The following is a 57,671-nucleotide window of genomic DNA, read 5'->3' on the forward strand; positions in this document are numbered from 1 at the left end:
ATAGACGATGCTGCCGGTAAAGGAGTTGGGGCGATTGATGCTGCTGTTGCCGCGGTCGCGCTTGGGATAGGTAGGATCGCTGATCGGCGTGGAGAACTCGTACGTGTTGGCCTCCGGCGTGTCGTTGATGGCGTGCGACCAGGTGTAGTTGCCGCTGAAGGTGAGGCCACCGGTCATGCGGTGCTCATAGGAGACCACCATCGCGTTATACGAAGAGTTGGAGCCAACGTCGATCAGGCGGATGTTGTTGTACTGCGGATACAGTCGCGTTGCCGCGCTGACGCTGGTCGAGAAGACGGGGCGTCCATCGGCAAGATACGACGTGGGATTGATGAGGTTCATGTTGCGGATGAACTGCATGTTGCGGCCGCTGGTCATGACGTAGCCCAGAGTGAGCGAGTCGCCTCGTGTTAGCTGCTGCTGCACCTGCAGGTTTGCGTTCCAGACGTACTCGTTCTTGAAGTTGGGCGTCAGGGCATAGATGCTTTGTGTGCCAAGGCAGCTTGCAGGGACCTGCTGCGGCGAGTCAGGGAATGCCGGAGAGCAGCTGGTGTTTCCCGCAACGGAGGCGATGAAAGAGCCGGTCCCGGCAGCGCCGTTATTGTAGAGCGGAGAATACCAGATGTTGGTGGGCGTCGCCTCGTAGTAAATGCCTGCGTTCACGCGGATGACGGTTGTGTCGGTGGGAGAGTAGGCGATGCCGAGGCGAGGCGCGAAGTTCGCATGCGGGGTGCGGAAGCTCTGTGTATAGATAAAGGGCTCACCTGCGGGAGGCGTCGGCGCGCGGTACTGGTCGTAGCGGATGCCGTAGGAGACCAGAAGCTTCTTGCGAACCTGCCAGGTATCCTGCGCAAAGAGATCGAAGAAGACAGAGTGATACGCCGCGCCGGGAGTTCCGATGCTGGCATTGACCGTGCTGTAGTTGTACGGCGTGGCGCCGCTCTTGGCGCTCTGCCACTGCGCGATGGAGGCAAAGGTGTACTGGGTGTAGATATCGGCCAGCTGCGTATCCAGGTTCTTCTGGAAGCCGAAGCCGACCTTGAAGGTATGGTCGTGCTTGATGAACGTGACGTTGTCGCTGAAGGACGGGATCTTCTCCTGGAACTTGTCTCCCGCGCCGTTGGTGCCGCCGAAGTTGGCCACACCGGTGATGGTGATCATCGGCCCTGCTCCGGTCTGCGGCCCTGCGACGTGATGCTGGTTGCGGTACGGCCAGGAGCCGCGGAACTCGTTCATCAGGTTTGCCGTGAATGTCGTGATCAGCTGCGCGCCGATGATGTGGGCGCGATCCTGAAAGTCGGAGGCGGAATCAAGGGCGTAGAGGCCGCCAACGTTGGTGTTGAAGGGGTAGTTGTTCCGGAAATAGTTGTAGCGGATGAAGGCGCTGTTTTTGCTGTTGATCACCCAGTCGCCGCGCGCGTCGACCCATTGCGCACGTTGCACACTGGGGGCAGGATTGAAGATGGAAGGGCTGATGCCATAGCCGATGAGCTGCGCCTGATTGGCAGGTGTGATAGTGACGGCTGACGGATTGGCGCGCTTCAACTTTTCGTACGCAGCGAAGAAAAAGAGCTTGTCCCGCTTGATGGGGCCGCCGATGCGGCCGACGTAGTCGTCGACGTGGAGGTCAGGCTTGCGCGTGTAACCGGTTGTCCCAACGACGCAGTTCTGAAGGATGGGGCACGCGCTGGCGACCTTGGGGCGCCAGATGTACTGGACCAGGCCGTGATAGGCGTTGCTGCCGCGGGGCGTGATGACGTTGAAGGTGATGCCTGCCGTATTGCCGAACTCGGCCGGTGCGCTGTTGGAGATGGTCTGCACTTCGTCAACGTAGGAGTCGGAGATGGCAAACAGGCGGAGGCCGTAGCGATCGGTCTCCGTGTCGACCATGCCGTCGAGCTGGTAGTTGATGCGGTCAACCAATCCGTTGGTGTTTACCGTGCGCGGGATTCCGTTCTCGGGGTTCGGATGGCCGCTGACTCCGGGCTGGAAAAGAACGAAGTTGTACGGGTTGCGCGAGGTCAGCGGAAGGTTCTGCGTCTCGACGGAGGAGATCGTGCGGCTGAGGGTAAACTTCGCCGGTTCGAGGATAGGCATCTCGGCGGAGACCTCGATCTGCGTTGCAACCGATCCGGTTTTAAGTTGTTCGCCTACAACGATGTCGCTGCCCGCGGTCAACTGGATGCCGCTCTGGGTGAGAGGAGCAAACCCGGGTGCCAGCGCGGTGATGGCGTAGCTGCCAATGGGAAGATTGGCGAGGACGTAGTTGCCATCATTTGCAGAAGTGACCTGTCGCGTGTAGCCGGTGTCGATGTTCTTGGCGGTCACGTCGGCATTGGGAATGGGTGCTCCCGAAACATCTGTAACCTGTCCACGAATGGTGCCGTTGATCGACTGTGACTGTCCCAGGGCGACGGGTGCGGTTGTCACAAACACTGAAGCCGTCACAAGAGCGGCACCGAGAAGGGAAGTTCTTAGACTGCCAAGAGTCAACACAGTAAGCCTCCTAAGACTGAAAAGCGAACAGATCGAAGTTGCGAAGACGATGTTCGACGGACTTAGTAAAATCTATTTAGTAAGTGATGAGGTGAGCTGAGATTAGATAGAACGCTGCAGCTTGTCAATCAATTTTCTTGGATTTGTTACGAAAGCAGGTGTGCTTCTGTGGCAGAGAGGCTAATGGAGAGGGCTCCGTGAAGCTGGGCCTGGGTGCCGAGGGAACTGGCGCGAACCTGCGGCTTTGCAAACTCGTTGTCGCTGAGCAGCTTTTCGGTGACTCGACAAAGCTCGGGGTGTGAGCCGACGCCACCGCCAAGGATCACCACTGCCGGGTCCAGGCCAAGCGAGAGCTCGACGATACAGTCGGAGAGGATCTGCGCGGTATAGCGAATGAGCTGTATGGCCAGGCGATCACCGTCGACCGCGAGGTCGAAGATTTCGGTCGCGCGTAGATGCTCCAGCGCAACCGTATTTGCCCGGCGCTCTCGGTGCAGCAGGCGCGTCCATTCGGTCTCGATGCCGAGGCCTCCGATGGAACTCTCCAACTGCCCTGGGGACTGCACTTCGAGCCGCTGGCGCGACATACCACGAATGCCAGCGTAGCCAATCTCACCGGCACTCCAGTTTGCCCCGTGATGCAGGCGGCCATTGATGTAGACACCTGCGCCGACTCCCGTGCCGAGGGCGATAAAGACAAAGTCGTCGACTCCTGTTGCGGATCCGCGCCAATGTTCTCCGACGGCGGCGAGGTTGGTGTCGTTCTCGATCTGCGCCGCGATGCCAAGTTCACGCTCCAGCATGGATCGGAGCGGTACATTCTTCCAGTCGGTGAGGTTGGGAGCGGAGAGCACAACGCCGGTAGCGGTGTTGGTAATGCCGGGGGCTCCGGCGGTGATGTGCAGCACCTTGCGGATGGAGGCAGAGGCTTCATGACACATCACTTTGAGGCCTTCGTGGATCAGGCCGCAGACGGCCTTGGGGGAGCGCTGCTTTTCTGTGAATTGCGTCGCCCACTGGGTGACGATGCGTCCATTGAGGTCGGCCAGCAACATGCGCAATCTGGTGCCGCCGATATCGGCCGCAGCCACGTAGCCGTGGGTCGCATTAAAGCGAAGCATCTCCGGCGGACGGCCACCGCTGGATTCGCCCTCACCGAGATTCTCCACCAGCCCAAGGGATTCGAGATGACTGACAGCACTGGTGACCGTCGGTGCGCTCAGGCCGGAGAGCCGCACCAGGTCAGCCTTCGAGCAGGGATTGTGCTCCTTCAGCAGCCGCAGCAGACCGCGCGCATTCGCCTGGCGAAGATGGGATGGGCGGGACGGCGCGATGGTCATCTCAGGTTGGGGCGTGGAGGGAAGTCGCATTGGTTCTCGGTTGGACACATCATACTTTATATTTCTTAATAATCTTTACAAAGTTAAAAGTATCGTGATATCCAATACGCCATACGGCAGCGAACTTCATAATGGTTAATGTCAACCTCGCTGCGGTGGCAGCCTACAAGAAATGCAATACCAGCAATGAATGACTTCCTTAAGGAGCAACATTCGTTCCATGAGAACTGACGTCTGCCGCGGGACCATCGCTTCACTGCTTGCTCTCTCTCTGTCGATGAACGGTGCAATCGCTACGGCCCAGCAGGGCGTGCCGGTGGCATCGTATCGTTCGGCGTATGCGCGTCCGCTTCAGATTGACCGGGGCTCGGCGGCGCTTTCGCAAACTCTAGCGAAGCTGCACACCCGCGCGTCGCTCGCGATGGTGACGGCGCATCCCGATGATGAAGACGGCGGCATGTTGACCTACGAGAGCCGTTCGCAGGGCGTCGATGTCACGCTGCTGACGCTGAATCGTGGTGAGGGTGGCCAGAACGTGATCACGGGAGACTACTGGGATCAGTTGGGCACACTGCGCACGCAGGAGTTGCTGGCGGCGGGTAACTACTATGGCGTGCACCAGTACTGGACGCGGGTTGCGGACTTCGGCTTCTCGAAGACGATTGAGGAGGCCCTGAAGACCTGGGGAGAGGAGCGCGTCCTCTACGACGCTGTGCGGGCGATCCGTATTCAGCGTCCGCTGGTGGTGACGTCGGTCTTTGCTGGCAATGTCTCCGACGGTCACGGCCATCATCAGGTGGCGGGCTACACTGCGCAGAAGGTGTACGTGATGGCGGGAGACCCGAAGGTCTTTCCCGACCAGATCAAAGAAGGCCTGCTGCCGTGGACACCACTGAAGGTCTACGCGCGTGTGCCATTTGCGCGTGTCACCGAGAAGGGGGTCTACGACTATGCGACGGGACACTGGGAGCCGGTGCGCTTCCGCAACTATGTTGACGGAACCTGGATCGAGGGCGTGCCGAAGGCGACGGTTGAAATTCCCAGCGGCGACTACAGCCCGATGCTGGGTAACTCGTACGTGCAGATCTCGCGCGAGGGGTTGAACGAGCAGAAGACGCAGAATGGCGGCGTTGCGGTTCCTCTCCCGCGCAGCATTTCGAGCCCGTATCACCTGTATGCGTCACGGGTTGGCTCGGCGGCTCAGGAGAAATCCTTCTTCGATGGCATCGATGTGTCGCTGGCGGGAATCGCAGGCTATGCCCCGAAGGCAGAGCAGGCGGCGTGGGCTGCCAAGCTGAATGAGCTGAATGCCACGGTGGAGTCGGCGATTGAGGGCTTCAAGGCGGAGAAGCCGGAGGGGGTTGCACCGACGCTTGCCAAGGGGATGGCCCAGACCAACGCCCTGTTGAACGAGATTGCCAAGAGTAAGCTGCCTGCCGAAGCGAAGTACAACATGACGCATGAGCTTGTGGTGAAGCGGCAGCAGTTCGACCTGGCGCTCGAGCAGTCGCTTGGCCTGGCGTTGCTGGCGAACACCAACGAAGGAGCGGGAAGCGGCGGTCACATGGGGCCGATGGGCGATATGTCCACGCAGATGCCGACCTCGCAGACCGTGGTTCCCGGAGACAAGGTTGCGGTTGCGGTGCATATTGCCAACCAGGGAACGGAGACGGTGACGCTGAGCGATGTCTCCGTGGTCTCCGAAGCAGGACCGGGATTCGTCTCCACTCCCAGAGCTGCGTCTGCTGCAGGGCCGCTTGGGCCAGGTGTGACGCGGGATCCTTTATTCGACATCACGGTTCCCCGTACGGCTGAGCTGACCAAGCCTTACTTCAGCAGGCCGTCACTGGAACAGTCGTACTACGACATCAACGATCCGCGCTTCCTGAATCTGCCGTCGCGGCCTTATCCATTGGTGGCGAAGGCGACGGTGATGTATCACGATGTGACGATCGAGCTCTCTGGCGTGGTGCAGACAGTGCATCGCATCAATGGTGAAGGGCCGGTGCTGGAGCCGCTATTGGTGGCGCCTGCGATCTCGCTTTCGGTCTCGCCGTATGCGGGCGTGGTGGCACTTTCGAGCGCGGAGCTGGAGCTGCACGTCGATCTGCATAGCTCCGTGAAGGGACCCGCGAAGGGCTCAGTGCATCTCGATCTGCCGAAGGGGTGGAAGTCCAAGCCAGAGGTCGCCGAGTTTGCAACGATGCGGGAAGGTGAGGATCAGAACCTGACCTTCACCGTGCAGCCGGAGCACGTGGAGACGAAGCCATATGTCATCACGGCGGTAGCAGAATACAACGGCGAGAAGTTTACGCAGGGCTTCCAGACCGTCGGTTATCCCGGGCTGAGGCCGTATCCTCACTATCGCGCGGCGACGTATAAGACGACGGGCGTGGATGTGAAGACAGCACCGAATCTGAATATCGGCTACGTGATGGGCACGGGTGACGATGTCGCGACGTCGCTTGCGGATATCGGGATTCACCCGACGATGCTGTCGGCGGGGGAGATCGCCTCGGCCGATTTGTCGCATTACGACGCCATCATCCTTGGCATCCGTGCCTATGCGGCGCGGCCCGAGCTGAAGACGTTCAACAATCGCCTGCTGGAGTATGTGAAGAACGGCGGGACGGTAGTGGTGCAGTATCAGACGCCGGAGTATGACCACAACTATGGGCCTTATCCGCTGACGCTGACCAGCGATCCCGAGAAGGTGGTCGAAGAGGACAATAAGGTGTCGATCATCGCACCCAATGACCCGGTTCTGAACTGGCCGAACAAGATTGCGACGGCGGACTTCGATCATTGGGTGGAGGAGCGCGGTCACGGCTTCATGCATGACTGGGACTCGCACTATATCGCTCTGACCGAGATGCACGATGCCGGGCAGGAACCGCAGAAAGGCGGCCTGATCTACACGCGTTACGGCAAGGGAGCGTATGTGTATCTGGCGTATGCCTTCTTCCGCCAGATGCCGGACGGCGTTCCGGGGTCATTCCGCATCATGGCCAACCTGATCAGCATGAGCAAGAACCCCGGGTTGGCTTTAGGAAAGGAAGCTCCTGCGACGGTAACTGGCACGAAGTAAAGAGTGTGGCAACGGGCGGCGTGAAGCGACGCTTTGCGCCGTCTTTCTCTGTCAGCGGGCGGTTTTAGCCATAGTCATCGCATAGTCAACCTGCCCGCGATACCATAATGGCAGCGCCTGAGAGCGTTTCTAAGATTCAGACCCAGTTAGACACAGAGGTAAATACCGTTTCATGACGACGACACGCAACTTCCCCCACGCCATGCTGCGTGAGATTTTTGAGCAGCCGAAGGCGATTGCCGAGACACTGGCTGCATATGCCGATGGCAAGAGCCTTCGCGAAGATGTGTTTTCCTCCGCACGCCAGGCCCTTGTAGGCCGCGATTCCATCCTGATCTCCGCTTCGGGCTCCAGCCGGCACGCAGGCCTTTCAGGCGAGATTCTGTTTGAGGACCTTGCCGGCATCGCCGTCGATGTGGAGTACGCCAGCGAGTACATCTATCGCTCGACGCAGACGCTGCGCAACCCCTGCTTCCTGGTGATCTCGCAGTCCGGCGAGACGGCAGATACGTCGGAGGCCCTGCGCGAGGCGATTGCGCGCGGCTGCTCGACGATTGCGATTACCAATCGTCCGGAGTCTTCGATGGCAAAGCTGGCATCCTGCTCGCTGCCGACGATGGCAGGCGTGGAGAAGGCCGTTCCCGCGACGAAGAGCTTCACCACGCAGCTTGTTGTGCTGCAGTTGCTGGCGCTTTACGCTGCGCGTATCCGCGGACGGATGACGCGTGCGGTAGTTGAATCGCATCTGGCGCACCTGCACGAGGTTCCGGAGGCACTTGAGGCGGTCCTGCCTCGCTGGGAGAAGCAGGTCTCGCAGCTGGCGGATTCGCTGCAGGCGTCTGAGACGTTCCTCTTCCTCGGGCGTGGTGTTCACTACCCGATCGCTCGCGAAGGTGCCCTGAAGCTGAAGGAGTCGGCGTACATCCAAGCCGAGGGCTATCCGACGGGCGAGCTGAAGCATGGGCCGAATGCACTGGTAAACCGGCACAATCCTTTAATTGTGCTGGCAACGTGCGATCCCTCGTCGGCGGATTCTTTGTTGCGCTACGAGAAGACGGTCAACCTGGTCCGCGATATGAACAAGCAGGGTGCCGATATCGTTTCCATCGTGAATGAGGGGGATATCCGCGTGGCTGAGTTGAGCCGTGTCGCGATTGAGGTGCCGCGTGCACCTGAGTTCATCTCGCCGCTGTACGAGGTGATTCCACTGCAGCTGCTGGCGTATTTCATGGCGATCTCGCGTCATATCGACGTGGATAATCCGCGCAATCTGGTGAAGGCTGTCGTGCAGGAGTAGTTTTCAAGACGCAATAAAGAATGTGGCCCGCGAGAGCATCCTCTCGCGGGCCTTTCTATTTCAGAATTGTGTTTATCAACTCATTTTGAGAGCAAGGATGGCGCCTACGGCGATGGCGGCCCCCAGCACAGGACCAAGGACGGGAATCCAGGCGTAGCTCCAGCCGGAGTCGGTTTTGCCGGGGATCGGGAGGATAGCGTGGGCGATACGTGGGCCGAGGTCGCGGGCCGGGTTGATCGCGTACCCGGTCGTGCCGCCAAGCGAGAGGCCAACTCCCCAGACGAGAGCCCCTACGAGCATAGGGCCGAGTCCAGGCGCTACTCCCGCTGGAGCGATGCGGCGCGAGGCCAGTGCCGTTGCGACGAGTACGAGCACAAAGGTGCCGATGACCTCGCTGAGCAGGTTCCAGAAGGGAGCGGATACGGCGGGCGAGGTGCAGAAGCAGGCGCGCTTGGCCGCGGCGTCCTCGGTCAGCTGCCAGTGGGGACGATAGTGCAGCCAGACTAGGGTAGCTCCGGCGATAGCTCCCAGGATCTGTGCCGGGATGTATGTCCAAAGGCGTTCGGCGTGGCCGGTCATCATCACCGAAGCGACGGTGAAGGCTGGATTGAGATGGCCGTCTGCATCGCCGAGAGCGGCTGCGACGCAGACTCCGGAGAGAACGGCGATGGCCCAGCCGGTGGTGATCGAGATCCAGCCGGCGGATTCAGCGTAGCTCTTCTTGAGGTTGGCCCCGGCAACGACGCCATTGCCGAGGACGATGAGGATCAGTGTGCCGAAGAATTCGCCGACGAAGGGCGGAAGAGGAGCGTTTGCCATGAGACTCACTTATTCCTGGTAGACATAGCCCTGGGCGATGGTTGTGAAGGATTCGAGATCGCGCGCCTTCCAGTCGTCGGAGCGTTTAAGCTCCTTGGCCAGTAGGTTTGCGACGGTGGGAGCGGCCTCCAGTGCGGCGCGGGCGTCGAGAAAAAGCGCTCGCGTGCGGCGGGCGAGGACATCTTCGACGGTGCGCGCCATCTCGTGGCGTGCCGCCCATAGGACTTCGCGCCTGCGGTAGGGAAGCCGGGGATGCAGAAGATCGTTGAGCGTTGGATCTTCGTCGGAGAGTTGCTTGAGGTGAGCGAGGTCGGTGCCGTAGACGCGGTCGGACTCGGCAGGGGAAATCTCTTTTGTCCAGCCATGGAGACGAAGTGTGCGCGTGATGGAAGAGGTTCTGGGCAGGCCCGCCGAGTCCGTGGAGCGGTTAATCGCATCTTCGCCCATTCTGCGATAGGTGGTCCACTTACCGCCTGTGACCGTGACCAGTCCGGTAGGCGAGATGATGACGCTGTGGTCGCGCGAGAGCTTGGAGGTGGAGGCTCCGCCCTTGCGAACGAGTGGACGCAGGCCGGACCAGACGGACTGAATCTGTTCAGGGGCAGGACGACGGCCGAGATATTTCGTGATGTGGTCGAGCAGAAAGGCGCGCTCTTTCTCCATCGCGTGTGGCTCGACCGAAGCTCTTTCGACGGCCTCATCGGTGGTGCCGACGACCGTGTGCCCGTGCCAGGGGATAGCGAAGAGCACGCGGCCATCGGAGGTCTTGGGGATCATCAGCGCGTGGTCGGTGGGCAGAAAGTCGGCGGGTAGGACGAAGTGCGACCCCTGGCTGACCGAGAGCAGCGTCTCGCGATCGTTGTCCATGGCGAGGATCTGCTCGGTGAAGACGCCGGTGGCATTGATGGTGACGCGGGCGCGCAGGTCGAAGAGCGTGCCGGTTTCGAGATCGCGGGCGTGGACTCCGGCAACCTTGCCGTTCGCTTCGATCAGGCCGGTGGCCTCGACGTAATTGATCGCGGTACCGCCGAGGTCCTGGAAGGTGCGCATCAGCGTCACGGCGTAGCGAGAGTCGTCGAACTGGCCATCGTGATAGAGCACACCGCCGCGCAGCCCGTCGGCTTTCACGCCGGGAAGTAAGGAGGTGGTCTCGCGGCTGGAGAGCAGCTTTGATGGGCCGAAGGAGAGTTTGCCCGAGAGCAGCTCATAGACCTTGAGGCCGAAGCCATAGTAGGGCAGGCCGAAGAGGTCGTACACCGGCACCACGAACGAGAGGTCGTGGACGAGATGCGGAGCGTTGGCGAGCATGTGGCCGCGCTCTTGCAGGGCATCGAGGACCAATGTGATGTTCATCTGCTCGAGATAGCGGACGCCGCCGTGGACGAGCTTGGTGGAACGGCTGGAGGTGCCTTTGGCGAAGTCGGTCCGCTCGATGAGGACAGTTTTGTAGCCCCGCGATGCTGCTTCGACTGCAGCGCCGAGCCCAGTGGCTCCGCCGCCGATGATGAGGATGTCCCATTGGGTTTCGAGGCCCAGGCTGCGCATGATCTCGGCGCGGTCACTCAATCTGGCTTCTCCTCTTCGCGATGCCACTGGCCTGCGCGCTCAAGGGCGCGACGCCAGGTGGTGCGGACATACCCGCGTGTGGTGGACTCCATGACAGGTTTAAAGACGCGATCGACCTGCCACTGGCTTGCGATGGTGTCCTTGTCTGGCCAGTATCCCACAGCGAGTCCGGCGAGATACGCTGCGCCCAGTACGGTCGCCTCAGCGTTTTTCGGGCGGACGACCTCGATACCGAGCACGTCGGACTGGATCTGCATGAGCATGTTGTTGGCGGCGGCTCCTCCATCGACGCGAAGCTGTGCCAAGGGCAGATTGCTGTCGGCCTGCATGGCTTCGAGGACGTCGGTGGCCTGCAGGGCGATGCCCTCAAGCGCCGCGCGGGCGATGTGGGCGCGGGAGCTTCCTCGGGTGAGTCCGACGATTGCGCCGCGGGCGTAGGGGTCCCAGTGCGGAGCGCCGAGCCCGGCAAAGGCGGGCACGAGGACGACTCCGTTGGAGGACGGAACGCTGGCGGCGAGCTCCTCGATCTCGGCCGAGGTGCGGATCATCTGCAGCTCGTCGCGAAGCCATTGGACGACGGCTCCCGCCATCAGCATCGAGCCTTCGAGCGCGTACTCCACAGTGTCGCCGATCTGCCAGGCGACCGTTGTCAGCAGGCGATTCTTCGACGCCATCGGCGTGGTGCCCGTGTTCATCAGCATGAAGGCGCCGGTGCCGTAGGTGCACTTTGCCATGCCGGGAGAGGTGCACATCTGCCCGAAGAGCGCCGCCTGCTGGTCGCCTGCGATTCCTGCGATCGGGATGCCGTTCAGCAGGCCTTTGGTCGTGCCACAGACTCCGCTGGAGGCGACGACCTCAGGCAGCATGGAGGCTGGAATCTCAAGCAGCTGCAGAAGCTCCTCGTCCCACTGCATGGTGCGGATGTTGAAGAGCATCGTCCGCGAGGCATTGGTCACGTCGGTGACGTGCCGCACTCCGTTGGTGAGCTTCCAGATCAGCCAGCTGTCGACGGTGCCGAAGGCCAGCTTGCCGGCTTCGGCTTTGGCGCGTGCGCCTTCTACATTTTCGAGAATCCAGTTGATCTTTGAGCCTGAGAAGTAGGCATCAGGTATAAGCCCGGTCTTCTGCTGAATGAGCTCACCCGAGCTGTTCCGCAGCCGGTCGCAGAACTCAGCGGTGCGGCGGTCCTGCCAGACAATGGCGTTAAAGATAGGTTCGCCGGTCTCTCGATCCCACACGATGGTGGTTTCGCGCTGGTTGGTGATGCCGATGGCGGCGATGTCGCGGTCCGTGAGGTTGGCCTGGGCGAGGGCGGCAGTCGCGACGCCGCTCTGAGACGCCCAGATCTCCGAAGGAGAGTGCTCCACCCATCCCGGCTTGGGGAAGATCTGGCGGAACGGATGCTGCGCGATAGCGATGACCGAACCGCCCTGGTCGACGATCATGGCCCGGGAGCTGGTGGTGCCCTGGTCGAGGGCGAGGATATATTGCTTTGCCACGAGGCCTCTCCTGCTTCAGCGCGGTGCAACAGGTCTGCGCCAAGCCACTTTACAGTATTAAGTTCGAAGTTGTGCGGAATAGCAGGCCGCATACATTACTTCACCTGCCATCCCACGGTGACGTGGTTTGCTGCATTCTGCTGCTTGAGCCACTGATAGAGCGGGGCGAAGTACTCGAGCATAGGTCCGGCGTCGAGGTGATCGCTTCCGGTCATCGTCTTGAGCGTCTCCTGCCAGGGCTTGGACTGGCCGGCCTCGAGCATGGCATTCAGCTTGTCGCCTGCGGCCTTACTGCCGTAGAAGCTGCAGCGGTTGAGAGGACCCTTATAGCCGGAGGCGTCGCACATCGCCTTGTAGAACTGGAACTGGTAGATGCGCGCGAGGAAGTAGCGCGCATAGGGAACGTTGCCGGGGATGTGGTACTTGGCGCCGGGGTCAAAGTTCGATTCGTCGCGCGGTGTAGGAGGAGCGACGCCCTGGTACTTCTCGCGCAGCGCCCACCAGGACTTGTTATAGTCGGCTGGCTTGGTCTCGCCGCTGAAGACCTGCCAGCGCCACTTGTCGATCAGCAGGCCGAAGGGGAGGAAGGCGACCTTGTCGAGCGCGGTTCGCAGCTGCAGCGGAATATCCGCCTCAATGGGCGGCACCGTATCGATGAGCTTCAGCTGCTTCAGGTAGTCCGGCGTGATGGAGAGGGCAATCGCATCGCCGATGGCCTCGTGGAAGCCGTCGTTAGCTCCGTTGCGGAAGAGGTAAGGCTGATTGCGGTAGGCGCGCTGGTAGAAGTTGTGGCCCTCTTCATGGTGCACCGTCGTGAAATCGTCGGCGGTGACGTTGAGGCACATTTTGATGCGGAGGTCCTGGTCGTTATCCACGTCCCAGGCGCTGGCGTGGCAGACAACGTCCCGATCACGCGGCTTGATGAACTGCGATCTCTGCCAGAAGGTCTCGGGCAATGGCTGGAAGCCGAGCGAGGTGAAGAAGCCTTCGCCGTAGTGCGCCATCTTCTTACCGGTTTCGAGCGGAGGCACCGGGCCGATCTGCTTTTTTAGCGAGGTCTCGAGGTCGTACATCCTGTAGCCGGTGGAGGATGGTGCGACGATGTCGTAGATGTTGCCCCACTCCTGCGCCCACATATTCCCCAGAAGATAGGCGGGGATCATGCCGTCGGGGCGTTCGGCCGCGGCACCATACTTCTGAACGAGCTTGAAGCGGACGTAGGCGTGCAGCTCCCGGTAGAGCGGTTCGAGCTGCGTCCATGTGCGTTCCAGCTCCGCGGAGAACTGCTCGGGCGTCATGTCGTAGCCGGAGCGCCAGAGATCGCCCGTGTCCTTGTAACCGAACTCTCGTGCGCCCTGGTTAGAGAGATCGACCAGGCGGGCGTATTTGTCCCGCATCGGCGGCGAGATCTTGTGCCAGCCCTGCCACAGATCCTCAAGCTCTTTGGGATTACGGGACTTGGCCATCAGAACGTCAATCTGATCGATGCCGAGGCAGGCATCCCCGGATTTTCCGGGAGGACAGTACTTGCCTTTGCCATACATGCCGTCGAGTGCGCTTGATACCTGCGTCAGCTCGGCGACGAGCTTAGGGTCGGTGGGCGAGCCGTTGAGGTTGAGCAACTTGAACTGCCGGGCGAGGTCAGGTGGAAGCTGAAGGTCTTTGAAGCGGCGGGCCGCGATGACTAGCTCGTTGGTCCGATTGAGCAGGCGCTCGTTGGCCTTGGCGGCGATGGCTTCGGTGTCGTCGGTGATGTAGGTCTCCTGCACCCAGGCGGCGCGCTGCGCCTCGTTGGAGAGGGCGAGCAGGTCGGTGTTGGCCTGCTGCATGAAGGTGCGCGCTTCGTCGACGGTAGGCGGCCCTGAAGGGGAGTTGGTGCGGGTACATGCGGTGCAGATGAGGAGGAGCGCGGAGACGGCGATCGCGAGCTTCATGCGGGGAAGTGTATCGAATACTTGGCGCCGGGTGGAGAGAAGACAGCTTCAAATTGTTCTTTCAGAAGCGGAAAGAGCGGAAATAGGAATGGTAGGCGCGTGGTCAGACCAATTTACTGTAAGATTTTGCAGAACTTTCTACTCGCTACAGTGAGGTCTGAAAAGGGCCGGGAGATGGAACTCTGATGAACAACCGTATTGCGATGTCGATTGCAACGCTTGCCTTTGCCGCGGCGCTGCCTGCCAGTGCGAAGGTCTGCAACGCCACGGCCTATGGGGCCAAGCCCGATGGGACGACCAAGAATACGAAGGCGATCCAGGCTGCCATCGACGACTGCGCTAAAGCGGGCGGCGGTACGGTGAAGCTCGAGGGGGGCATCTTTGTCTCCGGGCCGGTCATGATCAAGAGCAAGGTCACGCTGGATATCGCAGAAGGCACGACGCTCCTCGGATCACCCGATCATGGCGACTATCCGACGATCACCGAGTTCCGCGCGCCGGGCAAGCAGGCGTTGGTCAGCGCAAAGGATGCAGAGGATATCGCGGTCACCGGTAAGGGAACGATCGACGGCAACGGCCAGAGCTGGTGGGATGAGGCGCGGCGGACGCCAAATGCAGGTTTTGTGGGGCCGGACACCGTCTTTCGGCCACGCCTGGTGGTCTTCGACCACTGCAAGCGGGTGAAGCTGGAGGGCGTGACCATCAAGGACTCGCCAAGCTGGCAGGTGGTTCCGTACTACAGCGACCATGTCGAGATTCGCAATGTGAAGATTCTCGCGCCCCAGCATTCTCCGAACACCGATGCGATCGACCCCTTCAGCTCGTCGGACATGATCATCGATCATGTGTATGCCGATGTGGGTGACGACAACATCGCGATCAAGAGCGGCATCGTGAACTCGCCGGGGCCGGACGCACCGAGCAGGAACATTACGATTACTGACTGCGAGTTCATGCATGGGCATGGGCTTTCCATCGGCTCGGAGATTGCGGGTGGCGCGAACAATATTCACGCTGAGCGCATCCACTTCAAGGGCACCGATCAGGCACTTCGCATCAAGGCCAATCGCGATCGCGGCAACCAGGTCTACAACATCAGCTTCAAGGACATCACGATGGAGGATGTGAAGACCTCAATCCTGATCAGCGAGTACTACCCCAAGGCGTTGCCGCAGGGCGACGTGGCTCCGGCCCCGGTCACGCGGCTGACGCCGTTCTTTCACGACATCACGATTGAGAATGTGAAGTCAGTGAACAGCAAGGTTGCCGGAATCATCGTCGGTCTGCCGGAGTCTCCGGTGAAGGGGCTGACGCTGAAGAACATCGACATCTCAGCCGAGACGGGCATGACGATCGGCTATGCCGAGGTGAAGGGCTCCGATGTGCACATTGTCGCAGCCAGTGGAGAGGCGATGAAGGTGGCTCCAAGCGCCAAGGTTGATATCAAGTAGCTGTCAGGCATCCTGATCTGGCGAGAGCGCGGCTGCAACTTCGGCCGCGCTTTTTCCTGCGATGCGCAACGTCTTGCTGCGGCTGGTGAGGCCAGTGATGAGCGCGACCTTCGAGCGTGGCACGCTGAGCTGCTCGGCGATGAAGGCGATCAGAGCATCGTTAGCCTTGCCTTCGGCCGGAGGAGCGTTGAGGGAGATCTTGAGTGCACCGTCATGCAGCCCGGCCACGGCGGTCTTCTTCGCTCCGGGGTGGACGCGGACGCTCAACGTACAGCCGTCCGGATTGTCGCGGGTGAAGCTCATTGGTCCTGCTGTGCCGGGTAGATTCGCTTGCCGAAGATGGCTGTGCCAATGCGGACGCAGGTACTGCCCTCTTCGATGGCGACGATAAAGTCGTTGCTCATGCCCATGGAGAGTTGCGTGACAGAAGGATGCAGCTTCTGCGCTTCGTCGCGGAGCTGGCGCAGCTGCCGAAAGTACGGGCGAGCGGTCTCGGGCTCCTCCGACCACGGCGGGACAGTCATCAGTCCGACGGCTTCAACAAACTTGAGAGGCGCGATCGCGTCGAGCAGCGCGGAAAGCTCGGCGGGTGCGATGCCGTGCTTGGACTCCTCGTGCGAGAGCTTCACCTCGATGAGAATGGGCAGTCGCTTGGCGAGCGAGGTTGCGGTCGTATCCAGGCGCTGCGCGATCTTCAGTGCGTCGACGGCGTCGATGGCGTCAAAGAGCTCAGCGGCTTTCGAGGTTTTGTTTGACTGCAGCGGGCCGATCAGATGAATGTTCGCGCCCTCAAGCGAGCCGAGCTGTTCGTGCTTGGACTGGAACTCCTGCACCTTGTTCTCGCCGAAGAGGCGCTGACCGGCCGCATAGGCCTCGATGATGGCCTCGGCGGGGTGGACCTTGCTGACCGCCATCAGGGCGACCTCGCGCTCATCGCGATTGGCTTTTCGGCAGGCGGCAGCGACCTGCTCGCGCAGACGCATCAGATTCTCTGAGATGGACATATGCTTCTTGAATAGAGTATCCGCGGCGGGGAAGAGAAGTCGAGCCGCCACGGTCCACGGTTGAGGTCGAAGGAGTAATCGCTTGGGGGGTAGCAGTTGGCTGTTGTGCGGTATCTGTGCGCTAAGCATCGTGCTGATGCTGCTGCGCCCACGCAGGATTGCGGAGGCGTGGTGGGTAGCCGGGGGAGCGTTGCTGCTGCTGGCGCTGGGGCTGGTTCCCTGGCGCGTCGCCCTGCATGCGGTGGGCGAGGGTACCGACGTCTACCTGTTCCTCGCTGGGATGATGCTGCTGTCGGAGCTGGCATTGTTGAACGGTGTCTTCGACTGGCTGGCGGCAAACGCCGTGCGGCACGCGAAGCACTCGGTCTCGCGGCTGTTTGTGCTGGTCTATGTGACGGGAACGCTGGTAACGGTGCTGATGTCGAACGACGCAACTGCTGTGGTGATGACGCCTGCAGTGCTTGCTGCGGTGAAAAGAACGAAGTCGCAGCCGTTGCCGTTTCTCTTTGCCTGCGCGATGATCGCAAACGCGGCGAGCTTTGTGCTGCCCATCTCGAACCCGGCCAATCTCGTCGTCTTTCGTTCGCAGATGCCGCCGCTGGGCAGCTGGATGGCCATGTTTTTGCTGCCTTCGCTGGCTTCAATCGTGGTGACGTTCGTGGTGCTGCGATGGTGGTTCCGGCGCGATCTGGTCGGTGAGGCGGAGGATGGCAGGGATGCCGCTCCCCTGACTCCTGGCGGCAGGATGGCATTTGGGGGGATCGCGTTGATGGCGGTGGTGCTGCTTGCAGCCTCGGCGCTGCATGCGGACCTTGGACTGCCGGCGGTGATCGTTGGCGTGGTGTTGACGCTTATGGTGAGTCGGGGCTCCGGAGCGGAGCTGGCGCAGGTCTTTAAGGGGGTGAGCTGGAGCGTGCTTCCTCTGGTGGCGGGCCTGTTTGTGATGGTGGAAGCAGTAAATCGCGTGGGTCTGCTGGCGCTGGCGGAACGCACGCTGCTGGCCGCGGAAGGGCTTCCGCTGTGGCAGGGAGTCTTCGCAACCGGCTTCGCCGTCGGGGTGGGCAACAACCTGGTGAACAACCTCCCGCTGGGACTGATTGCAGGGGCGGCGGTACAGGCGGTTGGGGTCCACGGCGCGCTGGCCAAGGCGGTGCTGATCGGCGTGGACATGGGGCCGAACCTCTCGGTGACGGGGTCGCTGGCGACAATCCTATGGTTGCAGGCAATTCGCAGCCAGGGAATGCATGTCAGCGCGAAGGAGTTTTTGAAGGTGGGGTTGGTGGCGATGCCGATGGCGTTGCTGGCTGCGTTGGGCTGTGTGTTGCTTGGGGGACGATGAGGCCCTGAGTCGCTCAAGTGCGGCTTTTGTTGTGAACTTGCCAGGTGCTGTGGTCGATCTCCCAAACTTCCGTCGGAAGCCTTCCGCAGACATAATCGTCATCGATGATGGCGATACGGGTCATGCCTTGATGGACGGAGATAGATCGTGAGGCGGTGTTCTCTATCGCCTTTTTTACTCGTAATATCGGCTGTTTGAGGTCCTCAAACCAGAAACGGGTGACTTCTGCGGCTGCTTCGCTTGCAAATCTTTGATTGCGATATTGGGCCGCGATCCAGAACCCGCGATTCGCATCCTTATTCGGATGAAGAGATATTGCGCCGATAGGCGAATCAGGACGGTCGAGGAGGCGAATCGTCCAGTGCCATTCTTCGCCGCGCTCTATACCGGGGAGCGCAATGTCTCTGTAGAAGGTATGAACGCCGTTAGCAGGAAATGGCCAGGGGATGCGTGCGTTGAGATAACGGACAACTTCCCACTGGGCGAACAGTGGTTGAATAGCGTCCGCGTCTTCCAGCCGAATGGGCCGGAGCAGAAGACGTGATGTCTTGAGCTCCGGCACATTCATGATCAGCGTCCGTGCTCTTCGAGGTACTTTTCGACTTCCAGCGCGGCCATGCAGCCTGATCCGGCGGCGGTGATGGCCTGGCGGTAGCGGCGGTCCTGGATGTCTCCGCAGGCGAAGACTCCGGGGATGACCTCGCCGTTGAGCGTGGTGAAGACGTTGCCGGTCGTCTTGATGTACCCGTCTTCGTCGAGGTCGAGGATGCCGGTAAAGGCCCTGGCATTCGGTTCGTGGCCGATGCCGAGGAACATCGCGCTGACAGGCAGCATCGATTCTTCGCCGGAGATGCGGTTCTTCAGACGAAGGCCTTTGACGTCTTTTTCCTCAACGCCCAGCACCTCTTCCACGAGGGTCGAGGTGAGGAACTCGATCTGCGGATGCGCCACGGCTCGGTCGAGCATGATCTTGGAGGCGCGGAAGCTCTCGCTGCGGTTGATCAGCGTGACTTTGGTGGCAAAGCGGGTGAGGAAGAGTGCCTCTTCCATGGCCGAGTCGCCACCGCCGATGACCGCGATCTCCTTGCCGGAGAAGAAGAAGCCGTCGCAGGTAGCGCAGGAGCTGACGCCGTGGCCGATCAGGGCCTGTTCGCTGGGCAGGTTCAGCCAGCGCGCGCTGGCGCCGGAGGCGATGATCAGCGTGTGGGTGTGGATGATCTCCTTGCCAATATTCAGCGCGAACGGGCGCTTGGTGAGATCGATGGAGTTCAGGTGCGCCATCTTCAGCTCAGCGCCGAAGCGAACGGCCTGCTTCTTCATGTTCTCAATCAGTTCTGGTCCCTGGATGCCCTCGGGCCAGCCGGGGAAGTTTTCGACCAGCGTGGTGATGGAGAGCTGGCCGCCGGGCTCATGTCCTTCGAGCACGAGCGGCTTGAGGTTGGCGCGGCCGGTGTAGATGGCGGCAGTAAGTCCGGAGCAGCCGGAGCCTAGGATGACGGTATCGCGAGTCGTATTTTCACTCATAATGGACTTCCATAGTGTAAATGCGCGGCGACCGGTAAAAGATTCAGCGGCGTGAATCGGCATTCCCGAATCCGCATCTAGAATCTTGTTATGGCAAATCTAACGCTGGTTTATGGTATGAGGCTGCTGCCCGCCGACGAGATCGCCCGGGTGGGTGATGCTCCGATCGAGCTGAAGAATGGCAACCAGGCACAGGTCACAATGCACGTCCTTGAGGGCAGCCGGGAGCAGATTGAGGCACAGTTGAAGATGAGTCTCGATGCCTTCTTCGACTTTTATCCGGAGATCTAGGGGCTTTACCCCCTGGTCTTTGGAGATATCCGGTTTTTCTCCCCCTGATCTACGAAACGATTCGTGCGCGCCCAGTGCGTATGTGCCGCAACATGCCTGTATAGAGACGCCCATTGAAACAGTGAGTGCGGAATACGGTTGTGCCGCATCAAAAGAGTTAGATAGAGCGATATCCCAGGAGCACTGAGCGATGGCGGATAGGTCGATGGCAGCTGTGCGCAAGCGTGTAGTCGTGATTGGTGGCGGATTCGCCGGAATGAACGCTGCCATCCATATGGCAAAGCTGCCGGTGGATGTGACGCTGGTGGACCGGCGTAATCATCACACCTTCCAGCCCCTGCTGTACCAGGTTGCGCTGGCGGTGCTGTCGCCGGCGGAGATCGCGCAGCCGATCCGCAGTATCATGCGCGACCATCGCAATATCGAGGTGCTGATGGATGAAGCGACCGGCTTTGACCTGGCGGGACAGCGGGTTGAGCTGAAGACCGGGGCTCAATTGGAGTACGACTACCTGATCCTGGCGACGGGCTCGACGCACTCCTACTTTGGCCGCGATGATTGGGCCGCGCTGGCGCCCGGGTTGAAGACGATCGAAGATGCCGTCGAGATCCGTCGCCGCGTGTTGCTGGCTTTTGAGCTGGCTGAACGGCAGATGCAGGAGCACGGAACCCACCCCCCGCTGAACTTCGTGATTGTGGGAGGAGGCCCGACCGGCGTGGAGCTTGCGGGTGCGATCAGCGACATCGCGCGGCTTTACATGGCGAAGGACTTCCGGCACATCAACCCTGCGACGGCGCATGTGTTAATCCTCGAGGGAGGCGATCACATCCTGGCGGCCTATCCTCCGGACCTGCAAAAGAAGGCTGTAGAGCAGCTGCAAGATCTTGGCGTATCGGTGCGTACAGGCGCCCGCGTGACGGATATTCAGCCGGGTTATGTGATGATCAGCGACGAAAGGCTGTTGTCGGCGGTAACGTTGTGGGCCGCGGGCGTTCAGGCTTCTCCTCTGGGGAAGGCACTGGGACTGCCCGTGGATCGCCGCGGCTGCGTGATCGTCGACCGGTTCCTGAATCCTCAGGAGCATCCTGAGATCTTTGTGTGCGGTGACCTGGCGCATGTAGAGGAGGACGGCCACCAGGTGCCGGGAGTGGCCCAGCCGGCGATGCAGATGGGCACCTACGCCGCAACGCGGATCGGAAGGTTGATCAGCGGGGAACGAGGGAGCGACGGTACCGGGCTCAACGAACCGTTCCATTACTTCGACAAGGGCGATATGGCCACGATCGGTCGCAAGGCGGCGATCGCGAACATCAAGTGGCCGTTCAAGGGGCATCTCAGTGGACTGTTCGCGTGGCTGACGTGGCTGTTCGTGCACATCTTCTTCCTGATCGGGTTCCGCAATCGCATTGCGGTCTTCCGGCAGTGGGCGTGGACGTACCTGACGTTCTCCGACGGAGCGCGGTTGATCACCGGATCGCAGGAGCTTACGGGCTGGGATGAGGAGTACCACGCAGCGCAGAATGCTACGGTCGGTACGCCAGTGAATGTGACGACCAAGACGAGTTAGACACCGGGAGACGTTGGCATTTGCCCGGCGAGGCTAAAGCGGATGGCCTGATACGGTTTGACTGGCAGCGTCAGCCGAGCTTTACCGGTATAGGTTCCGGTCAGCGGTGTGCGTTTCATCTCCCACGGATCAATCAGCTCGGCCTGGTAGTGTGCGTCGCCGAGAGGGAACTCATACTCGCCAGGTTGATGAAAGTCGAAGTAGTAAAGGATGGCTTCGGGGGCGCCCTTCCCGCTGTGTGTACTTGAGGCGTTGAGGTAATACGGATTCTCGGTGGCGTCGAAGCCGCGGCGGGTCGACTCTTCGAGGAGAGTACGCAGGAAGCCGATGCGTTGCGGGCTGGAGCCGCTTAACCGTCCGCCGTGCGACCACCAGATCTTCTGCGTTGAACTCTCTTCTGCCTTCAGTTCTGGATTGAGATAGGTCTCGCCGTGGGTGACGTAGCATCCGGCGACGATGCCGAGCCAGAATCGGCGCGTCATCTCCTCGCCGGTGAGATTGCCCCAGCGACTGCGGAGATTTCCTTCGTACTGCACCTCGTCGTAGACGATGGGTTTGTTCCATTCCTTCGCCCACTTCGGGCCAGAGTCGAAGTCGTAGGTCTGCAGGCTGGCATGGGTGATAGCGGGGCTTGCATAGTCGTACATCGTCTTCGAGTAGTGAATCGAGCGCAGGTGCTGATAGGGATCGAACTGCTGCACCACATGAATCAGGTGGTCGAAATCCTGCCGGGTCTTGGCCTTCATGAGGTCAAACTCGTTGGCGAGCGACCACCAGACGTTGCGATACGCAGCGAGGCGCGCGATAAGGTAGCGAAGATAACGCTCATCGACTTCGGGCGCCATGCCGGCGTAGCCCCAGCGATCGTAGGGATGAAAGAGGATAAGGTCGGCCTCAATGTTCATCTCGCGCAACTGAGCGAGCCGCTTTTCGAAGTGAGCGAAGAAGGCTGGCTCGAAGCGGGTGTAGTCGTTGATGCCTTGCGGGTGTTCGTCGCTGGGACCCTGAAGCCGTGGGAAGACATAGAACTGCGGCTCGTTGTGGTTGTACTCATAGTGCTTGGGGAAGACGCACATGCGGATCTTGTTGAAGGGAGCAGTGCGCAGGGTGGCGAGCGTCTCCTGCTCCATGGCATCGCCCTGGTGCACCCAGGCGTAGCAGGTGGTGCCGAAGGGGAAGTAGGGTGTTCCGTCGGCGTAGGCGAAGTGATGGGTGTAACGAACGCCGACCGGGCCATGGTTGCTCTTACCGGGTGCGGTGCAGGTAAATCGGCCTGTCTTGTTATTGAGCGCTACGGTGTTGCTTGATGTCGTGTAGCTCCAACTGCCCTGTGTGTCAGGCATGAAGCGGATCTTGTAGCTGCCGTTGCCGTCGTAAAAGCCGTCGACGACGATGCTGCGATGCTCGAGCGTGAACGTGGCGCTGAGCGTGATCTCGAGAAAGGGATTGCCCGTAGCAGGCCCTTCGAGCGTGGCTTCGAAGATATCGTATTGCGGGATGGGACGCGGTGCGGGTGCTTCAGAAAATGCTCGATGTTTGGATCGCAGGGTAAGTGCAGCGGCGGCAGACGACTTCAACATCTCGCGGCGATTCATAGGTGTTAGCCAGTGTAGCGGCGAACTTCATGTGTGCGCGCAACATCTTTCCTGCTTGCATAAATATGAAGTCGCAGGGCGGCTCCATATTTATGCAAGCAGCTCGTGTCGTCTTTTAGCGTGCGGCGTCTTCGATCTCTTTCCACTCAGCGTCGCTGAGCTTGACGCTCGCGGCGGCGACGTTTTCTTCCAGGTGCTTGACCGACGAGGTGCCGGGGATGGGCAGCATGACGGGCGAACGATGAAGCAGCCATGCGAGCGAGAGTTGCGAGACGGTGGCACCGTGACGCTTGGCGACCTCGTCAAGCTTTCCGCCAGGTTGAGCCAGCTTGCCGGCGGCGACAGGGAACCAGGGGATGAAGGCGATCTTGTGCTTCTCGCAGTATTCGAGGACGTCCTCGTGCTTGCGATCGCCGATGTTGTACTGGTTTTGGACGCTGACGATGTCGATGACCTGGCGGGCCTGATCGATCTCGTGCGGTTTGACCTCGCTGAGGCCGACGTGGCGGATCTTGCCTTGCTCCTGAAGCTTCTTGATGATGCCAAGCGACTCTTCGACGGGAACCTTGGGGTCGATGCGATGGAGCTGCCAGAGATCGAGGCGCTCGGTCTTCAGGCGACGCAGGCTCATCTCGACCTCCTGTTCGAGGTATTCGGGACGGCCGACGGGGAGCCACTTATCCGGGCCCTGGCGGGTGAGCCCTGCCTTGGTCGCGATAACGACTCCCTTGGGGTAGGGAGCGAGGGCCTCGCCGATGAGGCGCTCCGAGACCTCAGGGCCGTAGGAATCCGCAGTGTCGATGAAGTTGACGCCAAGCTCGACGGCACGCTTCAGGACTTTTTTGGCGCCTTCTGTATCCGCGGGTTCTCCCCATATGCCCTTGCCGGTGATGCGCATGGCGCCGTATCCCAGGCGATGGACGGGCATGTCACCGCCTAAAACAAAGTTTCCGCTCTCTGCTGCGTTTGGTGTGCTCATGCATCATTCGATGCTTGCCGTGGAGAAGAAGATTGGGGTGGCGCAGAGCTTTCTTCGAACTGCTGCTTGAAATGGCTAAGGCAGAAGAAGCGTTTCGCCTTCGGCGAGGATGCGAATACGGTCGCTGATGCCGAGCTTGGCGGCCTCTGCCTGTAGCCGCGCCTCGGGCTCGCCCATCGGCTCGCGACCCAGGCGAAAGGCGCCGAAGTGCATGGGAATCATCTGTTCGGCGCCGCAGGCGAGGAAGCCTTGGACGGCCTCTTCGGGGCTGACATGCACGGTGCGATAGCTATCAGGAAAGTAAGCCCCGATGGGAAGCAGGGCCACGCGGGGATGGAGCCGCTGTCCGATCTCGGCGAAGCCATCGAACCATGCCGTGTCGCCGGAGTGGTAGACGGAGTGTTCTCCGGACGAGATGACGTAACCGCCGTAGCCGCGATGCGTGTCGCGAAACATGCGCGCGCCCCAGTGGCGGCACGGGGTCATGGTGAGAGTGAGATTGCCGATATTCATCTGCTGCCACCAGCTCAAGGTGTGAACCTGGCGAAAGCCGTGGGAGGCAACGAGATCATCGACTCCGGCGGGGACGACGATCTCCGGAGCGTGGTATCGAGCGCGGCGGTTGGAACGCAGGATGAGGCGCAGAGATGCGAGATCGAGATGATCCATATGCGCATGCGTGACCAGCACAAGGTCGATAGGGGGCAACTGGCTGGGTAACGCTCCGGGGTGACTTTGTCGGCGGAGCAGGATGAGGCGGCGCGAGAAGACGGGATCAATCAGGACGTTTTTGCCACCTATCTGCAGGAAGAAAGACGAGTGACCGATGAAGGTGATGCCAAGTTGACCCGGGGATACAAGTTCTGGAGGACGCGGATCGCCTGTGATTGGCTGCTCGTGGCTCTCGCGCACCAGTCGCCAGAGCTGTCCAAGCTTGGTGAGGACAAAGGGACGTTGCTGCCAGAGCCGACGTGCGTAGGCGTTCACTTCCACAACTCCAAGGATAGATGCATATTCTCGGGCGCGAGATTCTCCCCGTGATGACCTGCAGGGCCGGTTTGGCATCTCAAGCGAAGGAATTGATGCACATGCAGGCAGTCGCCATGCGCAGGAGAGGAAGATTCTTTGCTTTCAGGCCCATATCACGATGGAGCGCAAGGCGTCGGCTTTACGGAGGCGGCGCCGCAGCGGGTGTGGGACTATATCTCCCGCTCGCCCCTGCGTTCGTTGTGGGATCTGGAAGGCACGCCAGTGCGCGTAATCGTACGTCGTACCTGGCAATCTTTAAGGGATGACAACCTGCTGGGGCGTTCCGCCGAACTGGGCTTCTTTTTTTTGTTCGCCCTGTTTCCGACGCTTTTCAGCGCGAGTTCGATCCTGGGGCTGGCGGCGCGCTCAGCATCAGAGATCTATGCCAGTCTGTTGGCGTACCTGGCACTCGTGGTTCCCACCTCCGCCCTCGGCATGGTGTTGGCTACATTCAATGAGACGACAGCGAATGCGACCTCCGGCAAATTGACCTTCGGTCTGATCGCCTCGGTCTGGTCGGCGTCGGTGGGTATCTCCGCGATCCAGGATGCGCTCAATACGGTGTACAAGCTACGGGACCAGCGATCGTACTTCCGCGCGCGCCTTTCTGCGATTGCGTTGACGGTCGTGCTCTCGGTGCTGGGCACCTTGACGTTGACCTGTATGCTCGGCGGCGATTTTTTTGCAGCGTTGGTCCATGCGAAACTGGCGAGTCCTTTTGCCGCGGCTCTGGTGGCGCTGCTGGTGCGCATGGTGGCATGGACCCTTGCGGTGGCGCTGCTGATTATGTCTTTTGCCGTGATCTATTACGGGGCTCCGGGGGTGCGTGCGCGTAGGTGGCACTGGTTGACGCCCGGCGGCGCACTCGGAATTTTGGGCTGGCTGATTGCTTCGCTCATGCTGCGCCTCTACCTGCATTTTTTCAACTTTTACTCGCTCACCTACGGTTCTCTAGGGGCTGTGATCATCCTGCTGATGTGGTTTTATCTGACCGCGTTCATGCTCCTGCTTGGGGCCGAGATCAACAGTGAGATCGAGGCTGCAGCGGCAGAAAGATTCCTCGCAGGAAGCGGTGAGCCGGTGCCGGAGCTAGGCGACGGAATTGTGTGAGGCCGGTTACAATCGCAGCACGCGATGAATCTTTATGCTGCCGTCCTTGCCGCGATTGTCTTTGCTCTGTTGACTGTTTCGCTTGCCCGCCTGGGTAAGGTCAAGACTAAAGCCGATTACCTGGTCGCAGGACGTAGTCTTCCGGCGTTTGTCCTGGTCTTCACGCTGCTCTCTTCCTGGATCGGTTCCGGGTCGCTGCTGGGGGGCGCGGAGAACGCGTACAAGCATGGCTTTGTTGCGTTATGGCAGGCTGCCGGGGGATGGGCAGGCCTGCTGCTGATCTACTTCATCGCTCCACGCGCCCGGAAGTTCGCTCAGTACACCATTCCTGACCTGCTGGAGGCGCGATACAACCAGACGGCGCGTGTTCTGGGTGTGATTGCGATTCTGCTAACCTACACCGCGATCACCAGCTACCAGTTCATCGGTGGCGGCGACATTTTGCACCTGATCTTCCCTCAGATGATCACGCCGATTATGGGCCGCTATATTCTGGCCGCCTTCGTCATCGTGTTTACCTCGATCGCCGGAATGTCGTCGGTAGCCTACATGGACCTGTTTATCGGCCTGCTGGCGACGTTCACCATGTGTCTTGCGCTGCCGATGCTGATTCATAAAGCCGGTGGGTGGGAGGCGGTGCATGCTGCGCTTCCGGCCTCGCACTTTACGGTTTTCGACGATCTTCGCCCAATCCAGTGCCTGGAGCTGTTCCTGCCGACCTGTCTGCTGTTGCTGGGCAACCAGTCGATGTACCAGAAGTTCTTTTCGGCGCGGTCGGAGAAGGACGCCCGGCGGGCGGTGGTGGGCTGGATCATCGGGACGGTCATCCTGGAGTCGGTCATTGTGGCGATTGCCGTAACGGGATCGGCGCTCTTCCCCTCCGGAGAAGTCAGCAAGGCTCCGCGCGAGATCCTGGCCTACTGCGGACTGCATGGCTTTGAGAACGCTTCCGCTCCCTTGCGTCTGCTGGGCGCGTTGCTGATGGGGGCGATCTTCGCCAAGATCATCTCCACGGCCAATAATTGGCTGTTTTCCCCGGCGACGAACCTGGTCAACGATATCTATGTCCGATACATGCAGCCGGAGGCCTCCAATCGAAAGATTCTGATTGTGAGTCGTCTGATGGTGGTGTTGTTAGGCCTATGGTCGCTTTTTCAATCGCTTGGAACAGAATCGGTCTTGAAGAAGGCACTGTACGCCTACACGATCTATTCGGCTGCACTGACGCCGGTGATTCTGGCGGCATTCTTCTGGCGTCGGGCGACCTCGGCGGCGGCGGTCGCCAGTATTGGGGTTGGAACCGTGGTTACCGTGAGCTGGGACTTTGTCGCGCCGCACCTGCCTCAGGTGATCGGGGAGCGGGATGCGATCTTTCCGGCGCTCGCGGCGTCACTGGTATGCCTTTTTGTGGTCAGCCTGGCAGGACGGCAGGATGGAAGAGACGTTGGAGTTGTCTAAGGGATACTCTCGTTGGGGGAACTCTCGTTATGCAGATGCACCGAAAGGACCATCGACGAACTCTTCCGCTTGGGTTAATGTTTAGGGAAAACCGCCAGTGCGACAGAATAGCCGGATCGCGCAGCCTCTATCGTGAGCTAAAGGGAAATCCAACACAGCCAGACTAGATGAATATCCAGCTCATTCCCGATCTGGCTGCAATGGCTACATTGCTCGCGATCCTGTTTGCCCTAAGGCGCCGCCATCCGCAACAGGGCGTTGAACTGTGGATCATCGGGCTGGTGTTCATCTTTATCGAGGCGATCGCCCACGTCTTCTATACCAAGTCCGGCCCCCAGCATATTCCAGTGCATATTGTTGCGCTTGATGCCTATCTTGCTGCTGGCATGTTCTTTTTATGGGCCGGTGCCAAGGATCGTTGCCCGCGACGGCCGACGCTGACGTATCTGCTGTTCACGGCGGTTCCGCTGATGGTTCTCCAGACGATCTATGCCATGGATATCTATCGCCCGGGCCCCTATCGCGCGGTTGCCCTGACCGGGATCATGCTCGCGATTGTCCTACCCTTTCTTGCGTTACGATCGTTGCGAATCGGCAAGGCATGGTGGTTGATTCCTCTGCCTCTTGCGATCTGGATACCGTCGTGGCTGTTCGCCTCTGCGGGAATGTACCGCGATGCGGCTTACATTGCGTTATTTGTGGTCTATCTTTCGGTCGCTATTGTCTTTTACGGCAGCCTTCCGCGACAGAGTCTCGGCCGTATAGCGATTGTTACGGGCTTTTCGATCTGGGCCTTCGTGTTTCTGCTGCACTCCTGGGTGACGGCCAGGCCTCAATACAACAGCATAGCCGCGGCAATCTGGGACTGGCAGAAGTTTCTGGTCGCAATCGGGATGCTGCTGGTTATGCTGGAGCGGCAGGTCGCGAGCAATGAGTGGTTTGCCTCGCACGATCAGCTGACGGGACTGCCCAACCGGCGGCTCTTTGAGGAACGGCTGGAGATGGCTATCCGCAATGCGCGGCAGAGCGGTAAGCGTATAGCCGTGGTCATGATCGACCTGAATGGCTTCAAGGCCATCAATGATTCTTTGGGGCACGAGGTCGGCGACATTCTGCTGCAGCAGATCGGTGATGCACTGCGCGAGGCAATCCGTCCCACGGATACGCTGGCGCGGCTCGGCGGCGATGAGTTCATTATCGTCTCGGTCGATCTCCCCGTGGAAGTTCCTTCGGCCAGGATCGTAAACTCAAACACGGATCGGATCGTCGATGCCTTCAAGAAGCCATTTCGCATCCTTGATCATGAATTGATGGTGAAGGCGAGCGTCGGCGTTGCCATCTACCCGGACGATGCTGGCGACGAGGTGCTTCTGCGACGTTTGGCTGATCAGAGGATGTACGAACAGAAGCTGCGGATGTCTGCATTAATAGAAGTTGAGGCGTAAGCGAAAAAAGAGTGCTATTTTTGCTCTCTTCGTTCGTCATATGAGTAGAAAATTTGATTTCTTCCTGTCGCCTGGCAGGGAGAGAGCCCACATACAATAGAGCCACAGGAGATTGTTCATGGCCACCGAGCCCATCACGCAGGAAGTTTTCGAATCGTTACAGCTTATGGCTTCGTTTGTTCTTAACCCGACCGAGTCTGTCGTGTACGAGGAAGTTCTCGCTGCGCCCAGCAGCCTGGATGACGATGAGGATGAGTACGACGAAGACGAAGACGACGAAGAAGATGATGAAGAAGACGACGACGAGGATGAAGACGAGGACGACGACTTCGAGGATGAAGAAGACGACGACGTCGAAGATGACGACGATGAGGATGAAGACGAAGAAGAGGAAGATGGCTACTACGACGACGATGATGATGAAGATGAGGACGAGGATGACGACGGCTACGACGACGATCTTCCCCGCGTCCCTCGCACCCGCCGTATGTAGTCTGTAGACATCAGGCAGAGAGCGCCGCGCCCTTTGATCAGGCGCGGCTTCTGCTTTTAGTAGCCGTGCTCGGAGACAATATTTTCGAGCGGCTCGCCTTCGATCATGCGTCGTACCTGGGTGGCCGCAAAGCGAAAGCCGCGATGAATAAACTGTGGTGTCGAGCCGGCGACGTGCGGTGTGATCAGGCAGTTGGGCGCCGACCACAGGGGATGGTCTGCGGGAAGTGGCTCGGGATCCGTGACATCAAGCGCAGCGCTGATTCGACCTGACTGGAGCGCGTCAACAAGCGCTTTGGTGTCGACGACCGGACCGCGCGCCGCATTCACCAGCAGTGCGCCGGGCTTCATCATCGCAAGTGCCGATGCGTCGATCATGCCGTGAGTCTTCTCCGTCAGCGGTACGATCATGACGACGATATCGGCCTGCGGAACAAGATGCTGAAGTTCGTTGATCGGGTGGACCTTGGGTGTGTGCTTTGCGCTGCGGGCGACTCGAAGCATATTGACTCCGAATGGATGAAGGCGTGCCTCGATGGCAGCTCCAATCGAGCCGTATCCGACGATGAGGACTGTTTTATCGGCGAGATCGTCGCCGAGAACCCGATAGAGACCGGTCTGAACGCCACCTTCGCTGAGGAAGCCGTCTTTGACGGAGGCCTGTCCGGCCCACTCGCCTTTGGCATGAAGTGCGGCATAATGCGGGAACCGTTTGACTGAAGCCAGGATGGCGGCCAGAACCCACTCCGAGGTGGAGATGTCGTGAATGCCGCGGCCGTCGCAAAGAGCGATGTCTTTCGGCAGCCACGGCAGGATCCAGTCGACGCCTGCCATGAGCGACTGCACAACCTTGACATCGCGGAGTCGCTTGAAGGTCTCACCTGCATCCCTTCGTGCGAAGGGAAGAATCCAGAAGTCCACATCGATGACCGATGTGGTGTTTCGAGGAATGCGGATAATCTCGGCTTCTGGGGGGAAGACGGACAGAAGCTCGGACGCTATGTTTTCATCGACGCCAACTCTTACCATGTTCTTGAGTGTGCATGAAGCTATGGCAAATAGGAAACCTCCCACAGTGAGCCCTGATGCTGGTGCCGTATGATTGCGGGAATGAAAAAGCAGGTTGTGGCTCAGGGCAGCAGTCTTTCATCTCCGATCGAGCGGATACGTGGTGTTCGACGGATTGATCGGACGACGGCATCGCTGGCCACGAGCGATTTGGCGCGGGAGATCAATCGCGATATCGTCCTCGAGTTCATTCGGTTCAATCAGCCGGTCTCACGTGTCAACCTGGCCCGGCTCTCTGGCCTGCAGCCGAGCACAATTTCGGCGATCGTCGACAGCCTGCTGCAGGAAGGGTGGGTGAAAGAGGGCGAGATCGTGCGTGGTTCGCGTGGCCGCCCTTCGACGATGGTTTCGATCAGTGACGACGTAGCGATCTTTGCGATTGACCTGCGTCCGGATCGAGCGATTGTTGCTGTCATCGATCTGACAGGGAGGTTGCTGGCACAGGAGACGGTGCCCGTGGGGGCGCGTCCTGAAACAGCGGTGAAGCGGCTTCTCCTCTGCATAGGCAGGTTGCGCGAACGTTTTGCCGCAATGCGCTTTGAGGGCGTAGGCATCAGTGTTCCGGGGCGCGTCGATCCGGCGACGCAGCGCATCCTGATGGCCCCCAATTTGAAGTGGCACAACTACGATCTAAAAGGTGCGCTGGAAGAGAAGTTGAAGCTGCAGGTGGAGCTGGATAATGACGCCAATGCCTGCCTTGCTTCGGAGCTCTGGCATGGCAGCCTGGATGGTATAGGCAGTGCCGTACTTGTAGCCGTGGGTGAGGGAGTCGGTGCCTCGATCTTCTCCGGTGGCCAGCTGGTGTATGGCTTCAATGGTCTGGCGGGGGAGATAGGGCATGTCCCGATCGATCCTGAGGGGCCGAGGTGTGGCTGCGGCCAGCGCGGGTGCTGGGAGGTGTTTGCGTCGTCGCGGACGGCTCTGGAGCGCTACCGCAAAATGGCGCCTGAAGAGGAGATTGCCGACATAGAAGAGCTTCTGACGCGTGCCAGGGAGGGTGACAAGGCCGCAGTCAAGGTGCTGGCAGACCAGGCGACGGCGCTGGGCAGGGGATTGCGCCTGATTACGGCCGTGTTGGCGCCGGAGTTGATTCTGATTGCAGGAGAGCTGACGTCAGTATGGCCGATGATCGAAGGCCGTGTTCGCAAAGAGCTCGCGGCCCGGATGCTTGCAGGGAAGCCTCCCCGGCTGACGCCGGCGGGAGATGCGCGCTCGGCTCGGCTGAGCGGCGCGGCTGCCATTTTGCTGCACCGTCACACGTACTTTCACCGTTCGACGCACGATGGAAAGGCATTGCCTGCAAGAGAGGCTTCCATGGCCCCTCGGCAGTGAATTACGACTTCTTAGGTCGTCATTGACAAAGCCCAAACGCGGAATTTATTTTTTGTGCAGAAATAAATATTTTTCCCTGCTTTTTCTGAGCATCCGCAAAGACGAGAGTGAGTGTTATGTATCTGGGGATCGATTGTGGAACGCAGGGAACGAAAGCCCTTCTGATTGACGAAGCGGGTGTGGCCGCAGGCCGGGGCTATGCGCCTCATGCCCTGATTGAGCGCGAAAATGGCAGGCGCGAGCAGGAGCCACGGTGGTGGGTCGAAGCCCTGAAGGCTTCGGTTCAGCAGGCGCTGGCCGCTGCTGGGCGAAACGACGTTCAGGCGATCGGCATCTCCGGCCAGCAGCATGGCCTGGTCGTGTTGGATGACCATTTCGAAGTCATCCGTCCAGCGAAGCTCTGGAACGATACTGAGACGGCAAAGCAGAATGCTGAGATCGTAGCGATGCTTGGTGGCCCGCAAGCGATGATGGAGCGCTTCGGCATCCTGCCGCTGACCGGCTACACCGTCTCGAAGCTGCTGTGGCTGAAGCAGGTAGAGCCGGAGAATTTTGCTCGCGTACGTCACATACTTCTTCCGCACGAGTATCTGAACTTCTGGCTCACCGGCCAGATGTGCGCCGAATATGGTGACGCGTCGGGTACAGCCTATTTCGATCCGCGCACAAGGACATGGGCACGGGAGATTCTGGATGCGATTGACGGCGGCAGCGGGCAGCTGTTTGCTGCATTGCCGAAGCTTATCCAATCCGATGAGATTGTTGGAACGGTGCTCCCTGAGATTGCGGCTGAGCTTGGAATCAGCGAGGGCTGTGTGGTGTCTCCCGGCGGTGGGGACAACATGATGGGCGCCATCGGCACGGGGAATGTGCGCGACGGTGTTGTGACGCTGAGTCTGGGAACGTCATCGACGGTTTATACGCATATGTCGGCTCCTTCGACGGATCGTAGCGGGAACGTGGCGCCGTTCTGTGCCTCGTCGGATGGCTGGCTGCCGCTGGTATGCACGATGAATGCGACCAACGTGGTGACGCAGACGCTGCAGGTTCTGGGGCGGACGGTGGCCGATATTGAGCCTGCGCTTGAGGCGACGATGCCGGGTGCAGGAGGGCTCACGTTTCTCCCCTTCCTGCATGGAGAACGCACGCCTGATCTGCCCGAGGCAAAGGGATCGCTGGTGGGTATTTCGGCAAATAACTTCACGCCGGAGAATCTGGTTCGTGCCGTGATCGAGGGCGTCAGCTTCGGTGTGCTGGAAGGGCTGAATCTCATCCTCGAGGGCAAGAAGGCAGAGGTCATCTACGTCATTGGTGGCGGCTCGAAGTCAAACGCATGGCGTCAGTTGCTCGCGGATGCGACCGGCGCCGTGATTGAGGTGCCGGTCGAGGAAGAAGCAGGCAGTCTCGGCGCTGCAATCCAGGCTATGCAGGTCGCTTCGGTTCATAGCGGTGCCCCGGTAAGCTACGAAGAGCTGGCCCAACGCATGGTGAAGGTGGCTCCGGGCAGGACGATGCGGCCGAACGCAGAGCGTGCCGCAGGATACGATGCAGCCAGAAACACGTATCGCCGAAGGCTGAAAGAGCTTTATTTTTCGAAGTAGAAGATGCAACGGTTTGAAGCCGATTGCGCGAGACGTGGGACGCTAATAAACGAAGAAGGATCGAGGGTTGACGATGGCGCGGCAGATGACATTTGGACTGATTGTTGGAAATCGTGGGTTCTTCCCGAGCCACCTGGCTGCGACGGGCCGGACGGAGATGATCGCCGCGATCGAGAAGCAGGGACACAAGGTGGTGGTCACTTCTCCTGAAGAGACGTCTTTCGGTGCGGTGGAGACCTACGAGGAGGCCAAGATCTGCGCGGCACTGTTCAAGAAGCATGCTGCGGAGATCGACGGCATCATCATCACGCTGCCGAACTTCGGCGAAGAGCGTGGAATGGCCGATGCCCTGCGACTGGCAGACCTGCGCGTGCCGGTGCTTATTCAGGCGACGCCCGACGATGCCGGTAAGATGAGCATTGCCTTCCGTCGCGACAGCTTCTGCGGCAAGATGTCGATCTGCAACAACCTGCGCCAGTACGGCATCAAGTACACGCTGACCACGCTGCACACCGAGGCCCCTGCGTCGCCGGAGTTCGAGAAGGACCTCCAGACCTTTGCCGCGACCTGCCGCATTGTGCGCGGCTTCAAGAATCTTCGCATCGGCGCGATCGGCGCTCGTCCTGCGGCCTTCAACACGGTGCGTTACTCAGAGAAGCTGCTGGAGAACAGCGGCATCACCGTCGACACGCTGGACCTGAGCGAGGTCTTCGGCCGTATCGCCAAGCTGCCCGACACCGATGGCGGGGTGCAGGAGAAGCTGGCCGCGATCAAGAGCTACCTGCCGACGAATAACACGCCTGAGGCAGCGCTGATCAAGATGTCGAAGCTGGGGGTTGTGATCGACGGCTGGATGAAGTCCAACGACCTCGATGTGACCTCGGTGCAGTGCTGGACCTCGATGGAGGAGTTCTTCGGCGTCGTACCGTGCACGATTATGAGCATGATGAGCGAGAAGCTGCTGCCCAGCGCCTGCGAAGTCGACACGATGGGAACGCTGTCGATGCATGCGCTGACCCTGGCGAGCGAGACGCCTTCGGCGTTGCTGGACTGGAACAACAACTACGGCGGCGACCCGGACAAGGCAGTCTGTTTCCACTGCTCCAACCTGCCGAAGCACTTCTTCCGCGAAGGCGGTGTGAAGATGGACTTCCAGCAGATCATCGCTGGAACGGTCGGCAAGGAGCAGACCTACGGCACGCTGGACGGCAAGGTGAAGGCTGGCGCGATGACTTTCGCCCGCTTCTCGACCGATGACTTCACGGGCAAAATTCAAGGTTACGTCGGCGAAGGTCACTTCACCGACGATGCGCTCGACACCTTTGGTGGAGCCGGTGTCGTTCAGATTCCGAACATGCAGAAGCTGCTGCGGTATATCTGCGAGAACGGATTCGAGCATCATGTTGCGGCAAACTTCTCGCACTGTGCCGCAGCTGTCGAAGAGGCCGCAAAGAACTACCTTGGCTGGGGGATGTCGGTCCACGAGTAACTGCCCGATTGAGGATGAGGAAGAAGCGCACGGCAAAGAAGCTGTGCGCTTCTGCTTTTAAGGCAGCCACTGGGACCTGCCGGTGTCCACTTTTGGACACGTGAATGCGAGGGTGAACAGTCCGGAACGAGTCAGTTCCAGCAAGTAATTGAAAATAAATAGCTAATCTTGGCATGCCAAGTGCTTTCTATTTATGCCGTATGGACATTCAAAGGCCAGACCTTAAGAAAAAGAAGCAGCAGCGACAGTGGATCGCCGGCGGTGTGCTGGTGGTTCTCTTGGCAGTGGTAGCGTTGTTTATCTCTCGGCTTAAGCCTGCGGCGCCGACGGTGGATCGTGCGACGGTGTGGACGGACACGGTCAAGCAGGGGCCGCTGCTGCGTCAGGTCCGCGGGCCGGGTTCGCTGGTTCCGCGCGAGGACAGGATTCGGCTGATTCCGGCGGAGACCGAGGCGACGGTGGTCAGGATTCGCGTGCTGCCTGGAGCCAAGGTGCAGCCGGATACGGTGCTGATGGATCTGGTCGATCCCACGGTGCAGCAGGAGTTGCTGGACGCGCAGCTGCAGTTGAAAGCGGCACAGACCGACCTGATGAACGTGAAGGCAAAGCTGCAGAGCGACCTGATGACGCAAAAGGCTGGCGCAGCGACGGTGAGCGCCGACTTTCAGCAGGCAAAGCTGCAGGCGCAGACCGATAAGTCTCTGTATGACCTCGGCGTAATCAGCGGCCTGACGTATAACGCCTCCAAGGGCAAGGCCGATGAGCTGACGACGCGCGATGGGATCGAAAAGCAGCGACTGACCGTTAATGAGAGGGCAATCGAGACCCAGGTCGCGGTGCAGCAGACCAAGGTGGAGCAGGCGCAGGCCATGCTGGCGCTCAAGCAGAAGCAGCAGGACGCTCTCAGCGTGAAGGCCGGCATCAGCGGCGTACTGTCGGATATGCCGCATCAGGTTGGAGAGCATGTTGCGCCGGGAACGACGCTGGCTAAGGTCATCCAGCTGGACCAGTTGAAGGCGAGTCTGAAGATCGCGGAGACGCAGGCGCGGGACATTCAGATTGGCCAGCCGTCGGAGATTGACACGCATAATGGCGTGATCGAAGGCAAGGTGATGCGAATTGACCCCGCCGTAGTGAACGGAACGGTCACGGTTGACGTAGAGCTAAGTGGCGCGCTGCCGCAGGGGGCGCGTCCCGACCTGAGTGTGGATGGAGAGATCGATCTCGATCGTCTGGCCAATGTGCTTTACGTGGGCCGTCCGGCGTTTGGGAACGAGAACAGCACGATCAGTCTCTTCAAGCTGACTCCAGACGGCAAAGGAGCAGTCAGAGTTCCGGTCAAGGTTGGTAAGGCGTCGGTCAACGCGATCCAGGTGATTGAAGGATTGCAGGCAGGGGATACGGTGATTCTGTCGGACATGAGCCGCTGGGATAACACAGACAGGATTCGCCTCGAGTAGGGGAGACATAAGGAGAGAGCAGATGGCAGAGATGATTATCGAGATCGAGCAGCTGACGAAGGTCTTCTACACCGATGAGATCGAGACGCACGCGCTTTCCGGCGTGCACATGCAGATTGAGCGTGGCGAGTATGTGGCGATGTCGGGTCCTTCGGGCTGCGGCAAGTCGACGCTGCTGTCGATCATTGGCCTGCTGGACACGCCGACGGGCGGACGTTATCAGCTGAACGGCAAAGAGGTCGCGAACCTCGACTTTGCTGACCGCTCGCGGATTCGCAATCAGGAGATCGGCTTTATCTTTCAGAGCTTCAACCTGATCGGCGATCTGAGCGTGGCGGAGAACGTCGAGCTGCCACTTACCTATCGCACGGGCATGCCGGCTGCCGAGCGCAAGAAGCGCGTACAGGAGTCCCTTGAGCGCGTGAATATGGCGCATCGCATGCGGCACTATCCGGCGCAGCTCTCTGGCGGTCAGCAGCAGCGCGTTGCTGTGGCCCGTGCGTTGGCGGGTTCACCGTCGATCCTGCTGGCGGACGAGCCTACTGGAAACCTGGACTCGAAGAATGGCGAGGCCGTGATGAAGCTGTTGAAGGAGCTGCACGATGAAGGAGCGACGATCTGCATGGTGACGCACGATCCCCGCTTTGCCGCGCACGCCGAACGCCAGATTCACCTCTTCGATGGCAAGGTCGTGGCCGAAGGAGAGCTCAGTCAACTGATGGCCGAGGTGTAGCCATGATGACGTATTTGGATGAGATGAGACAGACGATGCACGAGATGCCGTGGACGGCTGCCGGCGTGCTGCTGGCAGTCGTGTTCGGCATGGGGCTGCATGGCGCAATCTTCTACGAGGCGGACGGGAAGAACCTTCGCTTGGTGGCGGATCACGATGCCCCCGCGAGGACCGGTCATCACGCTTCGCGTCTGCTGCAGCGCATGGAGTCCATCGTGGACTGCGGCGAGGAAAAGATTCCAGGCTTCACCGTGGTCGTTGGGCTGAATGAGTACACCGTGGAGTTGAGTGTTCCGGTCGCCGGCATGCGTGCCGCACTTGTGGATGCGCAGATGAAGTTTACGCAAAGCTTTGGCGCGTATCGGCGCAGCATGGCATAGATCGATTTCAGTAACGAAGTGCGTGAGTTGAGAGGAAGTGTGCGATGAATCGACTGATCCAGGACATCAGGTTTGCGCTGCGTCAGCTTCGTAAGGCCCCTGGCTTTACCATCACGGCCATCCTCACTCTGGCGCTCGGAATTGGAGCCAATGCTGCCATCTTTACGCTGGTGCACGCCGTGCTCCTGCGCAATCTTCCCGTGGCGGACCCGACGACGCTGGTGCGTATCGGCGATCGCGACGATTGCTGCGTGAATGGCGGCGTCCCAGACGACAACGACTATTCCATCTTTGCTTCGGAGCTGTACCAGCATCTGCGTGACAACACGCCGGAGTTTGAGCAACTGGCAGCGGTGCAGGCTGGTATCTGGAAGGGAAATCTCACGGCCCGCAGCAAGGGCGCAAGTTCGTTGCCGAAGCCTGCGAGCGGAGAGATGGTTACCGGCAACTACTTCGATGTGCTTGGCCTCAAGCCGTTCGCAGGACGCCTTTTGATGCCGTCTGACGACAAGCCCGGCGCTCCGATGGGCGCGGTGATGAGCTATCAGGCGTGGCAGCGGGACTATAACTCCGATCCGTCGGTAGTCGGTAGCACGTTCATCCTGAATACGTATCCGGTGACCATCATTGGCATCACGCCGCCTGCCTTTTACGGTGACCGGATGACGGATAGCCCTCCCGACTTCTACATCCCGATGGTTCTGGAGCCGCAATTTGGTCCGGCACATCCGACCAGCCTGCTGCATGGCCGTGGATCGAATTGGCTTTATCTTCTAGGCCGGGTCAAACCGCATACCGATCTTGCTCAGCTGCAGGCGAAGGTGAGCGGATCGCTGCGTAACTATCTCGCGACCCTGCCGCTGTACCAGAAGAAGGATTTGAACAAGAGCCTGATGGAGTCACACGTCGTACTGACGCCGGGTGGTGCTGGTATCGCCAACATGCAGCAACAATTCGGCAAAGGACTGCGGCTGTTGATGACGGTCTCGGGGTTGGTGCTGTTGATTGCATGCGCCAATATCGCGAATCTTGTACTCGTGCGCGGTATGGCGCGGCGTGCGGAGACCTCGATCCGCATGGCGCTTGGAGCGCAGCGCAAGCGGCTGATCCGCCAGATGCTGACGGAGAGTGTGCTGCTGTCATGCCTGGGAGGGTTTGCAGGTCTCGTGGTCGCTTATATCGGCACACGACTGTTGCTTGTGATGGCATTTCCGCGATCGACAGATCTGCCGATCGATGCGAACCCATCGTTGCCGGTTCTTGGCTTTGCCTTTCTCATCTCGCTGCTGACAGGACTGCTGTTTGGTGTGGCTCCGGCATGGATAACGTCGCATGCACAGCCTGCGGAGGCGCTGCGCGGCTCCAATCGGACGACCAGCGATCGCTCGGGTATCGTGCAGCGCTCGCTGGTGATTTTGCAGGCGGCGCTGTCGCTGGTTCTGCTGGTTGGCGCGGGGTTGATGGCGAAGAGCCTGATGCGATTGGAGAATCAAAACTTCGGAGTGATCACGGACAATCGGTATGTCGTTCATGTCAGCCCTGAGAATGCGGGATTGAAGCAGGATCAGCTCCAGGGTGTCTACGACCAGATCGAACAAAATCTAAAGCAGATACCAGGAGTGGAGAAGGTCTCTCTATCGCTCTATACACCGCTGGAGGGCAATAACTGGGGAGAGGGAGTTTTCCTGCAGGGGCGACCGGAGCCTCGCATGGGAGATCAGGTTGGGGCCTCCTGGCTGCGCGTCAGCCCGGATTACTTTGACATCGTTGGCCACCACATCGTGCGTGGACGCGGCGTTACGATTCACGACACGGCGACGTCTGCGCCCGTGGTCGTTGTGAATCAGGCGTTTGTGAAAAAGTTCTTTCCCAATGGCCAGGAACCGCTTGGCGCGCATTTCGGTGTCTCCGGAATGGAGAGCGTTGGTGACTGGGAGATCGTTGGCGTGGTCTCGGATGTGAAGTACAACAATTTGCGGAATCCTGTTCGGCCGATGTACTTCCGTCCGCTGCTGCAGGTGGCCCATACCAGTCCGGAGGGCGACGTCCGTTCTCTGTATGTTGGAGCGATCATGATCCAGACCAAGGGAAGAGTCGATGGCCTGGAGTCGCAGGTTCGCCATACGCTGGCCAATATTAATCCCAACCTGACCGTCGTTCGGTTTATGACATTCGGCGAACAGATCCGTGCACAGTTCGATCAAGAGCGCTTGCTGGCGCAGCTGACTCTGATGTTCGGTATCCTTGCGTTGATCCTGGCATCGGTAGGTCTGTACGGTGTGACGGCTTACTCGGTGGCAAAGCGTACGCCGGAGATTGGTGTGAGGATGGCGCTGGGGGCTAGCCGTGGAAGCGTCGTCTCCATGGTGTTGCGCGAGGCGATGATGCAGGCTGGAATCGGCCTGGCGATTGGTATCCCCGTGGCATGGATGTGTGCGCGCTTTGTTCAATCGCAGCTGTATGGGGTGGGCGGGCACGATGCGATCGTGCTTGGCGGAGCAGTGTTGACATTGACGCTTGCTGCCAGCCTTGCGGGATTGATTCCAGCGCAGCGAGCCGCCTCGACCGACCCAGTGAAAGCCCTGCGGACAGAGTAGGCATAACGAAACAACGAACGAAGCCGGACGAATGTGTCCGGAAGGCAAGACACGCATTTAGGGAGTCAACGTGATTGAGTTGAAGAATATCGAGCGCAGTTACAAAGCGGGGCATAGCGAGACATGGGTATTACGTCGCGTCGCGCTGACGTTTCAGCCGTGGGAGTTTGTCACCATCATGGGGCCTTCAGGTGCGGGCAAATCGTCGTCTGTTGAATGTGCTGGGCATGCTCGACGATCAATGGCGGGGCGAGTTTTATTTTGAGGGCTCACCGGTGCATGCGATGAACCGCAAGCAGCGTGCTGAATTGGCCCGTCAGCGCATCGGCATGGTGTTTCAGAGCTACCACCTACTGGACGATCTGACGGTGGCGGAGAACATCGATCTTCCGTTGTCGTACAAGGATATTCCACGCTCCGAACGGCAGGGCATGGTGGCCGATACGCTCGATCGTTTCAACATTGTCGGGAAGAAAGACCTGTATCCGCACCAGCTGTCGGGCGGACAGCAGCAGCTGGTGGGAATTGCGCGAGCGATGATTCACAAGCCCGCCCTGCTACTAGCTGATGAACCCACAGGAAACCTGCAGTCCAAGCAGGCGAAAGAGATCATGGAGATGTTTCGACAGCTGAATGAGCAGGGCACGATGATCGTGCAGGTGACGCACTCCGAAGCCAACGCAGAGTACGGTACGCGCACCATTGAGCTGCGTGATGGTTGGGTCTACTCGGACACTGCAGGCGAGGCGCAGGCCGCCTCCGAGGAGGTGCAGCTGTGATGATCTGCCGTCTTGGAGTTGTGGCATTCCTTATTTCGATCTCCGCGGCGACGTGGGCCCAGAGCTCTTCTGCTGACAATGTGCCGGCTGACCCTGTGCTGCGGCTTGATATTCCGCATTCGGACAATCCGTTTAATACCTATCGCGCGACGACGGTTCCAAAGCCAAACCTGGCGAATACGCCGCGCATCGATACGATGATCCGTGATGGCGAGCTGGAGCTGAGCCTGAAGGACGCTATTGCGCTCGCGCTTGAGAATAATCTCGACCTTGCGATTGCACGTTACAACATCCCTATTGCCGAGGCCGATATTCTGCGCACACGTGCTGGTGCCTCGTTCCGAGGTGTGAATACCGGTGTCGTGCAGAACACACCAGGAGGTGGTGCCGGCGGCTTTGGTTCAGCAGCCAGCGGTGCAGGCGCTGGTGGAACTTCGGGCGGCGCTGGCGGTGCCGGATCGGGTGCTTCGGGTCTTGTACAGTCGACATTGGGCACAGGAACTACTGTCTCGTCCTATGATCCGGTCCTTACGGGCAAGTTCAATATTGAGCATTACACCGTTCCCTTATCGAGTATCGCTATCTATGGCGTACAGACGTTGCAGCAGAACACGACGACAGGAAATATTGCCTACTCGCAAGCATTTCCGACTGGAACATCCATATCGGCTGAGTTTCAGAACAATCGTGTGGCGACAAACAGCCCATATAGCTATCTCAATCCAACGCTGAATACTTATTACCAGGTCGCACTTCAGCAACAGCTGCTTGCGGGGTTTGGTTTTGGACCGAATCTGCGCTATCTCCGTATCGCGAAGAATAATCAGAAGATCTCTGACCAGGCCTTCAGGCTGCAGGTCATCACAACGATTACGCAGATCGCCAACATGTACTGGGATCTGGTTGCGGCGTATGAAGATGAGCAGGTAAAGAGCCGCGCGCTGGACTTCGCCAAGCAGACGCTCGACAGCGGGCAGAAGCAGCTTGCGCTGCAGGCGATTCCAGCGATGGACGTCATGAAGGACGAGGCCGAGGTTGCGAATCGTGAGCAGGATTTGACCATTGCCAAAGCGACGCTGCAGTTTCAGGACCTGCTGATCAAGAATGCATTAACAAAGAATCTCGACGATCCAACTCTGGAGGCGATGCCGGTGAAGCCTACCGATTCCATTGCGGTCGACACCAGCCAGGACGCCCCGACCTCTTCGACTTCGACCGAGGACAGCATTGCGCTTGCATTGCGCGACCGCATTGAGCTTAGTGAGTCGGATATCGATCTTGAAAACCGTCGTATCAGCAGAAGTGCAGCGCGCAACGCCCTGCTTCCCTCGGTGGCCTTGACGGCGTATTACGGCGGGTCGGGTCTTGCGGGACCGCCTAATCCGTCGGCAGAAATCTCTTCGACTTCACCGGTGAACTGGGGCGGAGCGGTGAAGAATGCGCTCAATAATACCGCTCCGGACTACTATGTTGGTCTTTCAGTGAATGTCCCCATTCGCAACCGCGTGGCCAAGTCGGATCAGTATCGTTCGGAGCTTGAGACCAGGCAGGCAGAACTGCGTATGCAGCAGCTGAAGAAGCAGATTCGCATCGAAGTTCGCAACGCGCAGTATGCGCTGGAGCAGAGCCGAGCACGTGTTGAGGCGGCACGCAAGGCGCGTGAGCTTTCGCAGAAGACCTTCGATATTACGAAGAAAGAGCAGGAGTTGGGGGCGGGTTCGAACCTGCAGACGCTGACGGCACGGCGCGATCTTTCCGCCGCCGAGTCTGCACTGGTTGCGGCGATGACTGCGTTCCAGAAGGCGAAGATCGAGCTGGATCGCTCCATTGGGACGACACTCGATGCGAATAAGATTTCGATAGAATCAGCCAGAGCAGGCGTCGCCCCAGGCGGCATGTAACGAAAGAGGACGGATGGCGACGCAGACCATAACGAAAGACGCACGGCAGGCAAAGAACGAGATGCCGTGCAGACTGCTAGTCGCCGATGACCAGCCGCATATCCTCGAGGCGGTTCGCCTGCTGCTGAAGCCCGAGGGCTACGAGATGGAGCTGGTCCGAACGCCGGCATTGGCGCTCGAAGCCCTCACGCGCGAAAGTTTCGATGGTGCACTGATCGATCTCAACTACACGCGTGATACCACGTCGGGCCAGGAGGGCCTGGAACTGGTGGCCCGCATGAAGGAGTTGGAGCCGCATCTGCCTATTGTCGTCATGACGGCGTGGGGAAATATCGACCTTGCTGTGGAGGCGATGCGACGAGGCGCGAGCGATTTCATTCAGAAGCCATGGGAGAATGCTCGTCTGCTGAACGTGTTGCGAACGCAGATGGAGCTTTATCGCAGCCAGCGTCGCACGCAGTGGCTTGAGGCGGAGAACAGGATTCTGCGAGCAGCCGGAGCCCCGGACTTTATTGCATCGGCCCCCGCCATGCGGCCAGTGGTTGAGACGATGGCGAGGATTGGGCCTTCCGATGCCAATGTGCTGATCACGGGCGAGCATGGCACGGGCAAAGAGGTTGTCGCGCAAACGCTGCATCGTCTTTCATCGCGCGCAGATCGTACGCTGGTGGCGGTGAACACGGGTGCTTTGCCCGAGGGAACTTTTGAGAGCGAGCTCTTTGGCCATGTCAAAGGAGCCTTTACCGACGCGCGTGCTGACCGTATCGGACGCTTTGAACTGGCGAGCGGGGGTACGCTCTTTCTGGATGAGATCGCGAACATTCCGGTGCGTCAGCAGGCCAAGTTGCTTCGCGTGCTGGAGACAGGGGAGATGGAGCGCGTAGGTTCTTCAAAGACGCAGCGGGTCAATGTTCGCATGCTCTCTGCGACGAACGCCGATCTGCGGGTAGAGTGTGGAGCCGGACGCTTTCGCGAAGATCTGCTCTTCCGCCTGAACACGGTCGAGATCGCCCTCCCTCCGCTGCGCGAGCGGAGGGAGGATCTCCCGGCTCTCGCGGCGCATTTTTTATCGCGATATGCCACGCGGTATCGCCGCCAGATGGAAGGTTTCGAACCTGCTGCTTTGCAGCAGATGCTGCATTATGGCTGGCCCGGCAATGTGCGAGAGTTGGACCATACGATTGAGCGCGGCGTGTTGATGGCGCGCAATACCCGCATCGAGGTGTCGGATCTGGGGTTGCAGGTACAGCGAACCAGTAACACGAACAGTCTCGACGAGATGAGTCTTGAGACCGTGGAGGCTCTGCTGATTCGTAAGGCGCTGGCGCGCGCGAATGGTAATGTAAGCCATGCTGCGGAGGCGCTCGGACTAAGCAGAGGAGCGCTGTATCGCCGCATCGAAAAGTATGGCCTCTGACCAACAGTCCGTCGCGCCTCCGCTCAAGCAGCTCCCTCTGCATCGGTCCGGCAAGAAGCTGAGCTTTGAACGGCGTCTCCGCCTGTGGTTTTACCTGATAGGGCTCCCCGGCTTGCTGTTGAGCTGGAGCCTGCTCTCCGCCTACAGCGTCGACCGTGCCATCGCAATCATTCTGCTCGTACTTTATGCGTTTGTGTGGATGTTCCTGGTTTCTGTGATGCTGGAGCAGATCACACGGCCGTTACAGACGCTGGCCAATGTCGTCGCTGCACTGCGCGAAGACGATTACTCGTTCCGAGCGCGGGGCGCCAAGCGCAACGATGCGATTGGGGATCTTGCGCTGGAGATCAACGCTCTGGCAAATCTGCTGCAGACGCAGCGTGCCGGGGCGCTGGAGGCGATAGCTCTGGTGGAGCGTGTCGTGGACTCCATGCATTCTCCCGTAATGGCATTTGACCTGGCGGGAAGGCTCAAACTACTAAACGCCGCTGCCGAGAGAACCTTCTCGCTCAAGGCCAGTGTTGCGCTGGGGCGTACCGCGAAGGAGCTTGGTCTCGAACGTCTATCCGAGGCCTCCGATGACGATTTGTTGCCTCTGGAGAACGGTCAGGCCAGTCGATGGATGATCAAGCGGGCAGGTTTTCGCCTGCGCGGCATCCCGCACACCCTGCTGGTACTGGCAGATGTGAGCACGGCACTGCGTGAAGAAGAGCGCATGGCGTGGAAGCGTTTGATCCGTGTTCTGGGGCACGAGATCAACAACTCGCTAACGCCGATTAAGTCGATCGCAGAGAGTCTGCGCGTGCAATTGGAGCGAACTGTGGCGGAGGAGCAGCGGGAGGATTTTGTTCGTGGTCTCGAGGTGATCGAAGACAGGTCCGAATCGCTGAACCGATTTCTTCAGGCCTATCGCCAGCTGATGGGACTGCCTGCACCGAAGACTGCGCCTGTGGTGGTAAAGGAGTTGATCGAAAGGGTCGCAAAACTGGAGACCAGGCTGCGTGTGGAGGTCAAAGAAGGACAAGGCATCACGATGCTGGCGGACGGTGACCAGCTGCAGCAGGCACTGATCAACCTGGTGCGCAATGCGACGGAGGCGGCGCGAGGGCCGGAGGAAGAGCATGCGCAACAGGCCTGCGTCGAAATTGAATGGTTCACCACGGAGAATGACGTGGTGATTGTGATCGCCGACAACGGCCCAGGGCTAACGAATCAGAGCAATCTCTTCGTGCCGTTTTATACGACCAAGCCCAATGGGACGGGCATCGGACTTGTGCTGGCGCAGCAGATCGCGGAGGCGCACGGCGGTATGCTGCGATTGTACAATCGCACAGACAAGTCGACAGGATGCATAGCAGAACTTCGACTCCCGCGAGCGATGGACGGAGCGTCGTTGAATCAGCCCAGGAAGCTATTTGAAAGCTCTGTCCCCAGATGAGTCGATATGTGGCCTCTACCCGACCCAGTCGACGCTGAAGACGGCACAGCAAAACGAGGCACTGGCGTCGTCCACCGTATAAGGTGAAGAGGGCTCCTTAAGCGAGGAAGGTCTTGAACTGGAACGCCATCTATACCGGATGGTCTGTGAACGAAAGATCGAGCTTGCTGATGCGCAGCATGAGATCGCAGCGAACTGGATCGACGCCTACAAATGTACTTCCACACCAGCGAGCCCATCTAGCTTTCTTTAAAGCTATTGCCCGAGGACGACGATACCCCAAGGCCCTTTTCCAGCTGACACCTTCTTCACCACGGTTGCAGCGGGCAAAGCAACGGCCGTGATGTCGTTCGACGGGCCGTTCGCGGAGTAGAGCGTCTTGCCGTCCGGGGAGAGGGTGATTCCCCACGGACGCTGGCCCACCTCGACGGAGTTCAGGATTGTGTCATTCGACGTATCGACGATGAAGACCTTATGCCCGCGGCCGGTGCTGACGTAAAGACGGCTCGCGTCTGGGGAGAGCAACACGAACATCGGCTTAATGATGCCGGGCTGGCCGATCTTGATCGTCCGAATCACCTTATGCTTCTGCGTGTCGATCACGACAACGGTTCCGTCGTTTTCGGCATTAACGTAGGCAAGCTTGCCGTCGGGGGTAAAGGCAACGTTGCGTGGCCGGTGGCCGACCTTGATGGTCGCAACGATCTTTTCCGCGGCAGGATCGAGGACTGCGACCTCGCTGGTCTCTTCCGAGGTGACGTAGACCTGTTTCCCGTCTGGTGTCACCTTCACGCCTTCAGGCTGAGCGCCGAGCTTCAGACTCTTGACAATCTTGCCGGAGGCCACGTCGAGGATGCTGACTGCCGAGATGTCCTCGTTCGAGATGTAAAGCTGCTTGCCGTCGAGGCTGATATCGAAGTTCTCCGGATCGGAGCCACCGGGAATCGTCTTGACTAGTTTATTTTGTGCAACATCGAAGACGCCGATGCCGTCCGCGCTCTTGTCCGGCGGAGGAAGCGTGCTCTCATCCACATCCGGGCCGGCGATGGGTGTACCGCTCAAAGCGACGTACAGCGTCTTGTGATCAGGGCTGGCATGAATGCCGCGTGGACGTTTACCCAGGGGAACTGTCGCTAGCACATTCCAGTTGCCGCTATCGATTACTGAAAGATCGCCGGAGACCTCGTTGGTGACGTAAATCTTTGGTGCACCGGACGCGACGTGGGATGTGTCTTCCGCGTGTGGTGCGGGAGCCGATTTGCATCCTGTGATCGCGATGGAAGCGAGCAGTAAGAAGGACCAAGAAGCAATGCGCATTACGATCTTCCTTTATAGGTGAAGTTAATGACGGCTTGTCCGCCAGGGGCAACGGTCACCTGTTGTTCCTGGGTCCCAAGTTTTTCCTGCCAGGTAGCGAGAGTGTATGTGCCGGGGGGAAGGTTGGCGATGGTAAAGCTGCCATCCTCCTTCGATACAGTGAAGTAAGGATGATTGAGCACCCCGATGTAAGCGTGCATCCAGCTATGGATATTGCACTTCACTGGGATCATAATCTCCTGCTTCACGAACTTGCGATGCATCGGTGGATCTCCAGGACCCTGGCTATGGTTCCATTCCCTGTTGATCTCCGCCATGGGATGGATGTTGTGGGTGACCGGATCGCTGTTTGTGATCTCCACGGGCTGGTCAACCTGAACGCCGATGATGTGAGGGTGAAACTGGCAGCCTCCCTGGTTGATGACAACTGTGGCGGTCGGCGTTTCGAAGTTCTTTCCCTCAAGTCCACTCTTTATATAGACGAAGACGTTTTCAAGGCCAGATTTGTTGCCGACGATGATCGACTCTTCCATCGCCTTGCCCTTATGCGCGGCAACACAAGCAGGGTCTTCGCTCATATCGATGACCTTTCGTGCCGGAGGCCGCCCGCTGAAGGTGATCTTCCCGCTGACCGATCCAGCAGTCGCAGGATCAACCTTGAAATAGGAGACCGCAGGCTTCGCCGGAGCCGCTGTAGGGGGCGGAGGACTGGATTTACAACCGGTTATTACGAGAGCAAACGGTAGACAAAGCCAGAGGCGGGAGTAGAAGCGTGTCATGGGTGAGATTTCTCCTCTTCCAGGTTAGGAGGCAGCTTTCCGGTCAACGATTTGAGAAACTCCACAAGGTCGCTGCGCTCCTGCCCGTCCAGGTGGATTGTTTTGATCTCGCGATCGATGTACGGATTGGAGTTGCCCTGGCCGGCATAAAAAGAGACAACCTGCTCCAGCGTCTGCAGACTGCCATCGTGCATATAGGGTGCGGTGTTGGCGATGTTCCGCAGCGTGGGTGTCTTGAAGGCGCCGGTGTCGGACTTGACGGTCGTCTCGTGGTAGCGCCCTGCGTCTTTAAGTGTGCCATCATCGTTGACCCCGATCCCGATGTTATGGAACTTACCGTCGGTAAACAGAGCATATTGTGGTGTGATGGTGTGGCAGGCCGCGCAGTTTCCCTTGATCGGATTGATGAAGAGGGCAAGACCGCGTGCCTGCGCCGGTGTCAGTGCCGTGGGCTGGCCTCCGTATTGAAAGCGGTCGAAGGCAGAGTCTCCGCTGAGGATCGTGCGTTCGAAGCTCGCCAACGACCTCTCGACTCGTCCCAGAGTGACATCCTTGCTGCCGAAGGCATCGGTAAACATCTTGCGATAGACGGGATCTTTCGCGAGCTTCGAGACGGAGACCTTGTGCGTCTGGTTCATCTCCAGAGGATCGGCGATCGGGCTTGCTGCCTGGATCTCAAGACTAGTAGCTCGGCCATCCCAAAACTGAGATGACTGGTAGGCGACATTGATCAGTGTGGGAGCGTTGCGAATGCCCTTTGCACCGCCCACGCCGAGCGAGATGGGATGCGGGTCGGAGAAATCGTGCTCGGGATCATGGCATGTTGCGCATGCGAGAGTGTTGTCCTTCGACAGGCGGATGTCGTAGAAGAGCCTTTTGCCGAGAGCGATCGTTGCCTCAGTCGGAGGATTATCCGGCGGGATAGGAACAGGAGGCAGACCGAGGGGAGCATGCAGCTGTACCGATGGCCCGATGGGAGACTCGGAGACCTTCGCGCGACATCCGGCGGTAAAGAGCAAGACCATCACCGAACATGCAGCAAGAGATCGCCGCGTGATCGTTCTGTGGCTGACAGATTTTGCTGCACGAGCCGTGGTGTTCAGAGCCTCAGCGTCGAGGGAAGGCCGCATGAGCAACTATGGTACGGAATGCAATGATCCCCTGACAATGCCGTGCTCAATCGAGAGACGGTTGATATACTGACCGAAATCAAGATCAATTCCCCATAAAACTCCCCCCGTTTCCCGGAGGCTGTGATGACTGAACGTCCCCTGCTGGCAGAGGAGTCCGTATCATCTGTCCCTCTGCGCGTTCTTGTGGCCGCATGTATCGGTAACGCTCTCGAGTTTTATAGCGTGACGGTTTATGCCTTTGCGGCGATGACATTATCTCCTCTCTTCTTCCCGACGGGTAAGGCCAGCCTCTCTCTGCTGCTGACCTTTGGCATGTTTGGGGTCTCCTATCTTGCCCGGCCGATCGGTGGCTACGTCCTGGGCGCGTACGCCGATCAGCGAGGAAGACGCGCCGCATTGCTGCGTACCCTGCAGATCAGCCTCGTCGGGACTGCCATTGTCGCCTTTGCGCCGACGTATGCCACGCTGGGTATCGGCGGACCGCTCCTGATTCTTGTTGCACGCATTCTTCAGGGATTTGCCGTTGGAGGAGAGCTGGGGAATGCGACGGCGTATTTGATGGAGCAAGGTCCCAAGGATCGCAAACCGTTGTTCGCCAGCCTTCAGCTAGCGTCTCAGGGGCTGGGCGGAGTGATTGCGGCGACGACAGGCCTGATCTATGCAGATCTTTCGCCGCACCATCGCGCTGTCTGGGGCTGGCGCGCCCTGCTTGCGGTGCCGTTGCTGCTCGCCCCCGTCGGGCTCTACATTCGTAAGCATCTTGGGGAGAGCCGAGAGTTTCTTGCAAATGGTCCGGCGCGAGTCTCCACCTTCCATCTACTGATGAACTACCGCAAGTCCATCCTGATTGCCGGGGCATCCATCGCTGCACTGACGGCGAATATCTACTTTCGCGTCTATCTTCCTGCGTTTGTCGGCAGCCAGCTTGGGTTGCCGGCATGGTCCCCTTATGTGCTGATGTACATCACATCCTTCATCAACATGCTGATGATTCCATGGGTCGCAAGCTTCACCACACCGGAAAACTGCCGCCGGATCATGATGGTTTCACTCGTGTTGCTGACTCTGGCGGTGTGGCCGGCGATCGCTATGGTGACAACTCACGCCACCGTCTCCCGGCTTCTGATCGGTTGCAGCGCGCTGACCGTCTTCCAGGCTGCTTACAGTGCACCACAGTGCTTCCTGATCGCTTCGCTGTTTCCAACACAGGTTCGGGGTGCCGGGGTGTCAGCCAGTTATAACTTGGCAGTGCTGGCGTTTGGTGGATTCGCGCCTGCGATCTTCTCCGGCCTTGTGCAGTACACGGGGAACCCGCATTCTCCGGCGTTCTATCTGCTGGGGGCCTGTGTCGTGAGCTTCGTCTCGCTGTTCTTCTTTCCTGCACCAGGAGGGGAACGGCAGCAGCCAACCGTTGTTCTCAGGAGACGGACACGCTCGACGTCAAACCCTGTCCTCCAGCCAGGGCATGGGCATACGGCACTATAGCCTCGTTTTGATGATTGAGTACCTCGCGTACGACGTCGCAGAAGATTCCGACAGCGCGAGAGTTTGTTCGTGACTGCCACATGATGCCAAGGCCCATGTTGTGAACCGGGCGATCAAAAGGCACCAGGCGCACGCCGGGGAAATGGACCTGGGCCATGGAACCAGCTGCCATGGCGACACCGCGGCCTGCAGCGACCATGGCAAATTGCAGCGAACCGCCCGAGGGAAACTCGACCAGCTCTGCCGTCAGATGATGCCGTTCCAGCAGATCAGTGATAAAGTGACGATGCTTGTGGCAGTCTTTTTCGGCGACCACCATCACGGGGCGTTGCGAAAACTCCTCCAGACTGATCCAGCCGCGGTTCACCGCAGGATGGTCTTCAGGGAGTACCGCGGTGAGCTTCTCTGCGCGGAGCATCTCAAACTCCATGCCCGGCAGCTGCCAGTCCGGTGTCATCAGCAAGACGTCGACCGTGCCGTCGCAGGCGGCTTGCTTCATCTGTTCCGGTGTCAGCGTCAACATGGTCAGCTGCAGTTCGGGATGCCGAGTGCGGAGTTTGCGAAGCACGTCAGGCAGCACGGTGAACTGACCAACCGGTCCGCAGGAGATCGTAAGACGATCGCTCCTTCGACCATCGACTGCATCCATCACCTGCTGGATATTTTCAAGGACGATGGTGGCGTGATCGCGGAGCCGCGCTCCCACAGGAGTAAGGCTCACTCGCCGTTGCGTGCGATGGAAGAGCATTACGCCAAGAGACTTTTCCAGCGACTTGATCTGGAAGGACAGCGTGGGCTGGGCGATACCAAGCGCCTCAGCAGACTTGCCGAAGTTCAGTTTCTCTGCGAGGACCAGGAAGTATTCCAACTGCCTTATACGAAAGTTCATCGTTCACCTCGAAGAGTAAAAAGGAGCTGCTTCGATGCAAGATGCTTTGGCGCGGAACAACAATGAGTATGGTTCGACCTTCGCAAAACATTGCAGTGTCGTCAAGGACGACCTGTCTTTGCAGGAGTACTTCTGCACGCCGCAATCCCACTGTAGGTAAGATTACCTATAAAGTGATCATCTTTGCGCCGTCTTACCGTGTGCAGCGGTAGCTTTGTCATACCGCCTGGACGGTCTTGTGCGGTCGCGCAATCTGTACATGCCAGCAGGCTGCATGTTACAAATGCACCTAAGCTCAAGGGGAATCTGTCTACTCCTGAGCGTTCTGTCACAAACTGTTAGATCGCACGCCGTGCTGGCGCTTGTTGTGCCAGTTGGTGCAGCACGGCATGTCACCACACTTGCGTTGAGGTTTCATGCGTCGTTGCTATCCTGTCGTCGCGACATCAGCTTCTCTTGTTGTCTGGGGGATCATCTTTTTCGGGCTGAATGGCGGGACCACAGTCTCTGCTGCTGGCGCACCGCAGCAGCCGCGCTCTGCCTTCAACCAAGGCCCGGCGCGCGCCCCGGAAGACCCCGCGGCAGTCGTTCACGGCAAAGCGCTCTTCGCGATCAACTGTCAGGCATGCCATGGCGCCGATCTTCGCGGAGGCGATATGGGTGGCCCCAACCTTTTGCGCTCGGAGGCGGCACTCACCGATCTGCACGGTGAGCAGATCATCCCGATTATTCAAGGCGCGCGCATGGCCCAGGGGATGCCTAATATCGGCCTGAACAACGAAGATGCGGGAGCAGTTGCGGCGTATATTCGTTCCGTCATCGGCAGCATCGGCAGCCAGGGGCGCCCGCCGGGTGAAGAGCAAGTGCTCGATATTATCGTTGGCGATGCTTCGCGTGGACAGGCGTATTTCGCCAAGCACTGCGCCTCCTGCCATTCGGTATCAAGCGATCTCAAGGGGCTTGCCACAAAGTATCCCGACGCCAGGCAGTTGCAGGCCCGGTGGCTCGCAGGCGGCAGTGCCCATGCACAGCCTTCCAGCCTGCCGACAGTAGAGATCACCCTTCCGTCCGGGGAAAAGGTCGCAGGTGGGCTGGTGCGTATCGATGACTTTCTCGTGACAGTGAAGTTGTCGGATGGTTCAGAACGGACCATTGCACGTCGGGGGGCGATTCCGCACGTTGTTGTTCACGACCCGCTGCAGGCCCATCGCGACATGCTTCCACACTATGTCGACTCCGATATCCACGATGTGACAGCCTATCTGGTGACCTTGAAGTGAACCGTCTCTCTGCGCTCTTATCCGTGTCCCTGTTCCTCTCCCCACTCGCCTTGTTTGCGCAGGGAGGAGGTGTTTCGCCGCAGGATCTGCTGAAGCCTCTCTCAAAGGATTGGCCGACTTACAACGGCGACTACACCGGAAAGCGATACAGCGCGCTTACGCAGGTGAATCGTCAGACGGTCAAGAATCTTTCGCTCGCGTGGTACTCGCAGCTGACTCCCGGCTTAGACAACTCTCCGGGGCGCGCGTCGCAGGTTCCCCAGATCGTGGGTGGAGAAGGCCCGGACAATATCAACATCCATTCAGGCACCATCAAGGGGACGATCCTTGCGGTTGACGGCACACTGTATGTCACGATGCCTGACAATGCCTGGGCGATCGACGCCCGTGACGGACATCTCCTATGGCACTACTACTGGAAGACCAAGGGCGGCACGCACATCGGCAATCGTGGATTCGGCATGTGGCACGGCTATCTCTACATGGAGACACCCGACGATTATCTTGTCTCGCTCGACGCCAAGACTGGCAAGGAACGCTGGCATAAGGTGATTGCCAATATGGAGGAAGGATATTTTGCTACGCCTGCCCCCCTCGTGATTGGCAATCATGTCCTCGTTGGCATGGGCAATGACATTGACTCGCCCGGATATCTCCAGTCGTTCGATCCGGAGACAGGCGATCTGCAGTGGAAGTTCTATACGGTTCCCATGAAGAAGGGCGATCCCGGGGCCGACACCTGGAAGAACATCGATGCGGCGCGCCACGGTGGCGGCCAGACATGGATCACCGGAGCCTTCGATCCCGAGACGAATCTTTATATCTTTGGCACAGGTAATCCGACTCCTGCCTATACCACCGGCCTGCGCGGAGATCTCGACAATCTCTTTACCTGCTCGCTGATTGCGGTCGACGTCGATACCGGCAAGATGAAGTGGTACTTCCAGACCTCGCCGCATGACATGCACGATTACGACTCGGCGCAGACTCCTGTGCTGTTCGACGGCATGTTCAAGGGCAAGATGCGCAAGATGGTGGCCACCACGGCGCGTAACGGTTATTACTTCACGCTGGACCGTGTCACCGGCGAGCATCTGGTGACGAGTAAGTACGGGGAGACGACCAACTGGGCCAAGGGACTCACGCCTGCCGGAGGCCCGAAGCGTGATCCCAACAAGGACGCAACCGTGGCCGGCTCGCTCGCCTCTCCGAACTCCGGCGGAACGATCAACTGGGAGCCGGTAGCCTACTCGCCGGTAACAGGGTTGCTTTACACCTACGAGCTCAATAACTTCTCCGTGGTCTATCTCACCGATACCGATCCGCGTGGCTCCATGGGGTTGGGTGGTAAAGAAGAGTTATCGGTTGGAGCCGTTAGCAGCTACCTGACCGCAATCGACTACCGGACCGGTGCTTCTCGGTGGCGTCATCGCTTTTATTCCAATAGCGTTGGCGGCGGAGGCCTGCTGGCAACGGCTGGCGGTCTCGTCTTCACCGGTGATGGGGCAGGCAGTCTCGTCGCCTATGATGCGGCGGATGGCAAGACTCTCTGGAACACCCGCATTGGCACGATTTCAAATGCGCCGCAGACGTTCTCCATGGATGGCCACCAGTACGTCATCTGCGCTTCGGGTGGCACGCTCTGGTCGTTCATCCTCCACTAGTGTTGGAACAAGGACGCCCAGAAAGGCCACGCATAATTTCTTCGGTTATCGAATAAACATCTGTTCGGTTTGAAGAGCAATCCTGTAAAGTGGGGTCAATTTCTTTTCGAACCCCCGATAGAAGGAGCTGTTCTTCGCGGCTATTCATCTGTCGCGATTCGTTCTTGTCCCTGGCACCAGAATTCTGTAACGAGGAGGAGAGATAGAGTATGGGTTCTTACCGTCCATCGAGAGATGCTTTTGATCGCCGTTACTTTCTGCGTGGTGCAGGCGGCAGCCTTGCCGCGGGTGCGTTGCTGGGGGCGGCAGCGGTTCCTGCCGCTCAGGCTCAGCAGGCTGTAACGCCAGAGGACGTCACGCACGCCAGCGCCTTCCGTCCGATGACCGAACATGAGAAGGTCGCCCGTATTGCCTCCAACAGCTATCCCATCCGTTGGATCTTCAAGAACCATGACAACGTCGGCGATAAGGCTACGGTTACATCGATGAAGGCGAAGTACGGCGAGATCACCATGCTCGACTTTCCCGCCTTCACGAAGAAGACGTTTCCCGGTGTCACCAAGATGGACATGTGGTCCAGTTTGTTCGGCGACATGGGTGACATGAGCCAGTACGAGAAGATGAGCATCACCGGCTACGACGGGAAGCCGCGTACGGTGGTCGAGTTCGATCCGGCAGCGACGTCGGCGAAGGGCTGGCTTGAGAAGATGGCAAACGCCCAGGCGAAAGAGGGCGTCTTCTGCCACCACATCTCAAACAACGCGCCGCGCGATATCTGCGATCTGGATGATGCAAAACGCAAGGCTGGTGTTGCTGTTGCGAAGAAGTGGCTGGATGGCGCGGCGATCCTCGGTGCGAAATCCATGCGCATCAACAGCGGCGGTCCGCGGATCGCTCCCTCGCCGCAACCCAACGAGACCAGCTATCCGAAGAACCCGGAGCTGGAGCGCTATCTCGATCAGTGCATCCTGTCCTTCAAGGAGATGGCGGAATACGGGGCCAAGGTGGGTGTGAAGGTAACCCTCGAAAATCACTGGGGACTCACAGCCAATCCGATCAACATCCGCATCATCGTTGAAGAGGTCAATAACGTTTACTGTGAGGCCAGCCCTGACTTCTGCAACTGGGAGCACAAGTATCTGCTCTATCACGCGCTGAACGATCTCGCGCCATATGCCCACACGACCGTGCACGCAAAATTCTGGGACCGCTTCGGCCAGCCGGATGTCCAGCGTGGTGTTCGCATTATGCTCAACAACAACTACACCGGCGTCTTTGCTCTGGAATACGAAGACGGTCCGTGGGACGGGATCGAAGGTGCAAAGTACCTTTATCAGCAGGTGATGGCTGCACTGTAACTTTGGCATCTGTTGTTGGCAGGGTGCCGTAGGCTAATAGCAATAGACAACGCATCAGGGAGAAGAGAATGGACCGCAAGTATTCTGGGAATCGTGACAATCAGGCCGGTATGCCGGCGCAGCGCGGTTGGCGTGCGGCGATCTGCCGCGGACTCGTTGGCGGTCTGATGCTGATGGCGGTCTCCGTTACCTGTGGCACCGACGCCGGTGCTCAGGCCAAAGCGAAGATACCAGGCGATGACTGGATTCAACTCTTCAACGGAACAGACCTTATGGGATGGACCAAGATCGGCGCAGAGAGCTGGACGGTGGAAGATGGTCTGCTGCACGGACGTGGATTGACCAAGGCCTATGGGTATCTTGAGACGGAACATGACTACAAGGACTTTACAGCTCTCGCTGCGCTTCAAGTGTGTTGGAGACGGTAACAGCGGCGTCTTCTTCCACACCGGCTTCAAGCCCAACTCTGTCGATACGACGCAGGGCATGCAGTTCGAGATCGACTGCACCATGATGCACCATACTGCTGGCGTCTATGCCGAAGACGGTCGCGGCTGGGTCGTATGGCCCTCTCCTGAAAACGAAGGTGTTGTCCGCAAGGGCGAGTGGAACGATTACTTCGTTGAGGTTATCGGCAATCGCTATCGTTCACGGCTCAATGGTGTTCCGATGGTCGATTACACTGATCCGCATCCCGGTGCATCCGACGGAAAGATTGCACTGCAGCTTCATGCCGGTGGCGCAGGCAACATGCAATTTAAAGACATCTGGATTCGCGACCTGTCGAAGCGCTGAAACGGCGGGCTGAGAGCCCGTAGAACTGAGAGTTGTCATGGTCACGGGAGGCTCGCTGAAACAGCGTTCCCAAAACGCTCTGATTGTCCTCTGCGGCCTAGCTGCTGCGGCGTGTGCGCCTGCCTTCGGGCAGGCCACGCCGATCCGGGATCAGGCCCACAGCAGCTGGCGGGAGTATGGTGGATCGCCTGATGGCGCACAGTATTCCTCCCTGAGCCAGGTCAATCGAGAGAACGTTGGCCAGCTGCATCAGGTCTGGAGCTTCTCAACAGGCGATGCGCGTGGGTACTCCTTCAATCCGCTCGTCATCGGTCGTGACATGTATGTGCTCGCGCACGATAACTCGATCGTCAAGCTCGATGCGGCGACAGGGAAAGAAATCTGGACGCGACCGCTGCATGCCAAGACTCTGCTCATCACGAATCGAGGCCTTACCTATTGGCAGAGCAAGGATGGCCGTGACCGGCGCCTCATTCTGTCAGTCGATAATGCACTGCGCGAATTGAATGCAGAGACCGGGGAGCCGATCGAGAACTTCGGCGATCATGGAAGCGTTGATCTGCGGGATGGTCTTGGACGTGATCCTCACAGTCTCACGCTTGTGCAGTCTTACAACCCCGGGAAGATCTATGGCGATCTGTTAATCCTTGGTTCGGCGACGAACGAAGAATACGCGTCAGGACCAGGAGATATCCGAGCCTACAACCTGCTCACCGGAAAACTCGCCTGGATCTTCCACACTATTCCACATCCGGGAGAGCCTGGCTACGAGACCTGGCCGAAAGATGCGTGGAAGTCTGTTGGCGGAGCCAATGCCTGGAGCGGCATGGCACTCGATGAGAAACGTGGCATCATCTACCTCCCCACGGCCAGTCCGAAGTACAACTTCTATGGAGCCGATCGTCCTGGAAAGAATCTCTACGGCGATAGCCTGGTCGCGCTGAATGCACGCACAGGTAAGCTCATCTGGTATTACCAGATGGTCCATCACGATATCTGGGACTACGACAATGCGGGTACGCCGATGCTCCTTACCGTGCGCCACGACGGTCGTATGGTGGATGTCGTGGCACAGGCCAGCAAGGTCGGTTTTGTGTGGGTTTTTGAGAGAGAGACGGGTAAGCCGCTCTGGCCTGTCGAAGAGCGTCCTGTCGGAAAGTCCCCGATGCCGGGCGAAGAGACTTGGCCGACCCAGCCGTTCCCGACGAAGCCGCTACCCTTCGCCCGGCAGTCTTTTACCGCGAAGGATCTCAGCCCCTATCTTGAACCGGCTGAGCGAGAGAGCCTGCTGAAGCAGATGGCCGCAGCTCGGAATGACGGGCTTTTCACGCCTCCATCGACGACGGATACGGTTGAGATGCCCGGCAACAACGGTGGAGCGAATTTCGGCGGATCGGCAATCGATCCAAGACGCGGTTACTTCTACGTCGTCTCCAAGGATCTTCCGTCGATG

At 59.2% G+C, this 57,671-nt stretch carries 46 protein-coding genes (2 of these 46 cut by a window edge); 28 read left to right on the forward strand and 18 right to left on the reverse strand.

The annotated features are described in order from the left end of the window. A protein-coding gene (locus tag PW789_RS04140; protein WP_299371842.1) for a TonB-dependent receptor crosses the window boundary here: on the reverse strand, nt 1–2,448 show its 5' portion. Its footprint begins 438 nt before the window's first position; only the first 2,448 of its 2,886 coding nucleotides appear in the window; it begins with the start codon at nt 2,446–2,448; the stop codon falls past the left edge of the window. A gap of 194 nt (nt 2,449–2,642) precedes the next feature. Then, nucleotides 2,643–3,866, reverse strand: a complete 1,224-nt coding sequence (locus tag PW789_RS04145; protein WP_299371845.1) for an ROK family transcriptional regulator — start codon at nt 3,864–3,866, stop codon at nt 2,643–2,645. 190 nt (nt 3,867–4,056) lie between these two features. Here PW789_RS04145 and PW789_RS04150 point away from each other — a divergent pair, with 190 nt between their 5' ends. After that, nucleotides 4,057–6,924, forward strand: a complete 2,868-nt coding sequence (locus PW789_RS04150; RefSeq protein WP_299371848.1) for a PIG-L family deacetylase — start codon at nt 4,057–4,059, stop codon at nt 6,922–6,924. Between the two features lie 172 nt (nt 6,925–7,096). After that, nucleotides 7,097–8,221 (forward strand): SIS domain-containing protein, encoded by a 1,125-nt coding sequence (locus PW789_RS04155; RefSeq protein WP_299371851.1) that lies wholly within the window; start codon nt 7,097–7,099, stop codon nt 8,219–8,221. A gap of 75 nt (nt 8,222–8,296) precedes the next feature. On the opposite strand, the gene PW789_RS04160 is transcribed toward PW789_RS04155, so the two are convergent. The 4 genes from PW789_RS04160 to PW789_RS04175 all read right to left on the reverse strand — a co-directional run bounded on the left by PW789_RS04160 (nt 8,297) and on the right by PW789_RS04175 (nt 14,039). Continuing rightward, the gene (locus PW789_RS04160; protein WP_299371855.1) at nt 8,297–9,040 is read right to left on the reverse strand and encodes an MIP/aquaporin family protein; all 744 of its coding nucleotides are present in this window, start codon (nt 9,038–9,040) and stop codon (nt 8,297–8,299) included. Nucleotides 9,041–9,049: 9 nt separating this feature from the next. After that, nucleotides 9,050–10,606 (reverse strand): glycerol-3-phosphate dehydrogenase/oxidase, encoded by a 1,557-nt coding sequence (locus tag PW789_RS04165; protein ID WP_299371858.1) that lies wholly within the window; start codon nt 10,604–10,606, stop codon nt 9,050–9,052. Further along, the gene (glpK, locus tag PW789_RS04170; RefSeq protein ID WP_299371861.1) at nt 10,603–12,105 is read right to left on the reverse strand and encodes a glycerol kinase GlpK; all 1,503 of its coding nucleotides are present in this window, start codon (nt 12,103–12,105) and stop codon (nt 10,603–10,605) included. Before glpK ends, PW789_RS04165 begins: the two co-directional genes overlap by 4 nt. Before the next feature lie 95 nt (nt 12,106–12,200). Further along, nucleotides 12,201–14,039: a M2 family metallopeptidase gene (locus PW789_RS04175; RefSeq protein ID WP_299371864.1), complete on the reverse strand. Its 1,839-nt coding sequence runs from the start codon at nt 14,037–14,039 to the stop codon at nt 12,201–12,203. Between the two features lie 185 nt (nt 14,040–14,224). Between PW789_RS04175 and PW789_RS04180 the strand changes: the two genes are divergently transcribed. Further along, nucleotides 14,225–15,490, forward strand: a complete 1,266-nt coding sequence (locus PW789_RS04180) for a glycoside hydrolase family 28 protein (RefSeq protein ID WP_299371867.1) — start codon at nt 14,225–14,227, stop codon at nt 15,488–15,490. Between the two features lie 3 nt (nt 15,491–15,493). Here the strand turns inward: PW789_RS04180 and PW789_RS04185 are convergent, their stop codons facing one another. After that, nucleotides 15,494–15,793 (reverse strand): DUF167 domain-containing protein, encoded by a 300-nt coding sequence (locus PW789_RS04185; protein WP_299371870.1) that lies wholly within the window; start codon nt 15,791–15,793, stop codon nt 15,494–15,496. Beyond that, on the reverse strand, nt 15,790–16,494 hold the full coding sequence (locus tag PW789_RS04190) for a YggS family pyridoxal phosphate-dependent enzyme (protein ID WP_299371873.1): 705 nt from the start codon (nt 16,492–16,494) through the stop codon (nt 15,790–15,792). The genes PW789_RS04185 and PW789_RS04190 overlap by 4 nt, the downstream gene beginning before the upstream one ends. A gap of 82 nt (nt 16,495–16,576) precedes the next feature. On the opposite strand from PW789_RS04190, the gene PW789_RS04195 reads away from it, so the two are divergent. Next, nucleotides 16,577–17,833 carry an arsenic transporter gene (locus PW789_RS04195; protein WP_299371876.1) on the forward strand — a complete coding sequence of 419 codons (1,257 nt, stop codon included), beginning with the start codon at nt 16,577–16,579 and terminating at the stop codon, nt 17,831–17,833. A 13-nt stretch (nt 17,834–17,846) separates the two neighbouring features. Here PW789_RS04195 and PW789_RS04200 read toward each other — a convergent pair whose 3' ends face one another. Then, nucleotides 17,847–18,401, reverse strand: a complete 555-nt coding sequence (locus PW789_RS04200) for a GNAT family N-acetyltransferase (protein ID WP_299371879.1) — start codon at nt 18,399–18,401, stop codon at nt 17,847–17,849. Nucleotides 18,402–18,403: 2 nt separating this feature from the next. Continuing rightward, nucleotides 18,404–19,357 (reverse strand): thioredoxin-disulfide reductase, encoded by a 954-nt coding sequence (gene trxB / locus PW789_RS04205; protein WP_299371882.1) that lies wholly within the window; start codon nt 19,355–19,357, stop codon nt 18,404–18,406. Nucleotides 19,358–19,447: 90 nt separating this feature from the next. Between trxB and PW789_RS04210 the strand changes: the two genes are divergently transcribed. Together PW789_RS04210 and PW789_RS04215 are read left to right on the forward strand one after the other, a co-directional pair. Further along, entirely contained in the window at nt 19,448–19,648 is a 201-nt protein-coding gene (locus PW789_RS04210; RefSeq protein ID WP_299371885.1) for an allantoinase, read from the forward strand. A gap of 190 nt (nt 19,649–19,838) precedes the next feature. Then, nucleotides 19,839–21,215, forward strand: a complete 1,377-nt coding sequence (locus PW789_RS04215) for an NAD(P)/FAD-dependent oxidoreductase (protein WP_299371888.1) — start codon at nt 19,839–19,841, stop codon at nt 21,213–21,215. Here PW789_RS04215 and PW789_RS04220 read toward each other — a convergent pair. The 3 genes from PW789_RS04220 to PW789_RS04230 all read right to left on the reverse strand — a co-directional run bounded on the left by PW789_RS04220 (nt 21,212) and on the right by PW789_RS04230 (nt 24,776). Continuing rightward, nucleotides 21,212–22,810, reverse strand: coding sequence for a DUF5060 domain-containing protein (locus PW789_RS04220; RefSeq protein WP_299371891.1), 1,599 nt, complete (start codon nt 22,808–22,810; stop codon nt 21,212–21,214). The genes PW789_RS04215 and PW789_RS04220 overlap by 4 nt on opposite strands. A 115-nt stretch (nt 22,811–22,925) precedes the next feature. Then, nucleotides 22,926–23,789 carry an aldo/keto reductase gene (locus PW789_RS04225; protein ID WP_299371894.1) on the reverse strand — a complete coding sequence of 288 codons (864 nt, stop codon included), beginning with the start codon at nt 23,787–23,789 and terminating at the stop codon, nt 22,926–22,928. 75 nt (nt 23,790–23,864) lie between these two features. Further along, a complete protein-coding gene (locus tag PW789_RS04230; protein ID WP_299371896.1) occupies nt 23,865–24,776 on the reverse strand; it encodes an MBL fold metallo-hydrolase in 912 nt (303 codons plus the stop codon). A gap of 204 nt (nt 24,777–24,980) precedes the next feature. On the opposite strand from PW789_RS04230, the gene PW789_RS04235 reads away from it, so the two are divergent. The 4 genes from PW789_RS04235 (at nt 24,981) to PW789_RS04250 (ending at nt 29,324) form a co-directional block, all read left to right on the forward strand. After that, on the forward strand, nt 24,981–25,928 hold the full coding sequence (locus tag PW789_RS04235; RefSeq protein ID WP_299371899.1) for a YihY/virulence factor BrkB family protein: 948 nt from the start codon (nt 24,981–24,983) through the stop codon (nt 25,926–25,928). Nucleotides 25,929–25,952: 24 nt separating this feature from the next. Continuing rightward, nucleotides 25,953–27,386: a sodium:solute symporter gene (locus PW789_RS04240; protein WP_299371902.1), complete on the forward strand. Its 1,434-nt coding sequence runs from the start codon at nt 25,953–25,955 to the stop codon at nt 27,384–27,386. A gap of 200 nt (nt 27,387–27,586) precedes the next feature. Beyond that, nucleotides 27,587–28,831 carry a sensor domain-containing diguanylate cyclase gene (locus PW789_RS04245; RefSeq protein WP_299371905.1) on the forward strand — a complete coding sequence of 415 codons (1,245 nt, stop codon included), beginning with the start codon at nt 27,587–27,589 and terminating at the stop codon, nt 28,829–28,831. Nucleotides 28,832–28,949: 118 nt separating this feature from the next. Further along, nucleotides 28,950–29,324 (forward strand): hypothetical protein, encoded by a 375-nt coding sequence (locus tag PW789_RS04250; RefSeq protein WP_299371907.1) that lies wholly within the window; start codon nt 28,950–28,952, stop codon nt 29,322–29,324. 56 nt (nt 29,325–29,380) lie between these two features. Here PW789_RS04250 and PW789_RS04255 read toward each other — a convergent pair whose 3' ends face one another. Next, nucleotides 29,381–30,352 (reverse strand): 2-hydroxyacid dehydrogenase, encoded by a 972-nt coding sequence (locus PW789_RS04255; RefSeq protein ID WP_299371910.1) that lies wholly within the window; start codon nt 30,350–30,352, stop codon nt 29,381–29,383. A gap of 81 nt (nt 30,353–30,433) precedes the next feature. Between PW789_RS04255 and PW789_RS04260 the strand changes: the two genes are divergently transcribed. From PW789_RS04260 to PW789_RS04310, 11 genes are all read left to right on the forward strand, one after another. Next, nucleotides 30,434–31,723, forward strand: coding sequence for an ROK family transcriptional regulator (locus PW789_RS04260; protein WP_299371913.1), 1,290 nt, complete (start codon nt 30,434–30,436; stop codon nt 31,721–31,723). 116 nt (nt 31,724–31,839) lie between these two features. Next, complete coding sequence (gene xylB / locus PW789_RS04265; protein ID WP_299372039.1) at nt 31,840–33,324, forward strand: xylulokinase; 1,485 nt, start codon at nt 31,840–31,842, stop codon at nt 33,322–33,324. Nucleotides 33,325–33,397: 73 nt separating this feature from the next. Then, nucleotides 33,398–34,813 (forward strand): L-fucose/L-arabinose isomerase family protein, encoded by a 1,416-nt coding sequence (locus PW789_RS04270; RefSeq protein WP_299371916.1) that lies wholly within the window; start codon nt 33,398–33,400, stop codon nt 34,811–34,813. Between the two features lie 200 nt (nt 34,814–35,013). Then, nucleotides 35,014–36,273: an efflux RND transporter periplasmic adaptor subunit gene (locus PW789_RS04275; protein WP_299371919.1), complete on the forward strand. Its 1,260-nt coding sequence runs from the start codon at nt 35,014–35,016 to the stop codon at nt 36,271–36,273. A gap of 22 nt (nt 36,274–36,295) precedes the next feature. Next, complete coding sequence (locus tag PW789_RS04280; protein WP_299371922.1) at nt 36,296–37,006, forward strand: ABC transporter ATP-binding protein; 711 nt, start codon at nt 36,296–36,298, stop codon at nt 37,004–37,006. A gap of 23 nt (nt 37,007–37,029) precedes the next feature. Further along, entirely contained in the window at nt 37,030–37,386 is a 357-nt protein-coding gene (locus PW789_RS04285; RefSeq protein WP_299371925.1) for a hypothetical protein, read from the forward strand. Between the two features lie 44 nt (nt 37,387–37,430). After that, nucleotides 37,431–39,983 (forward strand): ABC transporter permease, encoded by a 2,553-nt coding sequence (locus PW789_RS04290; protein WP_299371928.1) that lies wholly within the window; start codon nt 37,431–37,433, stop codon nt 39,981–39,983. Between the two features lie 191 nt (nt 39,984–40,174). Next, nucleotides 40,175–40,762, forward strand: a complete 588-nt coding sequence (locus PW789_RS04295) for an ABC transporter ATP-binding protein (protein ID WP_299371931.1) — start codon at nt 40,175–40,177, stop codon at nt 40,760–40,762. After that, the gene (locus PW789_RS04300; RefSeq protein ID WP_299371934.1) at nt 40,762–42,663 is read left to right on the forward strand and encodes a TolC family protein; all 1,902 of its coding nucleotides are present in this window, start codon (nt 40,762–40,764) and stop codon (nt 42,661–42,663) included. Before PW789_RS04295 ends, PW789_RS04300 begins: the two co-directional genes overlap by 1 nt. 13 nt (nt 42,664–42,676) lie before the next feature. Then, the gene (locus tag PW789_RS04305) at nt 42,677–44,080 is read left to right on the forward strand and encodes a sigma-54 dependent transcriptional regulator (RefSeq protein WP_299371937.1); all 1,404 of its coding nucleotides are present in this window, start codon (nt 42,677–42,679) and stop codon (nt 44,078–44,080) included. Continuing rightward, nucleotides 44,070–45,518 (forward strand): ATP-binding protein, encoded by a 1,449-nt coding sequence (locus PW789_RS04310; RefSeq protein ID WP_299371940.1) that lies wholly within the window; start codon nt 44,070–44,072, stop codon nt 45,516–45,518. The genes PW789_RS04305 and PW789_RS04310 overlap by 11 nt, the downstream gene beginning before the upstream one ends. 255 nt (nt 45,519–45,773) lie before the next feature. Here PW789_RS04310 and PW789_RS04315 read toward each other — a convergent pair whose 3' ends face one another. From PW789_RS04315 to PW789_RS04325, 3 genes are read right to left on the reverse strand one after another with little or no spacing between them, the layout of a single operon-like run. Continuing rightward, nucleotides 45,774–46,835 carry a beta-propeller fold lactonase family protein gene (locus PW789_RS04315; protein ID WP_299371942.1) on the reverse strand — a complete coding sequence of 354 codons (1,062 nt, stop codon included), beginning with the start codon at nt 46,833–46,835 and terminating at the stop codon, nt 45,774–45,776. Beyond that, nucleotides 46,835–47,614: a carboxypeptidase regulatory-like domain-containing protein gene (locus PW789_RS04320; protein WP_299371945.1), complete on the reverse strand. Its 780-nt coding sequence runs from the start codon at nt 47,612–47,614 to the stop codon at nt 46,835–46,837. The genes PW789_RS04315 and PW789_RS04320 overlap by 1 nt, the downstream gene beginning before the upstream one ends. Beyond that, nucleotides 47,611–48,639, reverse strand: coding sequence for a cytochrome c peroxidase (locus PW789_RS04325; RefSeq protein WP_299371947.1), 1,029 nt, complete (start codon nt 48,637–48,639; stop codon nt 47,611–47,613). The genes PW789_RS04320 and PW789_RS04325 overlap by 4 nt, the downstream gene beginning before the upstream one ends. Nucleotides 48,640–48,870: 231 nt before the next feature. On the opposite strand from PW789_RS04325, the gene PW789_RS04330 reads away from it, so the two are divergent. Next, nucleotides 48,871–50,232 (forward strand): MFS transporter, encoded by a 1,362-nt coding sequence (locus tag PW789_RS04330; RefSeq protein WP_299371950.1) that lies wholly within the window; start codon nt 48,871–48,873, stop codon nt 50,230–50,232. Here the strand turns inward: PW789_RS04330 and PW789_RS04335 are convergent. Then, on the reverse strand, nt 50,165–51,121 hold the full coding sequence (locus PW789_RS04335) for a LysR family transcriptional regulator (RefSeq protein ID WP_299371953.1): 957 nt from the start codon (nt 51,119–51,121) through the stop codon (nt 50,165–50,167). The genes PW789_RS04330 and PW789_RS04335 overlap by 68 nt on opposite strands. Before the next feature lie 416 nt (nt 51,122–51,537). Between PW789_RS04335 and PW789_RS04340 the strand changes: the two genes are divergently transcribed. From PW789_RS04340 to PW789_RS04365, 6 genes are all read left to right on the forward strand, one after another. Further along, a complete protein-coding gene (locus tag PW789_RS04340; RefSeq protein WP_299371956.1) occupies nt 51,538–52,401 on the forward strand; it encodes a c-type cytochrome in 864 nt (287 codons plus the stop codon). After that, nucleotides 52,398–54,065, forward strand: a complete 1,668-nt coding sequence (locus tag PW789_RS04345; RefSeq protein WP_299371959.1) for an acido-empty-quinoprotein group A — start codon at nt 52,398–52,400, stop codon at nt 54,063–54,065. The genes PW789_RS04340 and PW789_RS04345 overlap by 4 nt, the downstream gene beginning before the upstream one ends. Before the next feature lie 209 nt (nt 54,066–54,274). Beyond that, nucleotides 54,275–55,423: a TIM barrel protein gene (locus tag PW789_RS04350; protein ID WP_299371961.1), complete on the forward strand. Its 1,149-nt coding sequence runs from the start codon at nt 54,275–54,277 to the stop codon at nt 55,421–55,423. A gap of 68 nt (nt 55,424–55,491) precedes the next feature. Beyond that, nucleotides 55,492–55,851 carry a family 16 glycoside hydrolase gene (locus PW789_RS04355; RefSeq protein WP_299371964.1) on the forward strand — a complete coding sequence of 120 codons (360 nt, stop codon included), beginning with the start codon at nt 55,492–55,494 and terminating at the stop codon, nt 55,849–55,851. Continuing rightward, complete coding sequence (locus PW789_RS04360) at nt 55,796–56,218, forward strand: DUF1080 domain-containing protein (protein WP_299371967.1); 423 nt, start codon at nt 55,796–55,798, stop codon at nt 56,216–56,218. The genes PW789_RS04355 and PW789_RS04360 overlap by 56 nt, the downstream gene beginning before the upstream one ends. A gap of 37 nt (nt 56,219–56,255) precedes the next feature. Next, a protein-coding gene (locus tag PW789_RS04365; protein WP_299371970.1) for a pyrroloquinoline quinone-dependent dehydrogenase crosses the window boundary here: on the forward strand, nt 56,256–57,671 show its 5' portion. 792 nt of this gene lie beyond the right edge of the window; 1,416 of the gene's 2,208 nt are visible here — the first part of the coding sequence; the start codon lies at nt 56,256–56,258; the stop codon falls past the right edge of the window.

The sequence above is a fragment of the Edaphobacter sp. genome, from assembly GCF_028283685.1.
Taxonomy (GTDB): domain Bacteria; phylum Acidobacteriota; class Terriglobia; order Terriglobales; family Acidobacteriaceae; genus Edaphobacter.

What these genes read in the sequence shown, in the direction of transcription:
- PW789_RS04145 (WP_299371845.1), bottom strand. Translation starts at nt 3,866, where the DNA reads ATGCGACTTCCCTCCACGCCCCAACCTGAGATGACCATCGCGCCGTCC.
- PW789_RS04150 (WP_299371848.1), top strand. Translation starts at nt 4,057, where the DNA reads ATGAGAACTGACGTCTGCCGCGGGACCATCGCTTCACTGCTTGCTCTC.
- PW789_RS04155 (WP_299371851.1), top strand. Translation starts at nt 7,097, where the DNA reads ATGACGACGACACGCAACTTCCCCCACGCCATGCTGCGTGAGATTTTT.
- PW789_RS04160 (WP_299371855.1), bottom strand. Translation starts at nt 9,040, where the DNA reads ATGGCAAACGCTCCTCTTCCGCCCTTCGTCGGCGAATTCTTCGGCACA.
- PW789_RS04175 (WP_299371864.1), bottom strand. Translation starts at nt 14,039, where the DNA reads ATGAAGCTCGCGATCGCCGTCTCCGCGCTCCTCCTCATCTGCACCGCA.
- PW789_RS04180 (WP_299371867.1), top strand. Translation starts at nt 14,225, where the DNA reads ATGAACAACCGTATTGCGATGTCGATTGCAACGCTTGCCTTTGCCGCG.
- PW789_RS04185 (WP_299371870.1), bottom strand. Translation starts at nt 15,793, where the DNA reads ATGAGCTTCACCCGCGACAATCCGGACGGCTGTACGTTGAGCGTCCGC.
- PW789_RS04190 (WP_299371873.1), bottom strand. Translation starts at nt 16,494, where the DNA reads ATGTCCATCTCAGAGAATCTGATGCGTCTGCGCGAGCAGGTCGCTGCC.
- PW789_RS04200 (WP_299371879.1), bottom strand. Translation starts at nt 18,401, where the DNA reads ATGAATGTGCCGGAGCTCAAGACATCACGTCTTCTGCTCCGGCCCATT.
- trxB (WP_299371882.1), bottom strand. Translation starts at nt 19,357, where the DNA reads ATGAGTGAAAATACGACTCGCGATACCGTCATCCTAGGCTCCGGCTGC.
- PW789_RS04210 (WP_299371885.1), top strand. Translation starts at nt 19,448, where the DNA reads ATGGCAAATCTAACGCTGGTTTATGGTATGAGGCTGCTGCCCGCCGAC.
- PW789_RS04215 (WP_299371888.1), top strand. Translation starts at nt 19,839, where the DNA reads ATGGCGGATAGGTCGATGGCAGCTGTGCGCAAGCGTGTAGTCGTGATT.
- PW789_RS04220 (WP_299371891.1), bottom strand. Translation starts at nt 22,810, where the DNA reads ATGAATCGCCGCGAGATGTTGAAGTCGTCTGCCGCCGCTGCACTTACC.
- PW789_RS04225 (WP_299371894.1), bottom strand. Translation starts at nt 23,789, where the DNA reads ATGAGCACACCAAACGCAGCAGAGAGCGGAAACTTTGTTTTAGGCGGT.
- PW789_RS04240 (WP_299371902.1), top strand. Translation starts at nt 25,953, where the DNA reads ATGAATCTTTATGCTGCCGTCCTTGCCGCGATTGTCTTTGCTCTGTTG.
- PW789_RS04245 (WP_299371905.1), top strand. Translation starts at nt 27,587, where the DNA reads ATGGCTACATTGCTCGCGATCCTGTTTGCCCTAAGGCGCCGCCATCCG.
- PW789_RS04250 (WP_299371907.1), top strand. Translation starts at nt 28,950, where the DNA reads ATGGCCACCGAGCCCATCACGCAGGAAGTTTTCGAATCGTTACAGCTT.
- PW789_RS04255 (WP_299371910.1), bottom strand. Translation starts at nt 30,352, where the DNA reads ATGGTAAGAGTTGGCGTCGATGAAAACATAGCGTCCGAGCTTCTGTCC.
- PW789_RS04260 (WP_299371913.1), top strand. Translation starts at nt 30,434, where the DNA reads ATGAAAAAGCAGGTTGTGGCTCAGGGCAGCAGTCTTTCATCTCCGATC.
- xylB (WP_299372039.1), top strand. Translation starts at nt 31,840, where the DNA reads ATGTATCTGGGGATCGATTGTGGAACGCAGGGAACGAAAGCCCTTCTG.
- PW789_RS04270 (WP_299371916.1), top strand. Translation starts at nt 33,398, where the DNA reads ATGGCGCGGCAGATGACATTTGGACTGATTGTTGGAAATCGTGGGTTC.
- PW789_RS04275 (WP_299371919.1), top strand. Translation starts at nt 35,014, where the DNA reads ATGGACATTCAAAGGCCAGACCTTAAGAAAAAGAAGCAGCAGCGACAG.
- PW789_RS04280 (WP_299371922.1), top strand. Translation starts at nt 36,296, where the DNA reads ATGGCAGAGATGATTATCGAGATCGAGCAGCTGACGAAGGTCTTCTAC.
- PW789_RS04285 (WP_299371925.1), top strand. Translation starts at nt 37,030, where the DNA reads ATGAGACAGACGATGCACGAGATGCCGTGGACGGCTGCCGGCGTGCTG.
- PW789_RS04290 (WP_299371928.1), top strand. Translation starts at nt 37,431, where the DNA reads ATGAATCGACTGATCCAGGACATCAGGTTTGCGCTGCGTCAGCTTCGT.
- PW789_RS04300 (WP_299371934.1), top strand. Translation starts at nt 40,762, where the DNA reads ATGATCTGCCGTCTTGGAGTTGTGGCATTCCTTATTTCGATCTCCGCG.
- PW789_RS04305 (WP_299371937.1), top strand. Translation starts at nt 42,677, where the DNA reads ATGGCGACGCAGACCATAACGAAAGACGCACGGCAGGCAAAGAACGAG.
- PW789_RS04310 (WP_299371940.1), top strand. Translation starts at nt 44,070, where the DNA reads ATGGCCTCTGACCAACAGTCCGTCGCGCCTCCGCTCAAGCAGCTCCCT.
- PW789_RS04315 (WP_299371942.1), bottom strand. Translation starts at nt 46,835, where the DNA reads ATGCGCATTGCTTCTTGGTCCTTCTTACTGCTCGCTTCCATCGCGATC.
- PW789_RS04320 (WP_299371945.1), bottom strand. Translation starts at nt 47,614, where the DNA reads ATGACACGCTTCTACTCCCGCCTCTGGCTTTGTCTACCGTTTGCTCTC.
- PW789_RS04325 (WP_299371947.1), bottom strand. Translation starts at nt 48,639, where the DNA reads ATGGTCTTGCTCTTTACCGCCGGATGTCGCGCGAAGGTCTCCGAGTCT.
- PW789_RS04330 (WP_299371950.1), top strand. Translation starts at nt 48,871, where the DNA reads ATGACTGAACGTCCCCTGCTGGCAGAGGAGTCCGTATCATCTGTCCCT.
- PW789_RS04335 (WP_299371953.1), bottom strand. Translation starts at nt 51,121, where the DNA reads ATGAACTTTCGTATAAGGCAGTTGGAATACTTCCTGGTCCTCGCAGAG.
- PW789_RS04340 (WP_299371956.1), top strand. Translation starts at nt 51,538, where the DNA reads ATGCGTCGTTGCTATCCTGTCGTCGCGACATCAGCTTCTCTTGTTGTC.
- PW789_RS04350 (WP_299371961.1), top strand. Translation starts at nt 54,275, where the DNA reads ATGGGTTCTTACCGTCCATCGAGAGATGCTTTTGATCGCCGTTACTTT.
- PW789_RS04355 (WP_299371964.1), top strand. Translation starts at nt 55,492, where the DNA reads ATGGACCGCAAGTATTCTGGGAATCGTGACAATCAGGCCGGTATGCCG.
- PW789_RS04360 (WP_299371967.1), top strand. Translation starts at nt 55,796, where the DNA reads ATGACTACAAGGACTTTACAGCTCTCGCTGCGCTTCAAGTGTGTTGGA.